The organism is Nostoc piscinale CENA21 (assembly GCF_001298445.1).
In the GTDB taxonomy this organism is placed as follows: Bacteria; Cyanobacteriota; Cyanobacteriia; order Cyanobacteriales; family Nostocaceae; genus Nostoc_B; species Nostoc_B piscinale_A.
In genome coordinates this window covers 4,780,873-4,838,543 of the sequence record NZ_CP012036.1, presented here as the reverse complement: position 1 = coordinate 4,838,543, position 57,671 = coordinate 4,780,873, and the positions used below count along the sequence as shown (strand labels likewise).

Sequence of the window (57,671 nt, the reverse complement as noted above, 5' to 3'; positions counted from 1 at the left end):
ATCGCTAATTTCAATGTTGACTTTGCTGTTTTCATAACAAGCTTTCAAATATATATTACCTGTGGTTGACTTACCCGCAGTATGGCGATGAGTTGGTGATTCTATGCCATGATCAATACAGTTGCGGACTAAATGCGTTAAGGGGTCTTTAATCGCTTCAATAATACTTTTATCAACTTCTGTATCGGCTCCTTGAATTTCGACAGTTACTTGTTTACCGTATGCGATCGCTAAATCTCTAATTACCCTAGGGAATTTTTGCCAAATTGTACTGATAGGTTGCAGGCGAGTTTTCATCACTTCTTCCTGCAATTGGCTAGTAATTAAATTCAGGCGCTGGCAAGTTGCCCTCAAGTTACTATCTTTATATCTCTGGGATAAATCTATGACTTGGTTACGGGTTAAAACCAGTTCCCCGACTAAGTTCATTAGTTGATCTAGCAAACTCACATTCACGCGAATATAAGCTGATTCTGATCCGGTGATGGCACTTTCTTCCACTTCACTGGGCTGGGTTGGCGATGATGATAATACCGCAATTACCTGCTGGTTTTCTTGTAGTTTCGTTAAAGCACAAATAAGTGTAGAATAATCTGCATCGCCTTCTTGCTTGGTTGTTTGAATTTGCGATAGCAGCTGACGGATGCTGTCTACGGTTTGGAGTAAGGCAGTAATAATTTGTGGTGTAACTGCAACGTTGCGATCGCTATTGTTCTCCAATGATGGCTTGGCACTATCACGCAAACAAGAAATTAAACTTTCTCCTGCATGAGCTAGTGATTCTAGCTTGGGAAAAGGCAAAAAACCACAGTTTCCTTTCAGTGTATGGAGTGAGCGATAAATTCTATCTAACGCTGCTCGATTGACAGATGCTTTCTCTAACTCAATGATGTCCCTTTCAATTTGCGACAAACTTTCATTGCTTTCCACAAGAAATGCTTCTATGTCATCATTGTCAATTTCTGTTAACTCCATTGGATTTGTCAGCCATAAATTTCTATCTTTTGTTTTAATTTTAATATTTTTAAAATCAACAGAGATATTTCTCAAGAGAGATGCCCTTAGTAGATAATGCTGAAAGTATAATGATGACCCATAATCATTAAAGTGTGAGCAATGCAATGTCCTCGTTGTCATTCAACTCAAACAGCTAAAAATGGTCGTCGTAAAAACAGACAATGCTACAAGTGTAAACATTGTGGTCGTCAGTTTCTCGAATCTTACCATTCTTGGAGCTATTCAAATGATATCAAGCAACTTTGCTTAAAAATGTATTTCAAGGGGATGAGCCTCCGGGAAATTGAACGCGTCACAGAGATTCACCACACAACGGTTTTAAACTGGTTACGGCAAGCTCAGTCAAGCATAGATCATGTTTCTAAAACCTAACAAATTTGACAAAACTATCCTCTAAGTAGCATTATAGTTTCAGCACTATATGTCTTTTATGGATATGTTGATTTTGTTGAAAAAATATAAAATTAACTTATATAAAAATTAAAAATAATTGCAAAAGTCTGCATTTTATTTAACCAGATTGCTAGGCAAAATCACAAATCTAAAATGAAGAAATATAAGCAAATAAATTTTTCAGGAACAGGCTGATGAGCTTAGTGTTAATTATTGATGATGCGGCTTTTTCTCGCAGGATGATTCGGAAGTTTTTGCAAGTTGATGGGTATGAAATATTAGAAGCCAGCAATGGACGTGAAGGATTAGAAATAGTTCATCAATATCAGCCTAGTTGTGTGTTAGCTGATTTACTAATGCCAGATATGAATGGGTTTGAATTTCTCCAGGCTTTACAAAATGAAGGCTTAAACATTCCCACAATTATTATTTCCGCAGATATTCAAGAAAGCGCCCGGAATCAAAGCTATAGTTTAGGTGCAATTAACTTTATCAATAAACCACCCAAAGAACAAGAATTACGCGCAGCAGTACAGCAAGCTATTAACACCAAGGAATAGATATGCCATGAATGTGACAGCAGATCAACTAGATGCTTTACAAGAATTAATCAATATTGGAGTTGGTCGAGCCGCCAGTTTACTAAATGAAATGGTGGATTCCCACATTCAATTAGAAATTCCTTTTGTAAAAATTTTAACAGCAACGGCAGCTTATGAAGAATTAAATAGCCGATTTCATGAGGCGAGTTTAGCATCAGTCAAACTAAGCTTTACAGGCTCATTTGATGGCACTGCGGGATTAATTTTTCCTACGGAAAGTGCTTCAGCATTAGTGTCAGTTTTGACTGGGGAAGAGCCAGGCTCTGATGATTTAGATGCAGTAAAAATTGGTACCCTCACCGAAATTGGTAATATTGTCATTAATGGTGTTATGGGTTCTATTAGTAATGTGTTAAAGCAACACATGAATTATACTTTGCCTGTATATTTAGAGGATAAAATTGATAATTTATTATTACCAGCTAATACGAGTGAGGCGACTAAAATTTTACTAGCGCAAGCACGGTTTGTAATTGCACAATTAGAACTGATTGGTGATATTATTTTAATTTTTGAAGTGGGAACATTTGATGCGTTAATCCATGTGATTGATGAAGAAATAACCCTCTTGGCGGATAATTCTTATTAGGTTGAACAGCACCAAATAAAAACAGTGTGAACAGATGAACAGAATTGAGCAAGCCCAAGAAAAATATAGCTTGTTAGACCAAATTCCGTTGGGAACTTTTGTATTAGATTCGGAACACACCGTTTTATTTTGGAACTGTGCTTTAGAAGAATGGACAAAAATCCCCAGATATCAGATTTTAGGCAACTCAATTGATGATTATTTTCCCCATTTGCATCAACCTCGTTATGCTATCCGCCTAAAGCAAATTTTTGAAGGTGGGCCGCCGACAATTTTTTCTTCACAATTGCACAAATATGTGATTCCTGTACGCTTACCGCAAGATAAATACCGCATTCAACACACAACCGTAACGGCTGTACCTGCATTAGAGGGTAATGGGTTTTATGCACTGTTTTCAATTCAAGATGTGACTGATTTAACTTTTAGAGTCCAAGAATACAAGCACTTACGAGATCAAGCTTTAGCCTTAGCCGCAGAACGTCAGCAAGCCAAAGAAGCCGCCGAATCAGCTAACCGCATTAAAGATGAATTTCTGGCTATAGTTTCTCATGAACTGCGATCGCCCCTAAATCCGATTTTGGGTTGGGCAAAGCTACTACGCAAACGCACCCTCAACGAAGCCGCCAGTCTTCGCGCCTTAGAAACAATAGAACGCAACGCCGAGTTACAGGTGCAATTAATTGATGATTTATTAGATATCTCTCGGATTCTGCGTGGTAAATTATCACTGAATCTAGAAAATGTTAACCTCGCTTCGACCATTAAAGCAGCCTTAGAAACAGTGCATTTGGCCGCAGAAGCCAAATCAATCCAAATTCAACTGCATCTTGATGCCAATATTGGACAGGTAAAAGGTGATAGTGGCCGTCTGCAACAAATTGTTTGGAATTTGTTATCTAACGCCGTTAAATTTACCCCAGATGGCGGCCAAGTTAATGTTTACTTAACCCAAGTTGGTTCCCAAGCCCAAATCCAAGTTCAGGATACAGGTAAAGGTATTAGTGGAGAATTTTTACCTTACGTATTTGAATATTTTCGTCAAGCAGATAGCAGCATTACTCGCAGATCAGGTGGACTAGGGCTAGGCTTGGCAATTGTTCGCCAATTAGTTGAATTACATGGTGGCAGAGTTTGGGCTGAAAGTCCAGGTGAAGGACAAGGCGCAACATTTACAGTTTGTTTACCAGCCCAGCCATTAAATCAAGAATTAGTCATAGCCGAAAAAAAAATTAGTGGGCAATTCCTATCCCTTTTCTCTGATTTCTCAGCCCCTCGAAGGCATCAAGCTGTTAATCGTGGATGATGATCTGGATACAAGGGAATTTATGGCATTTTTTTTTGGAACAGCAAGGAGCCATTGTCACCACAGCTGCATCTGCCCATACGGCCTGGGAAGCCATCGCACAGTCGCCCCCAGATTTAATCTTAAGTGATTTGGGGATGCCAGATGTTGATGGCTATGCTTTGATTCGCAAAGTGCGATCGCTTCCGGCTGATCAAGGTGGTACAATTCCTGCGATCGCCCTCACTGCTTACGCTGCCGAGACAACACAACGACTAGTCTTCGCAGCCGGATTTCAACTGCACATAGCTAAACCCGCCGATCCTGCCAAATTAATCACAGCCATTGCTGGACTCGTTCATAAGTAAAATTTATCAACCAAGGTTGTCTGTTCAGACTGGGTATAAGGGTGTGAGGGTGTAAGGGTGTAAGGGTTTTGAATACCTACACCCTGGTTACTGAGCGCAGTCGAAGTATACCCTCATACCCCTACACCCTGCTATAAAACCGTAATTTTTTGTTTTCTGAGTAAGTCCTCATCGCATTACCTCTGCCAAAATCTTAAATTAATCCCTCTAGCCCGACGGAAGCGGCGAGTTGGTCTTCTTTTTTGCTGTTTAGTGGATCTTTCACCTGGTATTTCATCTCCCTCGATTAAAGTTTCCACTGGTAGTTGAGTTCTCGTTTCTTCTTTGCTGCCCCACCAAGCAATAATCCAACCGCCACCAATAGCACCTATTCCCCCCAGCAAAATACTCATTGGTGCTGAATAGCCCAACCAAACAAAGCCCAGCAGAAACAATAACCAATATTTCAACCCAGCATCAATACCATCAGAAGAGGCTATGGTTGGCGCTTGGGGACTAGTTTTACTGGCATTGGTCAGCCAGCCCAAGCTAAATCCACCCAGAATGCCCAAGAAAATACTCAGAGAAGTAGGAGAACCCGTCAATATCAAGATGAACGTTAAAAATGACCCAAAGATTAATTGAGAAATAAAGTCAGGGGTGAAATTAAATAAGTTGTTATTTTTCGCCATGAGTTTACTAAGGGTGTCAAGGTATAGGGGTAGAAGGGGTGTAGGGGTAGGGAGAAAATTTTTACAAATACCTTTTACCCCCTTGCCCTTTAAACCCTTTTCTCGCGCAGAATTTTTAATTGTGCCTCGTTTGCTTGAGTTGTATCCCAAGTATGAACGTAAGGTGTTTCTGCTGCACTAAAAGTTTCCACTTGTTGAAGTTGTGATGCTAATAAATCTACCGTAGCATCAGCAATATCACCAGTACGATGAATGAGACGTTCTCTAATGACTTCTACAGGCGCTGTACAGTGAACAATTTGCAATGGCAATTGGTACTGTTGCGCTTGGGAAATCGCTGCTTGTCGCTGTTGTTGTCGGTCATACTTAGCATCTAAAATCACTGTGAAACCTTGATTAGCTAGTATAGTTCCCAAGTTTAACAACCGTGCATAAGTTTTTTGGGTCATTTCCGGCGTATACAAATCATCACCACCCCGTTCCGACAAAGCAATGCCGCCCAAATGCTTCCGTACCGCATCAGAGCGAATGTGAATTGCATTCAATTGTCGCGCCAAATATTTTGCAGTTGTACTCTTCCCTGAACCCGACAAGCCCGACATTAAAATTAGCCTTCCTTGTTTGGGTTGAGTATATTCCCAAGCCAGCTTGTAATATTTGGCTGCGGTTTGTGCTGCTTCTTGTTTAACTTCTGCTGGAACACCAGGATCATCTAATAAAAATGACGTGACTTTCGCCCGGACATAAGACTGTCGGTTTAAATATATTGGTAATACCTCTAAGCCTTCCCAATCGCCAGTCTGCTCTAAATAGGTATTTAAATAAGCATTACTCAAGTCTGGACGTGCTTGCGCTTCTAAATCCATCACTGCATAAGCAATATCGAACATAACATCGACAAAGCGAAACGGTTCGTTAAACTCTATGCAATCAAATAAGAGAATTTGATCTTGCCACAGACAAATATTCCGCAGGTGTAAGTCGCCATGACATTCTCGAATGCGGTGATTTTGCATTCTTTTGTGAAATAATTCTTGTCTTTCGGCAAAAAATTTATCGGTATAAGCTTTGCTGTCATCAAACTGCTGTTGTTTCTGGGGGCCGCCGATATATTTTTCAGTTTGCTCGTAATTTTCATCAAACGCCGCCCGTATTTGCGGAACTTCGCCAAAACTGCGAATATAATCATTTGTCTCGGTTTTAGCATGATACTGCGCCACAACCCGACCCAATTCTTCTAAATGCGCCTCATTTAACTTGCCTTGGGCAAACAAGTTACTTAATAGTGTCTCTTGGGGAAACTCGCGCATTTTGAGTGCATACTCGACAGGCTCACCTGTGCCGCCTAAATGATATTTTTCGCCTTCTTGGGTGATGGGTAAAACTTCCAAATATAATTGAGCTGCTCCCCGTTGATTGAGTCGCAATTCTTCCTGACAAAAATGCTGCCGTTTCTCCAAAGTCGAAAAATCCAAAAACCCAAAATTCACTGGTTTTTTCAGCTTATAGGCATAATCTCCTGTTAACAGCACATAAGAAACGTGGGTTTGGCTGAGTCGAATTGGTTCTGTTACAGGGTGCGGATAAAATTCAGGCTGTAACATCTGCTGAATTAAAGGTGGAAGAGTTACGTCTGTCATATTTTTGTTGTTAGAGGTTAGAGGCTAGGAAAATAAGATTTTTATGTTTATGAGTTTTTCCATGCTGAATAAAAATACTAGTATGCTACTGGTGAAATCAAGCAACAATTACAAATCGCCAACAGAGTCAGGACTTACGCAAAATTATGAAAAAACTAACCGCAAAGGACGCTAAGGACACGAAGTTATAAGAGTTTGAGAGAATTCTTGCGTAAGTCCTAAGCGCAATATGGCTTTCTTAATTTCATACTTCAGACTTTTTCTGCTGGCTTAACAAAAAACCAGGGTTTTACCCCTGGCATCATCAGCAATTATTTCACAGTTAAACTATCTAGAAAAACAAATAATGCAATTGTTCTAGCGTTTCGCACCAGCATAAAAACTCAAGTGGTAGGGTGTACCCTTTGCTGGATGGACTTGAACTTCTTTTAAAACTGTTTTACCAGTCCATTGCAGATCAGGAATGTTGAGTTCAATTTCTGTTTTGTTCACAGCCGCTTTTTTTAAGCAGGCGCTCAACCTCTTTGGCATCAACTACTAAAGAAATAGATTCGGAACCGTTGTGTCCGTATAAATTTGCGGGGATTAAACCAGAACGACGCAAAGCATTTGGTTTACTGCCTTCTGGGCGCTTTTGAGATTCAACTGTCACAGTCATGTTGTTTGTCCTTTGTCATTTGTCATTTGTCGTTTGTCCTTTGTCATTTGTCGTTTGTCATTTAGAAGAATGAAGAATGACCAATGACGAATGACTAAATACTATGCACTCAGCAAGGAGGCAGGTGTGCCGTCAGCGTGTAGTAATGCACGTTTGGGGCCGTGAATGGGGTCTTCTACAATTATGGTTTGATCGCGACTTGCGCCTAAAGAGACGATCGCAATTGGGACTTCCATTAATTCTGCTAAGAATTTTAGGTAGTCTAGGGCTTGCTGTGGCAAGTCTTCTAAGGTACGGCAGTCACTTGTAGACTGCTGCCATCCTGGTAAGGTTTTGTAGATGGGGCGACAACGGGCAAACTGGCGGGCGCTGGTGGGGAAATGTTCGCAGCGTTCGCCATCAATTTCATAGGCGACGCAAACTTGAATTTCCGCTAGTTCGTCAAGCACATCAAGTTTGGTAATGGCCATACAATCCATCCCGTTAATCCGCACGGCATAGCGACCAATTACGGCATCAAACCAGCCACAGCGCCGCTTACGTCCGGTGGTTGTGCCGAATTCCGCACCGCGATCGCACAAATGTTCGCCTAACTCTCCTTGTAGTTCTGTGGGGAACGGCCCTTCTCCCACGCGGGTGGTATAGGCTTTGGATACACCAATTACCCGGTCTATCATTGTCGGCCCTAATCCTGTACCTACGCAAGCTCCACCCGCTACAGGGTTAGAGGAGGTAACATAAGGATAAGTGCCATGATCTAAGTCTAGGAGTGTGCCTTGCGCTCCTTCAAACAAGATGTTGCGTCTTCGCAGAATGGCATCGTATATTTTCAACGATGTGTCAATCACGTAAGGACGCAGGCGATCTGCATAACCTAAATACTCGTCAATGACTTTTTTCGGGTCTAGTGGTGGCAGGTTGTAAAGTTTTTCTAAAATGACATTTTTATAATTGATTGTCCACTCTAACTGGTCGCGCAGACCTTCGGAGTCCATCAAATCTAAAACTCTGATGCCTGTACGCTCTGATTTATCAGCATAAGTTGGGCCAATTCCTCGACCTGTTGTGCCGATTTTATGGCTTCCCCGCCGTTCTTCTGATGCCTTGTCAATCAACCGATGGTATGGCATCGTGACATGAGCTGTCTCAGATATCAACAGTTTGGCAGTGGAGATATTGAGTTTTTCTAGTTGGTCGAGTTCTGCAATCAAAACCTGTGGATCAATGACTGTCCCACAGCCAATGATGCACTCGGTATCTGGATACAAAATACCAGAGGGAATCAGGTGGAGTTTAAAAGTTTGGTTCTGAGCTACGATTGTATGCCCAGCATTGACACCCCCTTGGTAACGTACCACTACATCTGCGGAACGGCTGAGTAAGTCGGTGATTTTACCCTTCCCTTCGTCGCCCCACTGAGCACCTATGACAATGACGTTAGCCAAGCGTTTATATTATGAGGTAAAGTTTCCACAAATCGCTATTCTATACATATATAACCGAATATGTCAAGTTATCTAAGGAACAAACTTTGGGGGTTGTGGCTGGTTGCTAATAAAATCTCGTCAAAAAATAATAATTTGTATGAGTTTATACTTGTTTTTTGTGTCAAAGAAAGTAGATAGCGATCGCAATCCTATTTGAGATACCAATTGAGAGATATCAGTGAGGCAAGGGAGATATATGATTGTAAATCATTCAAGATTTTGCTCTCCGAGTTCTCTAGTTGCAATTAACAGCCAAAGTGGTGAACGCAATCACACTTAATTATTTCTTAATTCTAATTTTTAGTAACTGAAGTCTTAATTGATATGTACGGAGCTTCTGCAAAAATCAAATCAGATTCTGAGCGTTGTTCTCCTGATTATTAACTATTAAAATTCGCAATTTCCGCCGAAATTCTGGTAGTTAACCGTACCTTTACAAAATCTTACTCTCAGTATATGTTTTTCTTCTTAATGTTTTTGTTACCATTAATGAAATTTTCTAAATAAATTACTATGGCTTTACATGCTGAATTACACAGACATTTGGGTGGTTCTGTTGTACCGCGCGTTTTATGGCGATATTTTGAGCGACATTCTACAGAATTAATTTCTCGCTTTCCTAACTACGGAGAGTTTGAGGATTTTTATACCAGACCTCGTAACACCTTAGATGAATATTTGGAATTGCATACTTTAGTAGAAAGTGTGCAAACAGTAGAGACTTTGCCTTACTTTATTTATCGCTTGGTGCGGGGTGCTTATATATTTGAAAATTTGGCTTATCTGGAACTGCGCTATACCCCATATCTACGAACACCAGAACATCTGAGTCAATCAAAAAGAATTGACAAAATGGCAGAAATTGTGGATGTGGTGGGTAAGGCTAGTCATATTCAAGAATGTCCGATTGTGACGAGTCAAATTCTGTGTATGCACTCGCGCCTGCCGTTTGAGGTAAATAAGGCGATTATTGATTTGGCTGTGGAGAACAGACAATATGTTTGTGGGATAGATGTGGCTGGGGGTGATAGCTATTACGCCGATCGCCTGCAAGAATGGATTAGTTTGTATGATTATGCGCGATCGCAAGGTGTTAACACTACCGGACACCTTTACGAAACCACTGCTGGTTGTTACCCAGAACTTTTACCTTATCTCAAACGCATTGGTCACGGTATCCAAATTCCGTTATTGTATCCAGAGTTACTGCCGGAAATTGCCAGACGCGGACAGTGTTTGGAAGTTTGCCCAACCACATACATTAAAACAGGCACTTTACAGGATATCCGCCAACTCAAATTAGTTTTTGACCGTTGTTTTGAGGCTGGGGTAGATATTGCAATTTGTACAGATAATGCTGGGTTACACAATGTCCGTTTGCCATTTGAATATGAAAATCTCTTGACTTACGACATTATTGGCTTTGCACAGCTACAAGCTTGCCAAGAAGCGGCTTTTCGCCACGCCTTTGCTTGGCCTTATACCCATCGTCCAGCATCGCTGTTAAACGGCTTACTACAGCCAGAAACTCCCAAGGTAATGGCGATGAAGGATTAGTCAACAGAGGCAGGGGTGCAGGGGGCAAGGGAGACTGTAAGGGGTAGGCTTTCACAGTGAGTTCGAGAAGCTGACTGCGAAGCCCTTACACCCATATACCCTAAATCAATGTTTTTGGGGCAGAACGTCAAAAACCTGATTCTTCCCCCTTGCACCCCGCACCCTGCCCCTTGTCCTCTACCTCTTTAGTGACTTGTGGTGAACATTTCCGAAATGGTACCGTCTACAAGTTGGCAAAGGAGTAGAAAAAGTTTTCTCATCATGAAGCGCAGACACAAAGTAGCTGGTTTTCAAGCATTACTCTTCAGTGTTAGCTTAGTTTCCACATATTTGTTACCTGAGTCTACTATTGTTGCTGCATCACCAAGAACCCCAGATAAAACAGTCAACTGCGAGATGTTAGTAGTAGGTGGCGGACTGTCTGGGGTAGCCACGGCTTACGAGGGGTTACTAGCAGGACGAACAGTATGTTTAACAGAAATTACCGACTGGTTAGGGGGACAAATTTCTTCTCAGGGGACATCTGCGTTAGATGAACGACCAACCCAACGCGATCGCCAATTCTATTCTCGCGGGTATACTGAATTACGCAACCGGATTCAACGCTATTACGGCAAACTTAACCCTGGTGAGTGCTGGGTAAGTGATTCTTGCTTTCTGCCTCGTGATGCACACATCATTATGACGCAAATGCTCAAGGATGCAGAAAAAAAGGGTAAGGGTAAGTTGGAATGGTTTCCCAACACGGTGATTAAGGAATTAAATATTAGTCAGAATCGGAAAATCATTGAAGGTGCGATCGCTATTCAACATCAACCAGCCAAAGGCGCACCACCTCTCAACACTTTTACCTTATCTCAAACTATTGAAGATGCCTATCGCTACCAAAATTCATCGCGATTGAGCAAAAAAATTATCCGCTTTGTTCCCAAGGTTCCCAAAAAGTCAACCACCAGCAATTCTCCTAAGTGGTATGTTGTCGATACCAGCGAAACTGGCGAAATCATCGCCTTAGCTGATGTTCCCTATCGTTTGGGTATTGATGCGCGTTCTTTCCTCGAACCATCTTCTTCTAGCACCAGCAATGATCCTTACTGTACCCAAGGTTTTACTTATACCTTTGCAATGGAGGCTACTAAAGAACCGCAACCCCAAATCATGCCCCCATTTTATTTACAGTATTCACCATATTTTAGCTATGAATTAAAAAGATTAGCAGACTTTGGCTTAGTTTTCACCTACCGCCGGATACGGCATCCAAATCCCGGACAACCTACACAATTTAACGGCGTGAAATTCACTGCACCCACACCAGGGGATATTTCGATGCAAAACTGGACTTGGGGTAACGATTACCGTCCAGGAACAGCCAAAGATAACTTGATTTACACTCGCCAGCAACTGCAAGCTACAGGCCAGTTAAAACCAGGCGGCTGGATGGGGGGACTGCGGACAGAAACTCTCCGCAGAGGCGAAGAAAACGCTCTTTCTTATTATTACTGGCTAGTAGCTGGCACTACAGATTCCCAGTTAGGTAAGGGTGTGAAACAACAGCAAACTAATAATAGATTTCTGTCTGGCTTAAATTCCCCAATGGGTACGGTGCATGGTTTATCAAAATATCCCTATATGCGAGAAGGTAGGCGAATAATTGGTCGTCCTAGTTGGGGACAACCGGAAGGCTTCACGATTTGGGAAGTTGATATTTCTCGGCGCAACTACAACGATGAGTACTATCGCAAAACCTTATCTGCGGATACCTATCGTCAGTTAAAAGCAACACTCGCAGGTTTAGAGGCTGCATCTGTGATTACTGGTCAAGTCTCACCAGATAAAGCTTTACGCCGTAGCCGTTCCACAATTTATCCTGATGCGGTGGGTATTGGTCACTACGCTATCGACTTTCATCCTTGCATGGTTCAAAGTCCGCCAGAAGCCCCAGGAAATAAAGAACGTCCGGGAGAAAGGCGCGGCGCGGGACAGGCTTATCCGTTTCAAATTGCACTGCGGGCGATGATTCCCCAAAAAATTGATAATTTAATCGTTGGTGGTAAAAGTATTGCTACCAGCCATATTGCTGCGGCTGCATATCGCGTACATTCCTTTGAATGGTCTTCTGGTGCGGCGGCGGGAACTGTGGCTGCTTTTGCTTTAAAAAATAATGTTGCACCTTATCAACTAGTAGATGATTTGCCCAAAGCAGAACCGCAACTGCAAGCCTTAAAAAGTTTATTAGAGAAAAACGGCAATCCTACCGCTTTCCCTGATACTTCCATTTTTAATCAAAACTGGGAAGATTGGCGATAGTTAATAGCGTAAGGGATTGGGAATGAGAAATGTGTTGTGTTCATTCTCAGTCCTGATTTATAGCGGTTATCGACTCAGTGAAGTACAGGAAAAAATAATTAAAATTAACCGCAGATGGACGCGGATGAACGCAGATGAAAATAGATAAGTCTGTACCTCAGTAGATTAGTAAATGCTATATCATCATTTCTGCTTTTAAATTGTTAAACCATCTGCTATTGTTACATCCCAAGCACTATCAACTTCAGCAGATGCTTGGCGGTAAGCTTCTTCTAGTTCTTGATTTCGCAGCAATTCTAATGCTTGTTCAATTACCTGAGAACGAGATTTACATCCTTTATTCAGCTTGTAATTCTCGATAAACTCCACTAAATTCAGTGGTAAAGAAATAGATAGTTTTTCGACTTTCATCTTCCTACCAAATAGTAGTAAAAATAATTCCTACTAATATAGTATAGGAATTTGATTTGATTTCTGAAACCAGAAGAACATGAGCAAGTGCGATCGCATTATAAAATGGCAGCTAAAGAATTAACCAAAACGCCCTGAAACATAGTCATGGGTACGTGCATCGATGGGGTTATAAAATATTTGATTTGTGACACCAAATTCCACCATTTGACCAATTCGGCTTTCGTCGGTGCTGAAGAAAGCTGTAAAATCAGAGACACGGGCTGCTTGCTGCATGTTATGGGTAACAATGGCAATTGTTAATTCTGAACGCAGACTGTGAATTAATTCTTCAACTTTCATCGTTGCTATTGGGTCAAGGGCTGAACAAGGTTCATCCATTAACAGTACTTTGGGTTTAATGGCTAAAGCACGGGCTATACAAAGTCGTTGTTGTTGACCCCCAGAAAGTCCTAACGCAGATTTATGTAGTTTATCTTTTACCTCGTCCCACAAAGCTGCACCTTTTAAGGCTGTCTCGACAATTTCATCTACTTCTGTTTGCGATCGCCTACCTGCTATTCTGACTCCATAAGCAACATTTTCATAAATACTAATCGGAAAGGGATTGGGTTTTTGAAATACCATCCCAATTTGACGACGCAGGCGGTTGACGTTAATTTTTGGGTCGTAAATATTTTGACCAAATAATTCTACTCTTCCTTCTACTTTGACTAGCCCTTCTAATTCACTAATCCGATTTAGAGTTTTGATAAAAGTGGACTTACCACAACCACTAGGGCCAATAATTGCCGTTACTTGATTTTGATAAATATCTATTGATATGCCTTCAATTGCTTTAGAAGTATTGTAATAAAAGCTGAGGTTTTTAACTTTGATGGCGGGATTGAGATTATTCATGTTTATTAGAATCACGAAAGAGTTTTTAACTAAATTTTTTTTCTTACTTGTGATTAAGCGCGAAATCAAACTTACACAAATAACTAAGCCAAGTAAGACGATAGCAGTAGTCCAAACCAATTGATTTTTTTCTGGATCTGGGTCGTTATACAGGTTAAAAATTAATACGGGTAATGAAGCTGTTGGACTTAGCAATCCTGGAGACCAATCTAAACTAAATAATGCTGTGAAAATTAGGGGTGCTGTTTCACCTGCGGCGCGGGCGATCGCTAGTAAAATACCTGTAGTAATTGCAGGTAAAGCGGCAGTTATTACAATGCGAAATGTTGTCTGAAACCGCGTACCACCCAAAGCAGCAGAAGCAAGGCGTTGGTCTTTAGGAACTAATTTTAAAGCTTCTTCTGTTGTGAGAATAATTATAGGTAACATCAACACAGCTAAAGCAAAGCCACCTGCAACTGCGCTAAATCCTTTCGTGACTAACACAATTACACCATAGGCAAAAATACCAACAATAATTGAAGGTACACCAGTCAAAATTGTGGTGATGAAGCGAACAAATTGTGACGCTGGGTTAACTTGACTAAATTCCGCTAAAAATATCCCTGTTAATATCCCAATTGGCAAGCTTAATATTGAGCCAATTATTACTACTGTAATCGTGCCTGTAATAGCATTACCCAATCCATAATCAATCACTGATTTGACAAACATTTCTGGTCTTAAACTAGAAAGACCACGTTTGAGAATTTCCCATAAAATTGATATTAAAGGAATCAATGCTAAACCTGTGAATGCAAAGGCGATCGCATTCATGCTATAGGTAAATAATTGTCTACTTGTTGGCAATGGAGCATATAATTCTTTTGCTAATAAAGATTCATCTATTTGCGAGTTTTGATAATTATTCATATTATTCAATTATTTACTTTTTTGACCAAAAAACCGCACCAATAACCTAGCACCAATATTTACAATTAAAGTCAACCCAAACAAAACTAACCCTAAATAACTCAAAGATCCAATATGTAATCCTGGTTCCGCTTCTGCAAATTCATTGGCTAGTATTGAGGGAATTGTGTAGGCTGGATCAAGTAAGGAAGCACTGATTTGAGATGAGTTACCAATTACAAGAGTTACAGCCATTGTTTCACCCAAGGCTCTACCTAAAGCCAGCATTGCTGCACTGACAATACCAGAAAATCCTGCGGGTAATAACACCCGAAAAATTGTTTCCCAACGTGTGCTACCCAAAGCCATTGAGGCGCTGCGTAATTCTTTGGGAATGGCGAGTAAAACATCACGGCTAATAGCAGCCATTGTCGGTAAAATCATAATAGCTAACACAATACCTGCGGTTAACATATTTGTGCCGATAGGATCTACCGAGTTAAATATTGGTATCCAATTAAAATAACTGGCTAACCATTTTTGTAACGGTTCTAAAATGGGAATAAACACAAAAATTCCCCATAAGCCAACAATTACACTGGGAATTGCGGCAATTAATTCTACAATGAATGCCAATGTACTTCTAATAGATATAGGTAAGAAATTTTCGCTAGTGACTATTGCAATTGCAATGCCGATTGGGATAGCAAATAAAATTGCGATCGCACTACTCACTAAAGTTCCATAAATATAAGGTAATGCCCCAAAAACATGATTACCTGTATCCCAATCTTGACTCCATAAAAATCCAATGCCAAACTGCTCAATTGCTGGTTTAGCCTCTTTATAAATTACCCAACTCATCAAAAACAATATGGCAACTGTAATCGTGGCAAAAAAATATGTTAACCACGTAAAGCCTTTATCTAACCAGAAATTTGCACCACTTGTAGCTGTTAATCCTAAATCTTCATTACTTAAATTTAAAAATGACTGGTTACTATTTGATTCTGATGAGTTATTCATAAATTAAATAGCTAAATATTTTTTTAATTAACTTGATATTTTTAAATGATGCCGAATCCATATAATTCACCTACGAAGGTGGTCACTGAGCTTGTCGAAGTGCAGGCTTTGTTTGTATATTCCAGGTATCCAATTTGAGGGGTTTATATGCTTTTATTATTAATTATGAATAGAGTGAAATACTATCCACCCTATTCATATTCAAAAAATTAGTTAGGTAACACAACAGATTATGTGTCTACTTCACTGAACTATTCACTGTTTGTAATACTCGATTGGTAACATCAGATGGAATTCTGGTGTAGTTGAGGTCATCATTATATTGTTGACCATCTTTTAGTACCCAATTAATCCACTTCTTAATAGCGTCAGCTTTTGCAGCTGTAGGATACTGTTTATAAACCATCATCCAAGTAAGACCAACAATTGGATAACCTTGTGTTGGATCACCAACAAACACACGATAGTTATCAGGGAATCTCACAGACGATAAAGCTGCGTTAGCAGTTTGTAAAGAAGGAGAAACAAATTCGCCTGCTTTGTTTTGTATTTGTGCTGATTTGAGGTTGTTTTTGGTAGCGAAGGCATATTCTACATAACCAATAGAACCAGGAGTACGCGCTACTAAGCCAGCTACACCTGGGTTGCCTTTACCTTTGAGGACATTTGGTAAAGTCCACTTAGGCGCGGTGCTTGTACCAACTCTACCTTTGAAATAACCATTAATATTACTCAAGTGGTTAGTGAAAATAAAAGTTGTACCACTACCATCAGCACGCACTACAAATTTAATCGGTTGATTGGGTAAATTTACACCAGGATTATCAGCTTTGATTTTAGCGTCACTCCAGTTGGTGATTTGACCAGAAAAAATAGCTGGTAATGTAGCACGAGATAATTTAAGGTTGCTGACACCAGGCAAATTGTAAACAACAGAAACTGCGCCGCCTGCTGTGGGTACTAATATCACACCTCTGTTGACTTGGGCGATTTGTGCATCTGTCATAGCTGCATCACTACCACCAAAGTCAACAGTACCCGCAGTGATTTGACGAATCCCGGCACTACTACCAATTCCTTGGTAGTTAATTTTTAATTCTGGATGCTTCTTTCTCACTTCACGAGCATATCTTTCGTAAAGTGGAGCCGGAAAAGTTGCGCCTGCACCATTGAGAGTTTCAGCCTGAGCAACTGCTGACAAAATAGGACTCAAGGCCACAGCAGATGCTACGACTGAAGTAGTAAACGCTCGGTACAAAGTGGTGGTCGAAAAGGTCATATTTCTCCGTATTTTGGCAAGATTTTGACTTAACTTGCAGGTGTATATAAATGTGTATTATTTAACTATTTAAATTAGTTTAATAAATGGTAAACAATAGATTAAATATGATTAAAAACACGATTAAATACTACTTTTGAAAGTCGCAATTAATCATGTTTTACAAGATGTAAAGATGAACAAATTAAACATAAAGCTTTACTTACTAGATAGGCAAAAATTACGTTATTAAACGATTAGAATGTAAAATAATCTTCAAGACAAATTAAATAAAACTGGTTATTAATTTTACCAATTAAAGTAAATGAGCTAATACATAATTTTTCAAGAAAAATTTATGATTGCTACATTATTTTGTAATCTTTCAACATGAGTAACCTAATTTCAAATGAGGAAGTTACAAATTTCTTTATAGGTACACCAGTTTATTTATCTCTCATAAATAAACACTGACCGACTATTGACTTTGGTTTTTTGGTTAGTTCAGCACATTTTAAGCAGTTGAAATCATGCTGATATGAAATAAGTGATAAATTTAGTATTTTTAGTAAAAATAACCGTTCAAGAAAATTGAGAGGTTAATGATTGGTTTTAATCAGATTAAATTTTGGTTATATCCAGTTCAGTTAAGGTAAGGCTGAAATGCTGATTAGTGAGATGAAATTTATGATTTTCATGTACATTAACTAATTATTTGTTACTGTTAACAGATTCATGTCTGCGCCTTTACGCCTATTTTTCTCCTGACAGAGACGCTGCGCGAATGAGAGGCCGCTACTGCGTCTAGGCGCAAAACATAAAATGCTTATTTTCTCACTTTCATCATCTACAACCCATTCCCAATTAAAATAAAAGCTGACCAATAATAAGGATGATTAAACTCACTATTCTTATCTGTCAATAAAGCAATTTGCGCCTTTTGCAACGCCTCCGCTTTAGTAAATTTCCCAGCTTTCAACGCTGCATAAAACTCATTCATTAAAGCTTGTGTTCCGCCATCAGATACTGCCCATAATGAAGCCATTGTGGCTTTCGCACCAGCTAATTGGATCTGATATCCTAAACCGAGAATTTCTTGTCCATTCGCTGATTTTTCGCCTAAACCAGTTTGACAAGCACTCAATACTACTAAATCAACATTCGACAAAGACCAATTTTCAATATCCCGTAAAGTCGCGTGTTCGCCATCACCAAACACAATAAATGAATCTTCTGGTGAACCATTTACCAACTTACCATGCGTCGCTAAATGTACAATTTTGTAATCATTCATTTGGGGAACTGTTGCATTAGGATTAAAATCTTTATCTAAGATAACTTTGCTACCAGGCAGAATTTTAGCTACGTTTTCAACTTCGGCTTTAGCAAATTCTAACCCACTAAACATTTCTTGGCGTTGACCAACTGCTACTGTATACTCGCCTTTAGTAAAAGCCGCAGCTAAAGCATTACTTGGTGTTGGCGGTTGATTCACTAATTTAGTCAAACTAGCAGAAGTAATATTATTAATTACAAACTTCTGCACTAACCAATTCTGCCCATCATATAATGCGGCTAACGGTACATATCTCAGCTTACCATCAGGAGCATAAATTATAGTTTTAGCTTCGGCTTGTTTTAAGTCATTTTCTATAGGTTTAATCAGCCAATTATATAATTTGTTGGCTGGTGTTTTACTATTTTTGTAAGGAACAAGAATTGCTTCTCGGAATTCATTAATTGTCTGGTTTAATTCTGCGGCTTTGACTGGTACAGTACGGTGAATGGGTGGCGCATCAGCCGAGACAATAACTAACTCTAATCTGTCATCTAAAACTAAAGGATATAACAAAACAGCTTTTTGATTTAACTGGCGTAAGTTATCTCTTAAAGAATTGAGTTGACGTAAGTTTAAATTTTCCTGTCCTGATGTGGCTGATAATTGTTGTACTAACGCCACAACCGAGGGACTTTTAATAACTTGTTAAATTCGGCGTTGGTGGTTTGTTCTAGTTTCACTAATTCAGCGAGGCGTTTTTCTTGAGTTGCGGTTCTGGTTTGGGGGGGAATTTTTCGCAGGGCGGTGAGTTCTTTACCCAGAGCGATCGCTTGATCTTGAATGGCGCTATACTTCTGAGAGATTTGCTCTTCTTGTGGTTTCAACGGTAATTTTTCTGGTGTCACTGCTACCGTTGCAGAACTTCCCCGTTGAGTATTGCGATTTGTGACTTTTGGCTTACTAGCACCGCGATTGCCAATATAATCACTAACCTCTTGAATCTTCAGCAAATCTAAAACTTGTTGCGCTTCGGCTGGACGATTTTGCTGCAATAATAAGTCAGCTAGACGGCGATATCTTTCTGAGACAGTTTCGGTGTAAGATTTCTGTACATCAGTAGGCACAACTCGCAAATTTTGGCGAATCGTTTCTGTTAAGTTAACCGATTGCTTGTAAAATGCGATCGCTAGTGGTGGTTGATTTTGGGCTGCTAGAACATCCCCTAAAAACTTCAATGTCGCAGCTTCACTAATTTTATCTTCCACTTCTCGATGAATAGCGACAGCTTGCTGATATAACCCCAAAGCTTTATCGTATTGATTTTGTTTTTGATAAACTTGCCCTAAGTTACTAATTGTTACGCCTTCGCCAGTGCGATCGCCAACTTCCCGATAATTAGCTAAGGCTTGCTGATTAAATTCTATAGCTTGGTTATAGTTGCCTAAGTTTTGGTAAACACGCCCAATATTATTTAGTGCAACTGCAACACCTAATTTATAGTTATTTTGCTTGTATATATCTAAAGCTTGCTGATATAACTTGAGTGCTTCGTCATACTTACCCAAGCTAAAAATAAATCTGCCCAATATTATTTAGATTTAACGCTGCACCTTGAAATTGAAATGAATCTTTGCCAAACGCATCGCCTACATTAGCGCGGTTGGTAACTTGTTGCAGAGCTTGAGCGTTTTGACCAAGGGCATTATACAATAACTTGATTGCTTGCTCATCTGTACTTTTATATTCCCCAGTGCCAAGTTTTTTATAAATATTTGTAGACTTTTCTGCAAACTCCAAGGATTTTTGATACTGACCTAAGCTAAAATATGCACCGGAAATATTATTGAAAATCGCTGCTTGTGTACCATAAAAATTAGAACAGCATTCTTGTAAATCTTTTAATCCTTGCTGATAAGAATCTAAGGCTTGAGCATAGTTACCCAAGTTAAGATAAACAACACCAATGTTGTTTAAAGTTTGAGCAGTACCACTTTTATCACCCTTAGCTTTTTGAATTGTCAAACTTTGTTGATAAAAGTCTAAAGCTTGAGAATATTTGCCAGTCCGGAAGTAAACTGAGCCAATATCTGCTAATAAAATAGTTTCGCTAGTTGTGTAATTATAACCTTGAGAATTTGCCGCTTTTAGTTCTTGGAGAACTTTTAAAGCTGGTTGATAAAAATCGAGGGCTTTTTGATAATCTCCGAGATTCAGATAGACTTCGGCAATATAAGATAATGGTATCCATTCATTCTCTTTGTCGCGGAGTTTACGACGGATATCTAAAGCTGACTGCAAAAAATCTAGTGCTTTAGCATACTCTCCTTTACGCAAATAAACGTAGCCAATATTTACCAAGCTATTGGCTTCCCCAGCCTTTGCGCCATACTGTTTAAATATTGCTAAGGACTGTTGAAAGAGTTCTAACCCGGCTTGTAAATCAGCTAAACCCACTAAATCCTTATAAACTAGTCCTTCACCTTGATTATTTAACATAATGGCTTCGGTGATACGTTCTTCCGCAGTGGGGGTTGGCGCTTGAGCAAGACTTGGTGAGAAATAATACAAGGCTAAAGTTGGTGATGAGACAGTCAGCAGGATAGTAGCAAGTATTGGAGAAAATTGCATAAGCACAGTTTTTTAGGCAGTTAAATAGTTATAGTTTATTGTTCCCATAAACGAAACTAAAGTTATAATTGAAAACTTAAATATTTGCTAAAGCTAACTTTTTTTTAAAGCAGGCGATTGCTCCCACAAACAATGGTATAATTGCCATAATTTTCTCAGACTTCTTTGCAATACTTAACTTGCTTCTAATGAATAAAAGTTAATATAGATTAAAAATAATAAATAACATCATATTTTATAAACTTGACTAAGCTAAATTAAGAGTAAGCTTAATTATTGAAGCCTAGTAAAGAGACTAGGTAATAGGTAGCAATCAAGCTCAATCTTTCTAGTTAATTTCATGTATTTCATCTGCAATATGCTAGTGATTTCAACTTGATTTGCTCTAAAATACTCAGTCAGATAGTTAGGCAGAAATAATTAACATTTCCTACAACAGGTAATCCTGCGTAAACAAGCTAGGTTATTGAGCCAATAGTTGGTAAATCAACTGAGCCAATTCCTGAATAGCAAACACTAAAGCACTATTTACAAGTCAGAATTAAGCAATGATAGAAAAAATTTTGTTAGCGGTTTCGGGCTTAGGTCATGCAGAAGAAATGCTCAAAACCTTGAAAGAAGTACCATCAATTCAACGTGCCAAAGTAACAGTTCTGCACGTTGTACCTCCCCAAAGTACTGCTTCTGCAATGACAAATAAATGGGAAGAAGGGGGTAAAATTCTTGCCAACGCTATTCAGTCTTTGAACTTAGATCCTAGCCAAGTTTCTTCGATTTTACGGCAAGGTGAACCCAAAGACGTAGTTTGTCAGGTAGCCGATGAAATTGATGCTGACTTAATCATCATGGGTTCACGCGGACTCAAGCGTTTGCAGTCAATTTTGGCAAACTCTGTCAGTCAGTACGTTTTTCAATTGTCTTCTCGTCCCATGTTGTTGGTGAAAGATGACATTTATGTCAAAAGAATTAAGCGCATCATGGTAGCATTAGACAATTCTGATGCAGCCAAACATTGTTTAAGTTTAGCTTTATTCTTGCTGCAAGGTATTCCTGGTAGCCAATTAATTTTGACTCATATTAATACTGATTTGCGCGGCAAAACCTCAGAAGTTACTGAAGTTATCCCCGAAAAAAATCCCGTTTTTGGCGCAGCTTACGCCGAAGCTCAAAAATATGGTGTCCAAACTCGCTGCTACACCAGTAGCGGTAAACCCGGTGAAGAAATTTGTCGTCTCGCCGAAGAATTGAGTGTAGACTTACTTCTACTCGGTTCTCCAGATCGTCGTCCATCAGTAGCTAAGAGCTTTGTCGATATAGACAGACTCATTGGTGCTTCTTTGTCTGATTATGTTCGAGTCAACGCTACTTGTCCAGTATTGTTGGCAAGAACCAGTGCATAAAATTACAAGAGGCTAGATGCTGGAGATGAGAAAAAGTATTTTTAACTCAGTACTCAGCTCGCTCTAATCAAAATTTAGCGGTTGATAAATAAAAACCCCCGCACCAATGGTGTAGGGGTTTTTTATATTATGCACAAACTATTAACTATCTTTTTTACCTTCGCGGCTGGCTGTTTGGATGTACAGAATTAATAAAAACACAGAGGGAACTAGTACGAACAGAATGCTCGCTACGAACCCTAAGTCATTAACTTGCATGGCAAAGAAGCCTCTCTATATTTTCCAGTCAACAACTTTAGAATAGCATCATCGATGCCAGTGTTAGCCTTATTTTTTTTACTTCTTATGCCACCAATGCTGCTGGCAAGTAAGCTTTAAGGGTTAAGGTTTTGTTACTACACTCACAGGGCCATGTACTAAAGCTTGACAGGCGAGGCGGTAATTATCTGGTTTTTTCTTAAATTTGCGCTTTTCTACCTCGGTACGCGGCGAAAGATTTTCTAAACCTTCTACTATCTCTACAACACAAGTACCACACTGACCGTAACCGCCGCAGTTGGTCATTTTGCCGAAAAGTGTGTACAAATCAATGCCGTTTTCTACAGCTTTTAGCCGCAAGTTAGCGCCATTTGCAGCTATGACTTCTTTGTTTTCTTTAACAAATTTAATGTTACCCATAAATATTTAATTCCTTGTTGACTGTAAAATGCTTGGCTAAAAAGGCTAATACCATTTTGGATTAAGAATTGCAGTCTATGTCTAGGTTCTATCAATCCATGCGATCGCAATCTTTTTTCCAATTGGCATAAGTTTAAATTAGTCTGTATCAACTATATTACTTAACTTCTAGTTACTTGTAACAAATAATTAAGAAATATCAATTTTTAGCAAAAACATATTGTCAAAAAAAAATAGGACAGGTATTTTGCCTGTCCCATTAATGAAAAATTTACTTAACTTACCTAAATCCGACAGCTGCTTGCCACACGAAAGCCAGTAACAAGAAGAAAACAGGAATTACTGGAAGAACGTCTACCAGAGGATCGAAAATTTGGTAAGCTTCGGGCAGTTTAGCTAATAATAGTGCTGCTTCCATGTTTGTTTTTATCCACTCTATCCAACACAGCTTTCATAATTGAGATGTATCTTAACATGGTTTAGCCACTGAGAATTAGTTATTCGCCGCTTTGAAAAAAAAGTGATGAGGGACTAGCAAAGAAGGGGCTAAGGACTAGGAAGAAGAGACTAGAGACTAGTTAAAAAAATATTTATCTTCACCTGTTACCTGTCACCTGTCACCTGTCACCCCTAACCTCGGAGATATCAGACACCGAGTAATTTGTAGATCAAGCTGTTGATGAAGGTGAGGGCTAACGCGCCTAACACAGCACTCCAGATACCGAAACGTAACCGGAAGCCCTCTACTAACCAAGCAGCAATACTAAAACAAACAACGGCAATCATAAAAGTGAAGATGCCGGATAATAAATCAAATGTGAGAAAATTTGGTACTGCAAAGATTAGGCGTAAAATCGGTCTGATGATCGCCGTAACAATACCGAGAACTGCTGCTGAAATAAAGGCTTTTTTGGGTGAGTCAACTTCAACCCCCAGGGGGAGTTTACTAATAATCAGCAGGCTGATAGATGTTACTACCCAAACAATAAAAAGCGTTACAATTGCATTCATTGCCACAACCCTTGAAACGCGAATGGCGATTGGCGATCGCTTATTTAAGCAACCGATTTCAGACTTTTTGAAGCTTTGCCAATTACTTGTAAATTACCAGATATTTTTCTATATCGATAATTTATTTTTTATATCTTTAGGTTTGGGCAAGAAGAGAAGTCACGAGTCAGAATTTACGATTCAAAATGGAAGATAAAGAAGGATTTTTGCTTTATCTTCCATCACTGCATTTTGAGTGGGAACATTCTGCTCAAATTTATCAGTTTGGAGCAGAATTATTAGTATTTCCTGGTGCTACTGGTACTTGGGTTGCTGGTGCATTTGGTACAGCCGGAACTACGCCTTCTCCAGAGGAAGGCTGTCCATAATTAGGAGGTATTTGGTTAGGGTTAGTTAGGATATTGGGATTAAAATTTCCCTGGGGATTGGTTTCTGGAATTGGTGCAGGCGGCACGCCAGGATTATTGGGGAAATAGGATTCTGGTAGTTGATTAGGTTGAGTGGTGGAAGGTTGGCTAGGCCCTGGAATAATGCCTAAAGAAACGCGATCGCCTCCTATTTGTCGTAATAAATCTAGCGTTTCCACCACATCATTATAAGTCGTAGTACGAGAAGCATTTAATACCAAAATTCCATCAGGATTTTGTTCGAGATATTGCCTGAGTCTCTGTGCTAATTCCTCGCGTTTTACAGGTTGTTTTTCAATGTAAGTATTGCCTACAGCATCAATAGTCACAATTTGACTACCTGTTTGTCCAGCGATCGCAGCCGTACCTGTAGAAGCTTTGGGCAAATCAACATTAATAGCTTGTTGGCGAGTAAATTGTAATGCTGCTAACAAAAAAAAACGTCAAAATACAAAAAACAACATCAATTAAAGGAATGATTTGAATTTGTACTTCTTCAACTGGAGTATGCAGATTAACTTTCATCGTCTGATAAATTTTAGTTATAGCAAAGTGTTAGTACTGAGTTGAAAGTGCTGAGTGCTGAGTGCTGAGTAATAAATTGCCTCTTGCCCCCTGCCTTCTACTCCCTGCCCCCTGCCTACTGTTCAGGATCTAATGAATCAGTCACATTCGGTTCTTCTGGAGGTTGCGGAAATAGATTTTTAGCTTTTTTGCGGGGTGGAGTGACAGTTTCACGAGAAGCTTCATGCACAATTGCTGTATTGTTACTAAATTCCGGTGGAGATTGACGATAAAGCAATTCCAATTCATTCCCCGCCTTGCGAAAAATTTTGACTTGGTTCACTAAAAAACTTTGGAATAGGCGATAAAATACCAAGCTAATAATTGCAACGATTAACCCTGCGGCAGTACTAATCAAAGATTCCCCAATCCCAGTAGTTACCCCAGCAGTTGATTCAGTGCCTAAATCGCCAATGCGAATTGAGCGCAAAGAGTGAATCAAACCCAACACTGTACCCAATAGTCCCAACAGTGGGGAAAGTGCAATCACCGCTTCTAAGAGTTTTTCACCACGACGCATCCCAGCTAATTCGTCTTCTGCTGTGGCTTCTAGTGCTAAACGAAAAGTTTCCAAATCTACTTTTAACAAGCGTAAAGGTGCATAGAGAAATCGCCCAATTGGCTGGTCTGTGGCTCGTTTGGCGATATCTGCGGCTATATCCCAATCTTCTTGGGCTGCATCTAGTACACGGTTAACTATTTCCTTTTCTTGATTTAAAATCCGCAACCAAAACCACAAACGCTCTAAAATTACGCTCAGAGCCAGAATTGACAAAACTGCCAAAGGCCACATCGCTGGCCCACCCTTTTGAAACAGTTCTAAAATATCCACTGCTTAACTTTCCTCCCTCCGTACCTAGAGCAATTATCCCAAAGCATTTTAATTCTAAAGGTTAATCTTTTTTCATCACCTCTAGCACCAGAACAACATCGTTGATTCTTTCACAGTTAGCGACGCTTGAACAGAAACGTTATGCCTACTAAATTTTTGGGAATCATTGGTTTTAAGTAAAGTGTTCCCAGAGTAGGATTTGTAGGTCATGAAAGTTGCTCAGATTATTGGCAAATTGGGTATCTGGTGGCAGCAAAAGCTGAGGTTAGGTATCAAGCCTACCTTGTTGTGTTTGTTTGTAATCACTGTTTGCCTTACCTTTGTGAGCAGTGGCTGTAGTCTTGGACAAAACCAATCCCTCAAACCGCTTCGAGTTGGAATTACAAGCTGGGCGGGTTTTGACATTGTACGCTATGCCCAACCCTCTGGAATCTTCAAACAGCGAGGGCTAGAAGTTGAGTTAGTACGATTTGATAACCAGCAAGATTCTAGTCGGGCTGTACTCCGAGGCGGATTAGATGCAGCATTTGTGTCTTTCTGGGATGTGATGCAAGTTGACCCCGGCAACGATAAGCCTATGGTATTAATGACAACCAATATCTCTGCGGGAGCCGACGGAATTGTTGCCCTTCCAGAAATTAAATCCGTTGAAGATTTGCGCGGTAAAAAGGTCGGGGCAAAGCTAGGAACTGTCAACCATTTAATTTTGCTGGAAGCCTTGAAAGCGCATAAAATCAAACCTTCTGAAGTTCAGATTCGAGATTTCTCCAATGATGTAGCAGCCGAGAAAATCAGAACAAGTGAAATTGATGCTGCTGTGCTGTGGGAACCGATGCTAGGAGAAACTGCCAAGAGTATCAAGGGAAATGTGATTCACACGACAAAGCAAGTTGACAGTCTGGTGATTGATATTTTGATGTCCAGTGAAAGTACAGTCAAAATGAAAAAAGCAGAACTCAAGCAATTTATACTTGCATGGTTTGACGTGATGCACGCTGTTGAAACGCAGCCAACAAAAGTGTTTAACACTGTAGGAGAAAAACTAGGGCAAAGTGGTAAGTCTTTTGCCAGTGATTATGCTGGGTTAAAAAAAGGGGATATTACTTTAAACAGACGGATGTTTGCCGCCGATGGTCGTCTCAATTCGGCAAAGGAAGAAATTGTGCAACTGCTGCAAGCAGATCCGCGTCATGGTCGAGTGATTCGGCAAGATGTAGACATTAATACCGGACTTGTCAATGAAGCCATGACAGGATGGAAGTTATGAGCCAGCCATCTAAAAATCATCTATCCCAGCAACTACTGATGGGTTTTGGGATTTCTTTAGCAACGGTTGGCTTAACTACATTGGGATTAAACTACTTCTTGATTCAATCAAAACTGGAGCAGGAACTAGAACAACGCGGCCAATCAATTACCCAAGGGGTCGGGTTTTCCACAGAAGGATTAATCGAACTGGGAAATACGAGCATTATCAAGCGAGTGGTACAAAACTACGCCACACTACCAACGGTTATAGAAGTTGCTATTGTCAGTCCAAATGGACAAACCATAGCAAGGAGTGGAACAGAGCTACAAAACCCACCTTATGCTTCAATTCATCCAGAATTGGCTGATGTCCTAAAACAGTCTTCTGAAACAGGTTTGGAAGGGAGTTTTAGAATCACGATAGACGGTAAGCCAGCATTAGTTGAAATTTTGCCCTTTAGTAGTACACTGTTTGGTCAGGCAAACCGACGCGGGTTAGCGATCGCTATTCTGGATGTCCAAGAACTACAACAGCAAGCTTGGCAAACCCTCTCTACCTCTACCATTATCCTACTCATTGGGATGTCAGCAATTCTAGTACTGATGACAATCATGATTCAGCGATTTGTCTTACATCCACTCCAACGTTTGAATAAAGCCGTTACCGATAGTCACAGTATTGACCATTTTGTGATGCCCAGTGGATTGCCAAATAACGAAATTCAATTTCTTGCCCAGACAATTCAACAGGCAGCTACACGAGTAGAGGCTTATCAGCAACTTGAACAAGAAGTAGCGCAGCGAAAGCAAGCCCAAGCCGCTTTACTGGAGTCAGAAGCACAGCTACGGCAGCAAGCCCAAGATTTGGAGAAAGCCATCCAAGACTTGCAGCAAGCTCAAATGCGAATCATTCAAAGTGAGAAAATGTCTGCTTTAGGCAATTTGGTTGCGGGTGTTGCTCATGAAATTAACAATCCAGTCTGCTTTATTCACGGCAATCTGACTCATGTTAACAGGTACATTCAGGATTTACTACAATTAATCGACCTTTACCAACAACAATATCCTCATTCCGCAGAAATCATCCAGACAACAGTGGAAGCCATCGACCTCGAATTTCTTAAACAAGACTTTCCCAAACTGCTCAGTTCTATGAAAGTAGGAACAGAACGCATTCAGGGAATCGTGCAATCTTTACGCAATTTCTCCCGTCTGGATGAAGCTGAGTTGAAAGCAGTAAATGTGCATGAGGGCATTGAAAGTACGTTGCTGATCCTGCAAAACCGTCTCAAATCACAAACAGGCTCTTCCACAATTGAAGTAATTAAAGATTACGGTCAGTTACCCTTGATTGAGTGTTACCCTGGTCAACTCAATCAGGTGTTCATGAATCTTTTATCAAATGCGATCGATGCGTTAGAAGAGTTAACTTTTAACCAACAAGCTTCCACTCATAACCAATTATTCCAAAAAACCAATCTTACAATTTGGATTGTGACGCAAGTCTTGGCAGACAAAACTGTCTCAATTCACATTAGTGATAACGGTTCAGGGATGGATGAAACAGTACAAGGGAAGTTATTTGATCCCTTCTTTACTACTAAACCTGTCGGGAAAGGCACAGGCTTAGGCTTATCTATTAGTTATCAAATTGTAGTAGGCAATCATAAGGGCAAGCTGTACTGTCATTCTGCATTAGGACAGGGAACTGAATTTGTTATAGAAATTCCCATCCATCAGTCTGGTCGTAATTATCCTGCATCGAATTGATGAGGAATATCATTCCTTGACTTAGCACTCAGTTACGTAACTTAACTATTGCTAGACTGGCTTGCAGGAATTATGTCATAAGTAAAAAAGGCTGTTCAATGCAAATCAACTTATGACTGCTGCTGCACAAAACTTTCCCAACTTGGCTGTTAACTTGGTAAACGGCATTTTGGCAATCAAGCCTTTAGCGAACCTAGCCAAGCACCAAGCCCGGCAAATGATGATTAAACGCGCTGAAAAAAATTGGTGTGCCTTGGACAAAAGAAGTAGAGAAACTACAAGCGCGTGATTGGTCAACAGATTTAGCGCAAATCCAAAATCCGCAGCTTTCCTACCCAGATTATTATGTCACTTCATTTCATGCCTACGAACATGGCAATCTGAGTTGGCAAGCGGCCTTTGAAGTAGAACCTGCTGCCCATGCTGTTCACGCGAAAATTTGGCCTGGTGCTGAGGCTGAAGGCGATCGCCAACTCCGGCAAAGTTATCATAATATTCTCAAACCTTTTCTTCCTCAAGAACCACGCGACATTCTTGATATGGGATGTAGTGTAGGATTAAGTACTTTTGCTTTACAGCAGGTTTATCCCGAAGCGAAAGTGACAGGCTTAGATTTGTCTCCCTACTTCCTGGCTGTTGCTAACTACCGCGCCCAGCAACGTCAAGCTAATATCAACTGGCTTCATGCCGCAGCCGAATCGACAGGGCTACCAGATGCGTCTTTTGATTTGGTTTCGCTGTTTCTGATCTGTCATGAATTACCCCAAGCACCAACGCGCCAAATCTTTGCAGAAGCGCGGCGGTTGTTGCGTCCCAGTGGTCATTTGGCAATTATGGACATGAATCCCAAATCTGAGATTTACAAAAAAAATGCCTCCCTACATTTTGACGTTGCTCAAGAGTACTGAACCATATTTAGATGAGTACTTTTCTTTGGATATCGAGCAAGCTTTGATGGGTGCAGGTTTCCAACGTCCCACAATTACCAGCAATAGCCCCCGCCACCGGACTGTAATTGCTAAGGTGAGTGACTAATTTAGCTGTAATCCTGTGGGCGGCAATTCCCCCACTGTTACTTTTAGGTTATTACTATTACCGTGTCGCCTTTGCTCCGGCTTTACTGCGTTTGCTGTGGTTTTTTCTGGCCGGAGCAATTTCTGGTGGTGCAGCCCTGGGTTTACAATGGTTAGCGGAACTGGGATTTAACTCGATTGTAAATTGGCAACAAATTCAGCGATCGCTTTTTGGTGCAGCCTTACGTCAACTCATAGAAATCGGCCCAATTGAAGAAGGTTGCAAGTTCATCGCCGTTCTTCTCCCCATCATCTATCTGCAACGCAGGTATCGATTCCGCAGCAGTAGCATTTTGCTATTTACGATTGCTGTAGCTTTAGGTTTTACCGCCGAAGAAAACTGGATTTACCTTTACCACGGTACCGCATCAATTCTTGACCGGAGTATTGGTACACCAGTTCATGCAATGTTTTCTGCACCTTGGGGTTATGCTTTAGGAATTTATTTTGCCTCGAATCTTAAATTACATCGCCAACAAAAGTTAATTTTGTCAGCTTTGATCAATTCTGTGATTTGTCATGCACTGGTAAATGTTTTATCTATTGCTTGGCGTTACGCTGCACCAATTAACTTTCTCAGTTATAGTTTATTTCCCTTTTTATTGTGGATGTTTTGGCGATTAGAACAATTATTAAGAAGAGTACAAAGACAATCACCCATCATCTTAATTTCTCGCTCATGGCACAGATGTTTAGTGTTATTTGCACTGATGCTGGGAGGAAATGCTATTTTTGGATTGTTTTTGTTAGCAAGAATTCTTGAGCCTTTACGTTGGAAACAGTTTTTTTATCCAGAAATTTTGCGTTTTATTCTGAGTCGGGTTTCTTGGAATTTATTTTTGGCAATTTTGGCATTGTTGATTTATCTGTATTTACGTCATTCGTGACAGTTGATAGGTGATAGGTTACAGAGTTAGAAATATTTTGTGGTTGTTTACATTTGCAACCAGATACTAAAAAATAATTAACCGCAGATGCACACGGATGCACGCGGATGATGTTGGGTTTTATCGGTGAGAAATTGATTTGATATCACCATCTGTATTATCTATTAATTTACTTACGAAATGAATCAAATCTTCATATCGCCTTGATTTGAATATCAATAATTTTGCCATTGTAATTACAGCTAAATTTATAGATATTAGAAAGACAGAATTTGAAATTGAAGACCATGAAAAAATTATTACCACTATCTATTGCTTTAGCTAGTTTGACTGTTGCTTTATTACCTACTCGTGCTGAAGTTACAGCATCAGCAATCAACAATTAGATAAACATTTTAATTATAATTATACAACTGTGGGTGGTTCAAAACTACCAGTGATTGCTTTCTATGCTATTTATCAGATTCTGATTAAGGAAATATCTAGATATGGTTTTTGTAAGCTTGGTAAATTAGGTAGTCACACAGCTTCTGATAGAACTTCAAGGACTGCGGGAGACATTGAAATATTTGATCAAAATAATCATCTTGTTGAAGCGATAGAAGTAAAACATGGTCAAGAAATAACTTTACAAATTCTTTATCGTGCTAGAGAGAAGATAATTAAATACAATCCCAGCAGATATTATATTTTTGCTGCAAAAGATATTAAGCAATCAGAAGCAGAAGAAATTAGCAAGCTGATTACACAAATTTCATCTGAACATGGTTGTCAGGTAATTTTGAATGGAATTATCCCGACAATCACATACTATTTAAGATTAATCGAGTCTATTAGTGATTTTATTGAGGGATACTCTCAGTTGATAGCGTCGGATAATGAACTACAAAAAATACACAAGGAGAAATGGAATGAAATTTTAGGCGGATTAATGAATGAAGAATAACAGAAATTTAGCTTGTTTACGCGGGATGAAAGTAATCGTAGATTTCCTGCGCTAGTCGTGGGCCGATTCCGGGAACTTCGGCGAGTTGGGCGGGTGTAGCTTGGCGGATATAATCGACTGAGCGAAAATGCCCTAATAGTTGTTTTTGGCGATGATGTCCTAAGCCGGGGATTTCATCTAAACGCGATCGCCTCAGTTTATCACTGCGTTGTTGCCGATGGAAACTCACTGCAAACCGATGGGCTTCATCTCGTAACCTTCTTAGTAATTGGACTCCTGGTTGTTCTGCGTCGGTGGGTAAGGGTTGTGACTCTCCCGGTAAGAAAATCTCTTCGCGCTGTTTTGCCAAACTCACAACCCGCAAGTCTTCTAGTAAGTTCATTTCTTGCAACACAGCAACAACAGATGATAGCTGACCTTTACCGCCATCAATCATAATTAAATCAGGCCAGTCAGGATTGCCTGTGCGTTGTAGTTGAGAATCTTCACTATATTTACGAAACCGTCGTTGAATGACTTCCGCTAAACTGGCAAAGTCATCGGAATGTCCAATTGTGACGGTGGGATTTTTGATTTTGTAATGGCGATAATTTTGCTTGGCGGGTAAACCATCAATAAATACGACTTGAGAAGCAACAGCATTGGAACCTTGGATATGGGAAATGTCGTAACCTTCAATGCGGTGGGGTAACTCTGGTAAGTCGAGAATATCAGCTAAATCTTGCATGGCTTGATTATTGCGATCGCCCAATTTTTGCATTCTTTGTAATTCGTATTGGGCATTACGCTCAACCATCTCAATTAATTCTGCTTTAGTTTGGCGTTGGGGCGCAACAATTGTGACTTTTCTACCCTTTCGCTGAGTTAAGACATCCGCTAATATTTCTGTGTCGGGTAACTCATGTTGTACCAGAATCTCGGCGGGAATTTCCACCGCATCAGCAGTTTGGTAATGTTCTTCTAAAACTCGTTGTAAAATTGCACCTGGTTCAGCTTGAGCATCTGCAACAAACGCCAAGCGTCCAACTAATTGTCCAGCGCGAATTTGAAATAATTGAATGCAGGCGTGTTGTGTATCTGTCGCTAAAGCGATCGCATCCCGCGAAACTGTATCATCTGGTAAGGATACTTTTTGATCTGCCGTCAGAGATTTTAACCCAGAAATTTGATCACGTATCCGCGCCGCCGATTCAAAGTTTAAAGCTGCGGCGGCTGTTTGCATTTGTTCTGTCAAAATATCAATTAATTCCTGAGTTCTACCTTGGAATACCATTGCTACTTTCTGCACAGTTTTGCGATATTCGGACGGGGAAATTAACTGTTGACAGACACCAGGACAACGCCCCATATCATAATTTAAACAGGGACGGTCTTTAAATAAAGGTTGGGGTCGCTGTCTAAGTGCAAAGATGCGCTTACTAATGCGGAGGATTTCTCTTAATAAACCTGTATCTGTGTAAGGGCCGTAGAATTTATCTTTTTCTTTACCTAGCTGGCGTTTGCGTGTGATGAAGATGCGGGGATAATCTTCTGACCAAGTGATGCAAACGTAAGGATATTTTTTATCATCTTTGAGCAGCACATTAAAGTATGGTTGGTGCTGCTTGATTAAATTGGCTTCCAACGCCAAAGCTTCGGCTTCGGTGTCGGTGACAATAAATTCAATTTCTGTTACTTGTCTCGCCATTGTGGCGATGCGTTCGCTTTTGCTGTAGCCTTCACGAAAATAAGAACGCACACGCGATCGCAATTTCCGCGACTTACCTATATATATAATGCGATCGCTGCTATCCCGCATAAAATAAACACCAGGTTCCGGCGGGATTTCAGCTAGCCGATTTTCTAGACGCTCTGGATCTTTAACCAGTGGTAGTATTTGAGCAGATGTTGTCACAATTAAATTTTTGGTAATCTGACGCTTTTACCTACCTCTATTTTAAAAAATAAATTGGGCGTTGCGGAATTTGAAGATAAAAGAGAACAGGGGACGTGTCAGGGTATAAGAGTGTATTTATCCAAACACCCTGACACCCTATACCCTTACACCCTTTTACCCAGTTTTCAAAGACAAACTGTGTACGTAAGTTTTATATATTAATTAACTAGCGATCGCTACTGACTTTTTGCGAGAGGGACGTTTACGGTCTGATTTTTTCTTAAATCCTACGGCTTGCGCTTGATCGCTATCTGAACCATATTGTCCCCGCACAACTTCTTTCATAGCTAACACAGCATTGTGAAATTCCCACTCGGCTAATCTCGCCGCATCAGTAGCCGCACGGTATAAAGTGAGTTTTTCATTTTCTACTTGTTGCAGCATTAACATTTTTTTGATAAGCTGTTTGCAAAGCATCTTCTGTGGCATCACCACGGGTTGTTGTATAGTTGCTAATCGTTTGCAAACCGTGTAAAGAAGTGGTGTCTTGAATAATTGTCTGGCGAGATAAACGACGTGTAGTATCTTGGGTAGGCATGAATGTTTCCGTATAAGGATACATATTTAACGTACCCATTGCAACTAAAAAATCTATCAGTAATATAAAGAAGAATTCAGAAGCCAGAATTCAGGAGTCAGAATCAATGAGTCGAGGAAAAATACCTACTACTCCTTGAAAACCACCAAATTAAAAATTTAGTGGAGGTTTTAAACTCACCTATTTATCCAGCATTCGCACTCAGGTAAATTCTGAATTCTGTTTTAATAATATTTAATGTAAGCGTGCAGTTTGATTGCAGACTGATACATTGTGAATGTGAGTCGTGACATTCACAATGTGAACCATCGCATTCATAATGTAAGTCATCACATTCATGATGTGAGCGATCGCATTCATTATGTGAAGCATCACATTGTAAATGTAAGTCATTCTATTTACATAACAATGATATTTATTTAACTTAAAAGCCAAGATTCTAAATTCAGCATTTCTATTTGCTGAATCCGGCGAAAATCATTGTCTGTCGAAACTAAAGTAAGATTATAGTAAATTGCAGTAGCTGCAATCCAGAGGTCATTATCTCCAAAACCAAGGGATTGTAAGTTAAAATTTCTTCGTTGGGCTTTTTCTTTAGGCCCAAAAGTATTTACCAACTTGCCTTTAAGATTGCCATAAACCTCAAAAATTGATAAGTTAATCGGATAAATATCAATTGTGTCTAAAAACCTTCTGACTTGCTGAAGATTAGCAATACTTTGATCAGATTTAGCCGCCATGTAAAGAAGTTCTCCACATACTACAACACTAGTAGCAATACCCGCTTCGCTATGAGCTTGTAGTTGTTGAATTAAGTTAGAATCACCAAAGATAATGCGACTACAATGGTTAGTATCAAGTAAATACATTAAAATTCTGTCTGGGAACGAGTATCATAAACAAGTTGCAAGCATTCTTCAAAGTCGTCTCCTTGCCATGTTTTAGCAAACTTTAGCAAATCTTTAGCTTTAGAACCACGCAAAATTGGCTCTCCCTCTTTTTTTAAAGCTTCTAAAGACGGGTTTTGAGATTTCTGTTCTTTGGCTTTAAGATACTCAAGATAATTAAGGGTTTGCTCTAGAATTGATTCAGGGGCTGTTTCAATTGCCGCTAAGAGTTGTGCTTTGATAGAAGTCATAGTTTGCTAAATTATCAGATAGTATAAACTATTATTTTAACTTTACCACACTATATAAAAACAAATTTTTATAACTTAATTTCTTCCGTAAAAATAGTTGATAACTGCAATTCTGATTGGCAAAGATTGAGATAAATTCGCGCGACTTGATCTAAGGGATTTTGTTGTAAGCAATCTTGAAAATGTTGGGCGGCTAAGTTAAATTGTTGGGCTTGGTAAAATTTGAGGGCGGTGTTAAATAATTCTGTGGTTGCTAATTTACCTTGGCGAATTTCAGGAACATCGGCGGTAAATACTTCATGAACGGTGACGGCTGTAATTTTACCTTTGACTTTTACTTGTCCAACTATGCGAATATAAGAGCGATCGCAATTTTTTAGCCGTTGAAATGTTTGGTCTGTAATTAATAATGGTGTGTTAAATGTTTTAGTTAAGCCTTCTATTCTGGAGGCTAAATTTACCGCATCACTAATTACTGTGCCATCCATGCGATTAAAGCCGCCGACTGTGCCTAAAATCAGCGAACCAGTGTTAATGCCAATCCCAATTTGAATGGGGGTTTTACCTTGGCTTTGCCGTTCTTGATTGTAAGTTACTAAAGCTTGTAACATTGCAATGCCGGCTTGCACTGCATCATCAGCATTGCCAGCAAATAAAGCCATAATCGCATCGCCAATATATTTATCAATAAAACCGTTATGTTGAATAATGATTGGTTCCATACAACTCAAATATGAGTTGATAAATTGAAAGTTTTCGGCGGGGGTTAAAGTTTCTGATAAAGTGGTGAACGAGCGAATATCAGTAAATAAAACTGACATTTCCTGTTGGACTTGATCACCCAACTGCACATCAACAATACTTTGTTTGTTGAGAAACTGAAGAAACTGGCGGGGAACAAAGCGTTCGTAGGCTTGGTTTAAAGCTGCTAAATCGGTGTATAATCGGGCGTTTTCCAGAGAAATTGCCGCTTGAGTCGAAAGTAAGTTAAGTAACTCTAAACGATCAGGAGTGAATGCGCCTGTGGTTAAGTTATTTTCTAAATAGATGATACCAGTGAGTTTGCCTTGGTTAATTAAGGGCGCACATAAAAGCGATCGCGGTTGAAATTGGCGAATGTAAGGATCACGGATAAATTCACCTTTGCGCGTGGCATCATTCAACACTACACTTGTTTTAGTGCGGATGACATAATTGACAATTGCCACGGAAAGTATTGAACTATGTTCTATCGGTAATGATTCTAAGACTTGAATGTTATTTTGTTCAACTGTACCTTGGGCTTCAATTAAAAACTTACCTTTGGTTTCTAATAACAAAAATCCCCGTTGCGCCCCCGCATTTTCCATTAAAATTTGCATTAAATTAGCCAGCAGTTTATCTAGCTGAATTTCGCCTGATAAAGCTTGAGAAGCTTTCATCACTGTTACCAAATCCAGGGAAGCAGAACCACTGGTACTTGTAACGCTGCTGGCGTTAGTATTTTTGGTGGAAAGATGCGGGGTAGTAATTCTTTCTAACTTGCGGTTTAACAGTTGGGGATATTGATTTTCCAGATATTTGACTTTAGCTGTTGCGCCCCATTGCAAATAAAGATAGGCAGCATCCTGCATATATCCTTGGGCAACTTTCTGTTTATTTTGGGCGAGATAAAACTTGGCTGCGAGTTCATTGGCTAACGCAGCTTCGTTAGGATAGTTGTTTTCTTGGGCTAAATTAATGGCACGATCATAACAAGCGATCGCTTCTGCTGTTTCATTATGAACTCGATGCCATTCTGCTTCGACTAAAGCTAATTTATGGCTGTAGTTACTCGGTGCAGATTGCGCCCAAGTTTTAAGTTTTTTGATATTAGCTGTAACTTGTTTGAGTAATGCTTGTCGTTCTGTTAAATTGCTAGTTGCTGCTAAAGCTAACCGCATCAAAGCATCATAAAAACAAAACCAACCAATGATAAATAACGCTACTACAGCATCTAAATAAGGAATTGCTGATTCGGCATTTTGCCAAGCCGTTTGGTAATCTTCAAACCAATAATTTAATGTCAGTAAATGAGTGTAGACAGTAAAAGTGGCTGTGCGATAATTTGTCTCAATATGTAAGTGTAAGCTGGCTGTGATATCGTAAAATTCCCCTACCAACTCACAGGGATTGGTATTTTTACCCTGCAAATTAGCGATCGCCTGTCGATAAATTTTAATTAAATCTAAAACTGGCTTTTTCTTAAACTTCTGAATTACTTCTAAATAATTAGCTAAACTTTGATCTACTTCTTTTAAATCTTGTCCACAAAAATAACTATGACTGGTACTAACATTTGCTGCAAAAGCCGCATACTCAGTATCACCTGTGTCTCGACCTACTTGAAAAGCAATTTGCAATGCAGGTAAGGTATTAGCAAGTGGTTCTCGCCAGTGACGCACAAAACTATTCACCACAAACAATACTCTAGTTTGCATATTTTTGGCGTTCAAGCGTTCTATTAATTTTAATGCCAACTCACCAAACTCATATCCTCCCGTTAAATCTCCGACAACACCACACAAAATCAAGCCGTAAGTGGCATAAGCAAAAGCTGATTCTGGCGCATTTCCATGTATGGCGGAAAGTTCCACCTGTTTAAACACTGTTAAAGGAAATAAGTTTGGCGCTGCCAAATAAGTTGAAGAAGCAATACTAGATAAAATATGAATTGCAGCTAACTTAGTGGGATTAGTGAGTTGGGGTAAATCAGCTAAATTTTGTACTTGTCTGCCAGCTAAAGCAAGTTTCGTTTTTAATAGTCCCAACAAAATTTGCAATTGTCCAGGGTTAGCCGCTAAAGGAATCCCTAAAAGTTTGAGAACTTGCAAGCCTAATTTTACGGCTGTTAATAATTCATCTCTGGCGACGAGAGATTGAATTTTGATGGCATAAACTTGGACTTGATCAATTGTGGTTTGGGTGTGACGTAATACCACTTCAATTAATTCGTCCATATATTCAAACGCCCCAGCCAAATAAGCAGCTTCAACAGTAGCTTCGTGCAGAGATAAAGTCAAAGAATATTGCTGTTGCCAACTTGTTGCTGTTAAACAATTAATTCCTGTTTTGAGGTACTGTAAAGCAGGTTCGTAGGCGGCGGAAGCTTTTGCTTTGTTTCCGGCTGTTAAATTTAATTGGGCTAATTGCTGTCGCTGTTGTGCATCTGTAATTAATTCCCAACCGAAATTTAATTGGTTAACAATATCAAAAATCTTTTCTTCTTGTTCTGTGATGGTGATATTTTGCAATAACAATTGCCCAATTTGCAGATGAACTGCTTGTTTTTCTTTGGGAGGAATGAGTGAATAGGCTGCTTGTTGGACGCGATCGTGTAAGAATTTGTAGACAATATCTAAATTTGTTAAGTTAGCGGCAACTTCGCGATCGCCTACTTGTAATAATTGATAGTCGTTACCTTGGGGAAAAATCAGCCCCATTTCTACAGCTTCCCATAACTCGGCGGCTGTTGCTGGCAGAGATTTTTCTTGGACAATGGCTAAAGTTTTTAAATCAAATTGATTACCAATACAAGATGCTAACTGTAAAACTTGTTGAGAACCAATTGGCAGTTTTTGAATTTTACCTGCCATTAATTCCACAACGTTATCGGTAATTTGCGCCGCTTGAATTTGGCTAAGTTGCCAATTCCATTCCCGGCACTGCACATCAAATTGCAGCAATCCTTCTGTATACAGCGACTTGAGAAACTCATTCATAAAGAAAGGATTGCCGTTGGTTTTTTGCTGTAATAATTGTGCTAAGGGAGTTAATTTATCCCAATCATGACTATTAAAGGTATCACTCAGCAGTGCATGAATTTGCGGCAATTCTAACGGTGTTAAGGCAATTTCATGAATTGTGACTCCGGCCGCTGTTAAAGTAGCGATCGCACTCCGCAAAGGATGAGTTGCATCTACTTCATGATCTCGATACGCCCCAATCAGCAATAAGTAGCGGCTATCTAACTGACTCGTCAATAATTCAATCAACTGTAAAGATGCAACATCCGCCCACTGCAAATCATCCAAAAAAATTACTAAAGGATGTTCTTTTTGCGTAAAAACAGTAATAAAGTTTTGAAATACTAAATTAAAACGGTTTTCTGCTTCTTGGGGCAGCAATTCCACCACAGGCGGCTGCTTACCAATAATCAGTTCAACTTCCGAAATCACATCAATAATGACTTGACCATTGTCACCCAAAGCATTTAATAATTTTTCTCGCCAAATATTGATTTCTGCTTCTGTTGCTGTTAATAATTGGCGAATTAAAGCTGTGAAGGCTTGAATTAATGAACTATAAGGAATATTGCGTTGAAATTGGTCAAACTTTCCTGAAATGAAATATCCCCGTTTTTGCGTAATTGGTTTGTAAATTTCCTGCACTAAAGCTGATTTACCTATTCCAGAGTAACCGGCAATCAACATAACTTCGCTTTGTCCATGACTAGCCCGATCAAAAGCCATCAATAAGTCTGTAACTTCTTGTTCCCGACCGTAAAGTTTTTGGGAAATTTGAAATCTATCAGAAATATCTTTTTGTCCTAGTTCAAAGGGCGGAATTTCCCCTGTTGTTGTCAACAAATCTAGGCATTGTTGTAAATCTGCCTGCAAACCAAAGGCGCTTTGATATCGTTCTTCCGCAGTCTTTTCGAGTAATTTCATCACTAATTGAGAAATGACTACAGGAATTGTCGAATTGATTTTATGCGGCGGAATTGGTTGTTTGGCAATATGACTGTGGACGAGTTCTACAGGGTCTTCGCTAATAAATGGTAATTGTTGCGTCAGGAGTTCGTAAAACGTCACCCCTAAAGAATAAAAGTCACTGCGATAATCAATCGCCCGATTCATTCTTCCTGTTTGTTCTGGCGAAATATAAGCCAGGGTTCCTTCTAAAATATTCAGGTTGAGTACAGTCGGATTTTCTTTTGACAACAGCGTTGCAATCCCAAAATCAATAATTTTGGTTTGATGCGTTTCGGGATTGAGGAGAATATTGCCAGGATTAATATCTTTATGAATAATTTGTTGCTGGTGAATAGCACCTAAAGCTGCTGCTACTTGAATTGCAATGTGCAGAAAATTTTCTAGCGCCAGGGGATTTTGAGTTAGCCAACTCCGCAGAGGTTGTCCCCCAAAATCTTCTAAAACTAAGACTAAGGTATTTTGATATTTTTCAACGCTGTAAGCTTGGATAATTCCCGGAACTTGAAAGCGGCGTGTCAGTTCGTATTCGAGTTTAAACCGAGCGATCGCTTCTGGGGTAGGATATTCCTCCCGCAATAATTTCAACACGACTGGTTGGCGATCGGACTCTCGGTATCCCTGATATACCTGAGAACGAGGGCTGTCATACAGTTCTCTTAAAATTTTGTACCCTTCCAGTGCGATCATATATTGCTCAAGCATTAGAGCTATGTTTCTCAGCCTCACCAGTATAGTTTGCACCCTTTTAAAAGTGGTAAGATTACGTAATAGTTTTTTGTTAACAATTTAAAAAGCTCAGTGTAGCGATCGCACTGAGCTAAGATAACAATTTTTGAGTTTTGGGTAATTACCCGAAGTTAAGCTTAACTTTCAGTATTCATTGATTATTGTTCCCGCCGCTTTCATTGCCGTAAACTGGACGACAGATGTAGGTAGGATAGTTATACCCGCCTGATTGATCTGTTGATTGACCGCCGTATGAAGGTTGTCCACCGTATGTTGGTTGACCATCTGACGTTGTTCCAGTACTTTGTCCACCAGATAAAAGCTGCTGTTCTCCTGTTGATAAGTCAACAACTAAATTAGATGTGATGAATTTATTTGACATATTTTTTTACCTCGCTTAAGTTTATAGGTATATAAAACCTATGTCTTTAATATTAGTTGTTTAGTTTTTTGATAAATTATTCTTTAGTCGTAGTTTTTTGTCTGCAAACTCATTCTTTAGGATTAAAAATATTTGGAAAACCAATCAATACCAATACTATGAATAACAATATCCCCGAATTATTTAATAATTTGGGAATATGAGTTTGTTGAGAATTTTTAAGGGCGGTTTGATGACAAAATCAATAATTAACGCGATTTTTATTTGTCGGAGTTAAGTGTAAGATAAGTGAATTACAAATTACAAATTAGTCAATTACCTTAAAAAGATAAAAACTTTAAATGTTCTCCTTTTTGAGAAAGAAATGTTTCAAGTGTGCCTTGTAACTGCACTTGACCTTTATCTAACATCACAATCCAGTCAGCACGATGTACAACACTAGGACGATGAGTAATCAAGATTGTGGTTTTACCTTTGCGGGATGCTAACAACTGATCTAACACTTGTGCTTCACTTACAGGGTCAAGTCCGGCTGTAGCTTCGTCTAAGATTAATATAGGTGGATTGGTGAGAATCCCTCTAGCGATCGCTAATCTTTGTCGTTGTCCCCCGGAAAGATTAGCACCAAATTCTCCTAAAACAGTTTGATAATTATTCGGTAATTGACTAATAAAACTATCTGCATCCGCAATCTGGCAAGCTTTGACAATTTCCTCAAAAGTAATATGGGGAGTCCCTAAGCGAAAATTATCCACAATTGAACGACTCCAAAAATGTGGTTCTTGCGGTACATAAACCACTTGTTGGCGTAAGCAATCCAGCGCGATATCTTGAATGTTATAAAAACCAATGCGGATATTTCCCGAATTTAACTCATACAACCCAGCAATGAGTTTTGCTAAAGAACTTTTTCCACAACCAGATTTGCCAATCAAAGCAATCACATTACCACCAGGAAGCTTCAAAGAAAATTCTTCTAATAAATCAACCCTCCCCGCATGATGAAAAGTGACTTGAGAAAAGCGAATATCCGCATCAGCCGGGATTTGCACCGTTGGTTTTTGACTCCCGCCAATTACTTCTGGTGTCGCTTCAATTACTTCTAAAAGCCGCGAGACGGCAGTTTGCGATCGAAAATACTCATCACCAAACCCAACTAAAGAGTTAATTAAATTCAAAACATTGACTTGTAAAACATTAAAAGCCAGTATTTGACCAATACTTAACTGTCCTTGAATAACTAAAATACTACCCAATCCTAATAAAACTACACCACCAATAGTAGAAATTAGTCTCGCAACAGTCCCGTTAATAATCCCAATTTGAATAGTGCTAAAAGTTAAATGTGCCAACCGACCAAAACGGCTTTGAAATTCATCCCAAAACTGAGGAGCCGCATTCGTCGTTTTAATTACCTGTGCGCCTTTAAATGTTTCTACCAACACCCCTTGATTTTCTGCACCCAAAACCAACAAACTGCGGGTTTTTTGTTGGAGGATTGGCAAAAAAGGTAAAGTAGATGCAGTCATTAATAAGGCAACTAAGACAACTGCCAGTGTGAGAGTCCAACTATAAAACAGCATAATGCTGAAAGAAATTACCGCAATGAAAAACTGACTGGGTAATAAAATTACTATTTGCGATACTAACTGATTGATTTCATCAATATCGCGCAATCTACTAGAAATTTCCCCACTGCGGCGCGATTCATAATAACTCAACGGTAACTGAAGAATTTTGCGGGCAAACTCCATTACCAGCCCTAATTGCAATCGTTGACCAAAATGGGCAATCATCATTGACTGTACAGCTTGCAAACTACTACTAAATAAGCTAGTAATCACAACGGCTGAGACAACAACAACTAGTAATTGAGTATCTCCTCGTACCAAAACATCATCTGTTAACAGTTGCAGCAAAACTGGACTACCAAGCGCCAATACACCTAAAACAATATTGATGAGTAATACCTGACTTAATAAATTTCGATAAGGCAATACACGCTGAAAAAAGCTTCCTAGACCCTGCTTTGGTTCTTCTTGAAACTGCACAAAAAACCGAGTCAAATCTGGCTCTAGTAAGAGCATGACTCCATTCCATGCAATAGCTAACTCTTCGCGGCTAATATAACGTAAGCCTGTAGCCGGATCACCAACAATATACTTTTTCCCTCGCTTACCGTACAGCACAACCCAGTGATAACCATGCCAATGGATAATGGCGGGTAAATGGATTTCTGTAATTCTATCCATGATTGCTGGTGCGGCTTTGACGGCTCTAGTATTAAATCCCAACGTCTCAGAACCGCGTTTTAATCCGAGTAAAGTTGTGCCTAACTGTCCAGTTCCTACGGCTTCTCGGCTTTTGCTCATACTCAAGAAGCGTCCGTAATGTTTGCAAATTGAAACTAGACAAGCTGCTCCACAATCTTCTTCACTAGATTGTAAAACACACTGGTATTTTTTTTGGTGTTTAAATTTAAATAAACCAAACATGATAAGTAGGTGGATGAGACAATTTATCGTTAAGGTAAGGCAGGAGGCAGAAGGCAGGAGGCAGGAGGGAAGAGGTTTGTAAGCTCATTAACTTTTCTTGACATAGTTGGATTTATTTGTGCCTATCTATTTAATTCGTAATTTGTAATTGGTAATTCTTAATGCAGAAAAATGTATTTTTTGATTCTGAATTCTGAATTCAGACTCCTGAATTCTTTTAAATATCTGCAATTAATCTGGCTTTTCGCAGAATAAACTGCATAACTGTTTCTTGGCGAGAAATAATATCGGCGCGTCCTTCCATTCCTGGTTTAAGATGACATTGGCGATCGCCCCTACCAACAGATAAAGTTTGCGGTACAATCGTCACTTCATAAGCAGGCGGTGGTTGCACAGTTGGTAATGCAGCGTTTTTCTCAACAGTTAAAGCGTCGGGTGCAACTGTGGTTACAGTACCCTTGAGTGTGCCGTAATCTGGATAAGGACAAGCAGAAACCTGCATCTGCACTTGTTGATTTGCTTTTACCTTATCGATATCTTGTGCGGGTACTCTGGCTTTGATTTGTAATGTTGCATCTAAAGGTGCAATCTGGGCGATCGCTTCGCTGGGTTGGACAACTTGTCCAGGGTTGCGTAAATTAAATTGCAACAAAATTCCATCACTCGGTGCGCGAATCACCGTTTTACTTAAATCATTTTCGGTTTGTTGCAGTTCTTTTTGCGTGGTGTCTAGTTGCTTTTGAAATTCTAGGCGCTGCTGAAGTAAAGTTTCTCTTTCTTTTTTCAACGCCGCTAAATCTGCTTGTTTCTTCGCCTGTTCTTGTTGAATGCGTGCAAGTGCGACAGCTACAGGTGAATTACTGGGATTGATAGCAGTTTGCGCCTTGATTAAGTTTGTTTGGGCAATTGTGAGGGCTTGGGCTTTTTCTTCTAAACTATTTTTAGCATTGGCTTTCGCTTGTTCTAACTTCGTTTCGGCTGCTTTGACTGCCAATTGTTTTTCTTCTAGGCTATTTTTCGCGTTTTCTTGAGCTTGTGCGAGTTTCGCTTTTGCCGAAATCACTGCTTGTTCTTTTTCTTCCAAAAGATTTTTCGTGTTGGCTTTAGCTTCTGCTAACCTAGCTTCCGCAGATTTAACTGCTTGAACTTTTTCCTCAAATAAATTGAGTGAAACGGCTCCTAATGCGACTATTGGCTGTAGGCGATCGCGTTGTAACTTCGCCATTTGCAAGGCGGCTTCGGCTTCTTGGACAGTAACTGTTAAAAGTCGATCACGCTGCAATCTATCTTTTTGTTTTTGGGCAATTTGCAAGGCGGTTGCTGCTTCCTGCACAGTTGATTGGAATAATTTTTCGCGCTGCAAGCGATCGCGTTGTACTCTTGCTAATGTCAAGGCGGCTTCGGTTTCCTGCAAAGTCGTAGTTAGCAGTTTTTCGCGCCGTAATCTGTCTTTTTGTAACTTTGCGATCATTAACGTTGATTCTGCTTGCGTCATTTCCGCGAAAGCTTTAATTCGCTGGTCTTGATAGTTGCGTTCAGTCCCACTTAAATCTGCTTGCGCCGCTAAAATTGTCTGGTTCATTAATTCAGTTTGCGCCGCCAGCTGCATATTAATTTCACTCAGTTGTGCATCAATTTGACCCAGTTGCAATTTACTTTTTTGAATTGTATTTTGTAACTGACTTTTTTGATTCTGAAGCCGTCCATCATCCAGGTAAGCGATCGCTTGGCCTTGTTTGATGATTTGATTATCTTTCGCTTCAATTTTCTGCACAGTTCCAGTAATCGCCGACTCCACAACTTTGAGTTCCCCTAAAGGTCGAATTGTTGCCGGAACTTTAACTGTGACATTGTACTTAAGAATCGAAGATAAAGTTACTGCCATCAGAAAAATACTAATCATTACACTCCCAGCAACACCAATCCATTTGCCAATGCTGGGAAGAAACTCATTGACATCAAATACAGGGAGTTGTTCTGGATTCAGGTCATTAAAACTACTATCAGCATAGTTTTCCTGAGCGCGTAAGAAATTCACTGTACTGCACCTTATTTGAGAAATTTATATGTAGAATTATCAAAATTTAGACAAAATAACTGGGATTTTGCCTAACAAATATAGCGAAATTCCAAGCAAATTTTAGGTTTTGCCTCTGGGGCGATCGCTTTGAGCTATTATTTCATAAATTACCTTTCTCAAAGGCAGAGAACATCATCCCCAATAATCTTTTATAATTAGTTATGGGGGACGAGAAAAGTGTGTGACAAGCAAGCACAAGCTTAACTTTTCTCATATCTCTAACGTTGGCAACGCAGAGAGAAAACAGAGGAGAATGCTCAGACTCCCTCAAAGACCTCACTTACGTTGAGCGAGTAATAACTATCTCCTCTCCCCTCTTCTTAACTTGGTCGAAATAATTGAATAAACTGCATTTAAAGGTAAGATAGTTGATTGTTCTTGCTGTTAGCCAAGAATAGGGAGCAATAGCAAGCTCTACATAATATAATGACTTGATGTGACATACTTTTTAGCCTCACTTCCACAATCCAGCAGCCAAGAATTTCCACAATTCATGTATATGTGCAATCTTTTCTTTGACCAGCCGAAAAAATTACATAAATGCTTCTACCATGATTAATGTTGACTTCCAAAGAAACAACCAAGCACACAGCTATTAAATTGCCCATAACTACAGCGTCGCTTCAAACGGCTGTGCCATACTCAACGTTTAAGCAAGTTAGATTCTGCAATACTGTGTGAATTATTCAAAAAATTGCAAATCAATAGAAGTCGATGATTTTATCATTTCTACATCCTACTTCCAGCCAATGTTGCTGTTGGCAAAACGACTCCCAGCCAACTTAAATTCTATAACACTAGCAACTAATTTCTGTTGTTGATCTGATAACTCAATCAACAACTTTGATACAAATATTGAATGTGACATGATTGTTAGCCTCACTTAAGTTCGGTGGTTTGACCACCTAAGTACCCAACTATAAGCACTGTTTGTCAGGAAATCATAAATCTATAGATAGAAATCACAACTTTAGTTTTACTACTAGCAGCAGATATAAAAAAATCTTTTATGTGTTCCAGATATCCTAGTATTCTACGAGTAAAAATAGTAAATATTGCTGAAAAATTATAGTTTCTTCCCTAAAAAGACAAGATACTATAAGATATCCTATTGAAATTCAGCCAATAATAATAAACAAAAAGCAATCAAAGTACCTGTGGATAGAAAGTAGGTAGACGGGAAAATTTATAACTAGGTCAAGACTATTTTTTCTGTGTACGCAGTTTATGACTGCTACTTAGTTACCTGATAATAGTTGTATTAATACAAAGGCTAGACCGGCACTACCTAAAGGAACAGTTAGATTATCAACACCCAAAAAGGAAATAGCTTCTAAACCAGTAGCTGCGATCGCCACCGCTAATGATACCACCCAAATCTGCCAAGTATTTCCTTGCACACCCAGCAAAATCAAACTACTCACTATGTAGCTGGCTAAGATCATTGTTAAAGAGCCTTCCCAGCTTTTACTAGCCCCAAAAACTTTATACTTATGTATACCAAAGCGTTGACCAAACAATGCTGCTAGACCATCTCCCCAAGTCATCACCATAATTCCAATTGCAGCGTATTGGGGTTGTTGCAAATACCAAAACCACGCAACTAAAATGCCAAAACTCACAGCATAAAAAAAACGTTCCTAAACTTTGACGACCCACACTATTAATCCCTGGCAGAATTGGCAATCTATAAGATAACAAGGTCACAATACTCGCTAGAATCGAAGCTGTAATGCCTACACTGGCCGGGATATCTAGCCACCAAGCCAGCAAAATCACATTGCCAGTGCCAATATGCACGATTTTTCTGATTATTTCTGAATCATCAGTTGCAAAGCGACTTACCAACCATGAAACTAGGAGGATAAGCAACACCCAAACTGCAACTATGGTAATTTGCAGCCACAAAGGTGGAATTGACGTTAAACCAGGAATCAGAGTTAACAAGGATTTTACACGCTAGACAGTTTTTACCCTTGTTTCTAATTTATAAGATTTGGGCAACAGGAATGAAACTATTATTTATTTGGTTGATTCGGGTTTACAGAATGTTTATCTCGCCGTTGTTTCCCCCTACTTGCCGCTTTCAGCCAACTTGTTCTATGTACGCTATTCAAGCAATTGAGAGGTTTGGAGTAGTGCGCGGTGGCTGGATGGCAATTCGCCGCATCTTGCGTTGTCATCCATTTCACCCCGGTGGCTATGACCCAGTACCAGAAATCGCGTCATCAGACACAAAACAGCAAGATTGTTGTGGTCACACTCAATTGAATTCTGAAAATGAAACTCAACCAGAATTGCGAAATCACTAAAAACCTTTTGCAGTCATCCGCAATCTCTACAGCATTCCCATGTGAGTAGTGAATTGCTTGATGACGTAAAAGGTGGATAATAGCTTGATTTTTTAATACCTGAAGAGGAGTAAAGGTTGCTCTTTGCGTAATTTTACTTTCGTATTGATTCAGTAATTCTTCCTTCAAAAACCACTTGAAATAATTAATATTGATAATTGGCTCTACCGTGTATATACATAAGTTTTGTAATTAGTTTTTATTAAATGCTTTCAATATAAAAAAAGTGAACAAGTTCATAAAATAAACTAGACGCATTCATAGCTAATCTCTTACAAATGGATTCATGATTTCAAAAAGGCAAGCTATGAAAAGCTCATTGTTCACTAAATTATTCGCTGCAACAACTTTAGTAACTGGTTTGTGGGTATCTGCTACACCAGCAAATGCAGCACCACCACCAGCACCAGCGAATACTGTTAACATCAAAAGCAGAAATGAAGCTCCAATTGAATTTAAAGATAATATACAAGACTTTAAGGATTTTGTGGGCAAAGAATCTCGCTATTTAGCACCGGAGACAATTGGAGCGCATAAAGTTGATTTATCTCAACTGACACTGAAATATGCTCACGATACTAAAGTTTTCTTTATTGGTGAAACTGCTGGTGGTTATCGCAACCGTTTAGATTTTCAAGCAACTTATGGTGATACAGTCACCACAGGAAAAATCTTTGGCGATACATCTTGTAGTACCAAAGATAGTGCTTTTCAAAATTTTAAAGAGTTTTGTGCAAATCCTAACGATGCTTTAGCTAATAAAACCCAACAAGACAGCCCCTTAAATGTTGGTGACTGGGTTAGCTTAGGCAAATTCCAAGCTGGTACTACCCTCGATTTCCTATTGCATTCTAATGACATCAACGGCGGTATCTCTGGCAAAAACCAACAAGGGCAAACTGTTAAAGGTGTGTTTGGCTTAAATGAAGCTACTAACCCAGATGGCTTGCAACACGTAATGACTTATGTGTACAAAAACTTCTTAGTTCTGGGTTATGAAGATTTATGGGGCGGCGGCGATAAAGATTATAATGATGTCGTTTTTGCCGTAGATATTGGTTCTAGAAATGCTTCTGCATTAACAGGTGTGAGTGTTCCAGAACCTTCTGCAACCTTAGCCTTAGTTGGTATCGGTGCAATTGGTGTACTCAAAACTCGTCGTCGTTCTCTGAAAAAGGCTAACAGCTAGTAGCGTTTTGGATTGTTAACAGCTTGATTAGTCAGCTTTTGAAGCTTCAATTTGTCACAACCATTTTTCCAATCAGTATAAGTCAACAACTTGATGCCTATATCAAGGGCGCATCTACCAATATTGATTTACAAGTTTACAATTTCAATACTCACTACTGTTTCAGGGTCAGTCAACAATCTTTCTGTTGTGAGTGATCAAAAGATACTGAGTTTTTTGTCTACTTTTTCAAATATTTTCGTATCTGCCAGTATACAATCCAAGCGATCGCTTCACCAAATTAGAAAAAGCGATCGCTTATTTTCATCAGGCTTGTCCGCACCATCAAACCTCAGTTTCATTTTTTAGATCAACTGACATTTCAGCCGTTATTGACCAGCCAGTACTTCATATAAATCAACTTTTTTCAAGTTAACTTGTGACAAATCAACATCACTGAGATCAGCTTTGTACAAGATGGTTTTATGGAGATCGGCATAACTCAAGTCAGCTTGGCTCAAGTTAGCTCCTGTGAGGTTTGCACCGTTAAGATTGGCTCCTGCTAAGTTAGCACAACAGAGGTTGGCATAACTCAAATCTGCGCCACTTAAATCTGCACCACTGAGGTCAGCATTGTGTAAATTAGCTAAACGTAGGTCTGATTTCTGTAGAGATGCTTTGTGTAAGTCTACGTTGCTCAGGTTGGCGCGAATTAAGTTAGCCGCTTTGAGGTTTGCCCAAATTAGTTTGGCACCACTGAAGTTAGTTCGCCAAAGGCAAGACAGTGCCAAGTTTGCTTCTATGAGGTTAGCTCCACTCAGATTGGAATGAGATAAAGTGACGTTTACTAAGCTGGCGCTATCTAAGCTAATCCCAGCTAAACATACTTCACTCAGATTCACTGAATGCAGGCAAACCTGTGTGAATTTTCTCTCTCCTGCCTGATAGCGTCTGAGAAGTTCATCAGCGTCCATACAGCCTGCCTTCCAAATGATCATTTACTTAACTCGATTTAGTTGAATTAATTGGTTAACAAATGTACGCATAAACTGACTTTGTAATGAAAGTCCTAGGGCAAATGCTTGACTGGATGTGAATTGCTTTGTACAACCCTCTGTAAAGAAATATAACAAAATCGTTACAAAAGTACAACAAATTCTCAGTTAAGTGTTTATAGTTCCTATTTATATGAGGGATATGGCAGTCCGATTTGATTTTTGAACAGATATATGTAGGGACGAACTTACGTTCGTCCCTAGTTGGAATTTTTTGGATTTCTGGCAAATTTCTTTAACGCAAACAGCGAATCGCCACTAATAGCCCTCTGGCTTTATTTAGCGTCTCTTCATATTCTTTTTCTGGTTCAGAGTCGGCTACCAAACCTGCACCAGCTTGCACACTGACGATGTTATCTTTGACTACCATTGTGCGAATTGCGATCGCACTATTTAATTGTCCTTCAAAATCGTAATAGCCATACACACCCGAATAAACGCCCCGGCGACTCGGTTCTAGTTCGTTAATAATTTCCATCGCCCGAATTTTGGGTGCGCCGCTAACTGTCCCCGCAGGGAAGCAAGCTTTCATTAAATCCCAAGCGTTTTTATGGCTGGCTAATTTACCTACCACATTACTCACAATGTGCATCACATGAGAGTAACGCTCAACAACCATCAATTCATCGACTTTCACGCTACCGCTTTGGCAAACTCGCCCCAAATCGTTCCGCCCCAAGTCAACCAGCATAACGTGTTCAGCGATTTCCTTGGGGTCTTGTAGTAAGTCTTCTGCCAAGGCGATATCTTCTTTGGTAGTTTTACCCCGTGGCCTTGTACCCGCAATGGGGCGGACTGTGGCGATAATTCCCTCATCTGGGTCACGTTCGGCTTTCACCATGACTTCTGGGCTGGAACCAATAATTTGCCAGTCCTGAAAGTGAAAATAAGCCATGTAGGGCGAAGGATTAATTTGTCGCAGCGAACGGTAAAGGGCGAAGGGGTCGCCTGTGTATTCTGTGGCGAGTCGCTGAGAAATGACTACTTGGAAGATATCACCAGCTTTGATGTAGTCTTTTGCCTTTTGGACGCTGGCGCAGAATTCGGTTTTGGTGAAGTTGCTGGTGTATGCTAATTCTTTCTTCTCTGGGGATTGATTGCCTGGGGGTGTCCATTCCAGAATAGTTTTTTGCGGCGACAGTGGTAGAGATAACTTACTGACCAAATTAGTCACGCGATCGCAAGCTTTTTGATAAGCTGCTTGTAAATCTACATTTGGGTCGCGTAAATCAGAATAGGCGATCGCCCAAATTTTCCGCTTTACTTGGTCAAAAATTAACAGTTGGTCTACCTGCATCCATAACCCATCGGGAATGTTACGTTCATCTGGGGGATGGACGGGAACACGCGGTTCAATCCAACGAATTAATTCATAACCCCAAAATCCAAATAATCCCCCAATTCCTGGTGGTAATTGGGGTAATTTGACTGGCTGATAAGGCTCAAGACATTGGGCTAAAGCTGTAAAAGGATCACCAGTAAACACAACTTGCGAACCATCACGGTGTGTTTGGGTGGTTGTCTCTCCTCTAGCTTCTAGTACCCACAGTGGATCGCAACCTACAAAACTATAGCGTCCGATTTTTTCACCGCCTTCCACTGATTCCAACAAAAAGCTGTAAGGTTGTCCAGCACAAACTTTGTACCATGCAGAGACAGGTGTATCCAAATCTGCAACCCACTCTTGATACACCGGGACAAAGTTACCTTGTGAAGCTAATTGAGAAAAATCAGAGAAATTGGGAAAAATCATAAACAGTTATCAGTCAAATTGACTTATGCTGAGTGCCAAGTAATCAGCACTGAGTTTGTGACTTTTTCGTTACTCATCACTCAGCACTCAGCACTTTTAATTAAGCATCGTAGGTTTGCTTACCACTGAACTTGAGTTCTGAGGGGTTGGGATTTTGACCAATGCGACGAGGTACGTGACGTACTTTTTCGCGGCCTTGGTTAACTTTTTCAGGGAAGACACCATCTGCTGGGTGAATGAAGGTGGTTTCGCCACTGGGCAAAATCCGATAGATTTTGTAGTCGGTGATTTTGAACTTACGGAGTTGACCGCCCAAAGCAATGCCCTGTTCTTTACGAGCTAAGTAAAGCAAGTTTTCGCCTTGGTGCATGGTAGCAGCGCCACCTGTAGGTAATTCAAACACCTGAGCCTTGGGGCTTGTCCAAGTGATAGCGTACTTTTCTTCCTCTTTTGCTTTGGTGAGCAAACCGCCAGTACTACCGGCGAACAGTGGGGTTTTTCCAGAAAGTGTTTCTGCCATAAAGCATTCTCTCAAGGTTTTTAGGGCATCGTAACACCGCCATCACGATCATATTGCGATCGCGTCATAGTCTGTAACAGTTTTTAGTTTAAAGTCAAAAGTCCATAATCTATAGTCCCGCAATTTGTCAAATTCACTTTTTACCAAAAAACCGTGAATGATCATCAACAAAAAATGAACTTCACCCAAAAACTGAAATGGGGACTATACAAAACTTTACATTTTTGGTCGCCTATTAACGCTGAGTAACTTCGTTGAGTGCCTCTTGAAGCACTTCATCACTTACACCGTGGCGCTTTAAACTGGCAATCAACGCGAATACTGTATCGCCTTCTAATCGTTCCAAGTCTGTTCGTAGTCCTTGCCCAATATAAGCACGCACCAGAGGTTGATATCCAGAAAAACCAAGCAACGGTGCAACGCGCTTTAAATCCTCAATCACATCTTCGGGAATACGAATCGTAATTGTCGTCATCGGACGGTTCTTATCCAGTCGCTTTTTTAAAGTTTCAACCTTCATAATATTCTCGCTCCTTGCGTGTGGCTTTACGAGCCGAAATAATCCGAATGATGTCGTTTTCACGCTCAATGTAAACAACGTACAAAAGATTCCATCGCTTGTCTAAACCAATGACAGCATCTCGCGCCTCATCATTGCGACTCGCATCAACAACTACAAGCAAAGGATCAAAGAAAGCTTCTGTTGCTTGTTGAAATGTCACACCATCATGGTTGATTGGGTTGATCCTAGCTTTTTCATCATTCCAGACGAAGGTAATGCCGTTGAGTACGAAATACACATCCATACCTTGGAGTGTAATCAAAATGTATTTACATTGTCAATACGTTTTTATGTTGTGGGTGGATTGATTCGACATTTTTTATACCAATTCGTAACTATGACTATTTACTCCTAACCCTTACCCGCTTTTCTTCCTGGCTACCCAAAACAATGGGAATGGTGAAATGAAACTGGCTACCTTGGTCTTTGCCTTGAGACTCTGCCCAAATTTCTCCACCCCAACCATTGACAATTTGCCGACAAATTGCTAGTCCCAAACCTGTGCCGCCTGCGGTACGCCGTAGCGCCCCTTCTTCTTGATAAAAGCGGTCAAATACCACTTCCAAGCGATTTGGCTCAATACCCCGTCCTGTGTCAGCCACTGTGACTTCTACCATCTGATTGCCGTTTTGAATGGCATGAATGGAAATTTCCCCGTCAGAGGGCGTAAATTTGCAGGCGTTGTCGATCAGTTTTGCCAATACTTCCACTAGCCAATCACCATCGGCTTTAACTAAAGGTAAATTTTCTGTGATTTGCGTGATGATTTGGGGCGGATTTTCCATTGAGGGGCGGGTGCGAATGCGGCTCAGGGCTAAATCCACACATTCTTGCAAGGTGAGTGATTCGGGATGCCATTCTACGCGGCCGCTTTCTAAGTTAGACAGGGTGAGAAAATCCTGGACGAGTTTCCGCATCCGTTCAGAATCGGCCAGGGCTGTATTTAACATTACCTGCTGTAATTCCACAGGCATGTCTGGTTCGCTGGCGAGACTTTCTAAGCACACTTGAATGGTAGATAAGGGAGTACGCAGTTCGTGACCGGTAATGGCTATCAAGTTGCTGCGGGTGCGGTCGAGGGCTTCTAGTTGTTGGTTGAGTTCTTCAAGGTTGGCGTAGGCTTCGGCTTGAATTAAAGCGGCTCCAATTTGGGTAGCGATCGCTTTTACCAAGTCAAGTTCTCCTGCTTGCCACTGGTGCGGTGGTACACTGCAATAGTGCAGTTCCACAATACCGAGCAGTCGTCCCTGAGATAATACTGGTTCCATTAACCAGGAACGAATACTGTATTTTTTGGCAATTAAGGACAAAGTTTTGGAACTGCTAATTCGCAAGTCGTTATGTGTATCAACTACACAAACGCCTTCTCCTAGCTGTACAACTTCCTGAAACAAAGCATTATTATCTAAATCCCAGGTTTGCCCACACACCGATAAAACGCCAGCCGTCAAAAATTCATGTTCAATTGTGGCTTGGGCTTGTGTAGCTTGAGCGCGGTAAATTAAACAACGACTTGTCCCTAAGTGTTGCCCTAATTCTTGGGCGGCGATTTGCAAGACTTCATGGGGATCAAGCGATCGCCTAATTGCCGTACTAATAGAATTAATTAAACGTTCTTTACGGGCTTGGGCAATAATTGAGCGATAAGCTTTGTGTAATTTATACTGACTAGCTTGCAAATAAGTTACCAATCGCTGCACAAAAGGGTCTGTGTCGATATCACAAGCAAATTCGGGTTGTCCGATTTGAGAGTAAATTCTTGGTTCTCCAATGCCAAACCTTTGGCGGGCTTCCTTGATTTTATTAGCCAAGTCTGGGCGATAAATTAAAATCCTATCTAATAGCAATTGTGCCGCTTTCAGGCTAACTCCCCGCTCTGATGTCCATATACCCTCAAACCTACGGGCTGTGTCTATATCCAAACCAGTACTAAACTCTGGCACTTGCTGATTTTTGGTAATAGAACCCAAGCTTTCTCGACACACTAAGCAAGTAGCATAATTATCAGCAACTACTACCAAGTGCCACTCTTGTGTTAAAGCATCATCTGGTTCAAAGGCGACTTTCTCATAGTATTCTGAGCTATTGGTAAAGTCCGTTTCGGGAGCAGCTAAAACGTATATTTGATTACTGCGCTGCGCCAGCCTTTGATAGCGATGGGCTTCTTGGCGATAAAATCGCTCGCGTTGAAAGCTGGCAATTACCAAAGGTCTGTCTAAAGTCGCCGCCAAAACCTGATCTTCCATTGCGTGGGAGAGGGCGGTTAGTGAAGCTTTGAAATATAGCTGGGGCCGCAGGTAAGGAATGGACTGTAGCAGATCACTCAGCACGGAAGTCGAAATGCTCATGAATATTGTTTAAGGAGCCACTTTCACAGAAAAAATCCACGTCACAGCTGCATTGTACAAATTACAATCAACTCTCAAACTAGATAGACCGTTGCATTATGTAAAGAATCCTAAACAGCACTTTCAAAAGGCAGTAGCAGAAATTAACTTCCAATTTATGTGGCTAAAAGTCAAAACACGGTTTTCGTGTATTTTTCAGCTTTTAGGCATCAGATGGCGAGTTACTTTGCTTGACTGCACAAGGAGGAGTGCCTAGAGGTTTCTTGACAAATATCCCAGTCTCAAGTCAAGTTCACATTTATCATCTTTGCTGAGTCAGGCATAGACGTGGAATAGCCATTCTCTCAAGATGCTATGGTCTGGATGGAAATTGTGTTTGTTGATCTAGATTTTGCCCATTGGAATGATTTAAGTCCTAAGCTACTACGCTCAATATACATTTTCGGTCAGAACTGCCCTTTCGTTAACCAAAAGTTGATCAAAACAGAAATCAGGAGGCAGAATTGACTTGTGTGTTAATATGCCCCATAAATCTCCAATTTACTGGTTTTTTAGCAGTGTTGCATCTTTTTGCCTACTGATTAATGCTGAATTCTGGATTCTGCTACCATTGCGGAGCTTTAGTCCCAAAATAAAAGAGCAAGCGAGTCAGGTGGGAGTATATACCAGGATTGATTTAATATCCGTGAAAATCCTGTAATATCAGCCTTGACTTTCATTCTAGAAGATATAAATTTATAAAGATTTGTTATGTAAATTTTGTCCAATAAGTTTTTCAGAATTTCTTTTTTACAGTTCTGAGCAGTATTTTTTTGCTTAGATTTTACTGCTGTTGAACTTATCAAAATTACTGCGACTACAAAAACATAGACCTGTACACGGAACTTTGGCTGATGACACCGGATTTGCTAATCACCCAAGATAAAATTTCATTGGACGGCAAGACTTTTATCCCCGCAGAACAATTACCTATACCAGAGTGGCCTTGTGTTGTGAGTGAACGACCACAACCCACGCTGACGGTCAAAGATGATGATTTATTCCTAGTGACAGATACGATAGGGAATATTTCAGGCTGTTCCCTGAATGATGGCAATCCTAGTATGGGATTGTTTTGTTGTGATACGCGATTTCTCAACCGTCTGGAATTGCAAATTGAAGGGCGATCGCCTATACTCCTGAGCAGCACAGCAGAAAAGGGGTTTTCGCTTTCGGTTTTGTGTACTAACCCCAGAATTGATGATCGCCTCAACGCTGATAACATTGGCATTCGCCGCGAAATCGTCCTCAATGGCGCATTATTTGAAGAAATCGAAATATCGAACTACAGCACCACTACTGTTAGCTTTGAACTCAGCATTAGCTTTGATGCCGATTTTGTTGATTTGTTTGAAGTGCGGGGTTATGACCGACCCCAACGCGGTAAACTTCTACGTCTAGTAGAACCGACACAAGAAGATGCAGCGACTGTTAATGGTGATGGTGCTGCACCTGTATCGCATCACACTGACACCCAAAAAGCCGAATTTTTAACATTGGCTTATCACGGTTTGGATGGCTTAATCATGGAATCGCGTATCCAATTCCAGCATCGCCTACCAGATTACTTGAAAGGTTATACAGCCGTGTGGCGCTTAGAGTTAGCATCTCATCAAACTCAAAAAATCGGCTATCGCATCAATTTGTTAACTAACAATACCTCTAGTTCTACCGTCAGTGCTGCTTTCACTCTCGGACAAGCCAAAGCCGCAGAAATGATGGAAGAACAAAATTGGGTGCAACAAATTACCCGTATTAGTTCCGATAAAAGTACACTCAATCGCATCATTGACCGCGCTGAACAAGATATGTACTTGTTACGTCAGTCCTTTGGCAATTACAAGACTGTTTCTGCTGGTGTACCTTGGTTTTCGGCGTTGTTTGGGCGAGATTCGATTATTACGGCTTCTCAGACTTTAATTTTAAACTCGCAAATCGCCAAAGAAACCTTGCAACTATTGGCAGCCTACCAAGGTAAAACAGAGGATGAATGGCGCGAAGAAGAACCAGGTAAGATCCTGCACGAATTACGTTTGGGTGAAATGGCGCGTTGTCAAGAAATTC

At 40.0% G+C, this 57,671-nt stretch carries 42 protein-coding genes and 8 pseudogenes (2 of these 50 only partly in view); 16 read left to right on the top strand and 34 right to left on the bottom strand.

The window, feature by feature from the left end; translation table 11 throughout:
• Positions 1–1,050: the start of a chemotaxis protein CheA gene (locus tag ACX27_RS20765; protein ID WP_235526294.1), read on the bottom strand. The gene continues 1,212 nt to the left of window position 1, outside the view; the window shows 1,050 of its 2,262 coding nt (coding positions 1–1,050); the start codon lies at positions 1,048–1,050; its stop codon lies off the left edge, out of view.
• A gap of 66 nt (positions 1,051–1,116) precedes the next feature.
• Between ACX27_RS20765 and ACX27_RS31880 the strand changes: the two genes are divergently transcribed.
• From ACX27_RS31880 to ACX27_RS35815, 5 genes are all read left to right on the top strand, one after another.
• The gene (locus ACX27_RS31880; protein ID WP_144427494.1) at positions 1,117–1,389 is read left to right on the top strand and encodes an IS1/IS1595 family N-terminal zinc-binding domain-containing protein; all 273 of its coding nucleotides are present in this window, start codon (positions 1,117–1,119) and stop codon (positions 1,387–1,389) included.
• Between the two features lie 215 nt (positions 1,390–1,604).
• On the top strand, positions 1,605–1,970 hold the full coding sequence (locus ACX27_RS20760) for a response regulator (RefSeq protein WP_062295245.1): 366 nt from the start codon (positions 1,605–1,607) through the stop codon (positions 1,968–1,970).
• 7 nt (positions 1,971–1,977) lie between these two features.
• Positions 1,978–2,601 (top strand): chemotaxis protein CheX, encoded by a 624-nt coding sequence (locus tag ACX27_RS20755; protein WP_062295244.1) that lies wholly within the window; start codon positions 1,978–1,980, stop codon positions 2,599–2,601.
• A gap of 34 nt (positions 2,602–2,635) precedes the next feature.
• Entirely contained in the window at positions 2,636–3,907 is a 1,272-nt protein-coding gene (locus ACX27_RS20750) for a sensor histidine kinase (protein ID WP_418006328.1), read from the top strand.
• Positions 3,904–4,254: a response regulator gene (locus ACX27_RS35815; protein ID WP_418006326.1), complete on the top strand. Its 351-nt coding sequence runs from the start codon at positions 3,904–3,906 to the stop codon at positions 4,252–4,254. The genes ACX27_RS20750 and ACX27_RS35815 overlap by 4 nt, the downstream gene beginning before the upstream one ends.
• Positions 4,255–4,430: 176 nt before the next feature.
• Here ACX27_RS35815 and ACX27_RS20745 read toward each other — a convergent pair whose 3' ends face one another.
• From ACX27_RS20745 to ACX27_RS20730, 4 genes and pseudogenes are all read right to left on the bottom strand, one after another.
• Entirely contained in the window at positions 4,431–4,925 is a 495-nt protein-coding gene (locus ACX27_RS20745) for a hypothetical protein (RefSeq protein WP_062295243.1), read from the bottom strand.
• 89 nt (positions 4,926–5,014) lie between these two features.
• On the bottom strand, positions 5,015–6,565 hold the full coding sequence (locus ACX27_RS20740; protein ID WP_062295242.1) for a bifunctional aminoglycoside phosphotransferase/ATP-binding protein: 1,551 nt from the start codon (positions 6,563–6,565) through the stop codon (positions 5,015–5,017).
• A 357-nt stretch (positions 6,566–6,922) separates the two neighbouring features.
• Positions 6,923–7,223 (bottom strand): annotated as a pseudogene (rplY, locus tag ACX27_RS20735) (50S ribosomal protein L25).
• 101 nt (positions 7,224–7,324) lie between these two features.
• Positions 7,325–8,668, bottom strand: coding sequence for an adenylosuccinate synthase (locus tag ACX27_RS20730; RefSeq protein WP_062295241.1), 1,344 nt, complete (start codon positions 8,666–8,668; stop codon positions 7,325–7,327).
• A gap of 555 nt (positions 8,669–9,223) precedes the next feature.
• On the opposite strand from ACX27_RS20730, the gene ACX27_RS20725 reads away from it, so the two are divergent.
• Both ACX27_RS20725 and ACX27_RS20720 read left to right on the top strand, forming a co-directional pair.
• Entirely contained in the window at positions 9,224–10,267 is a 1,044-nt protein-coding gene (locus ACX27_RS20725) for an adenosine deaminase (RefSeq protein WP_062295240.1), read from the top strand.
• Positions 10,268–10,528: 261 nt separating this feature from the next.
• Positions 10,529–12,574, top strand: a complete 2,046-nt coding sequence (locus ACX27_RS20720; protein ID WP_062295239.1) for an FAD-dependent oxidoreductase — start codon at positions 10,529–10,531, stop codon at positions 12,572–12,574.
• Positions 12,575–12,769: 195 nt separating this feature from the next.
• Here the strand turns inward: ACX27_RS20720 and ACX27_RS20715 are convergent, their stop codons facing one another.
• The 6 genes and pseudogenes from ACX27_RS20715 to ACX27_RS35810 all read right to left on the bottom strand — a co-directional run bounded on the left by ACX27_RS20715 (position 12,770) and on the right by ACX27_RS35810 (position 20,967).
• Positions 12,770–12,985, bottom strand: a complete 216-nt coding sequence (locus ACX27_RS20715) for a ribbon-helix-helix domain-containing protein (RefSeq protein WP_062295238.1) — start codon at positions 12,983–12,985, stop codon at positions 12,770–12,772.
• 120 nt (positions 12,986–13,105) lie between these two features.
• On the bottom strand, positions 13,106–13,885 hold the full coding sequence (gene pstB, locus ACX27_RS20710; protein ID WP_062298466.1) for a phosphate ABC transporter ATP-binding protein PstB: 780 nt from the start codon (positions 13,883–13,885) through the stop codon (positions 13,106–13,108).
• Between the two features lie 36 nt (positions 13,886–13,921).
• Positions 13,922–14,797 (bottom strand): annotated as a pseudogene (pstA, locus tag ACX27_RS20705) (phosphate ABC transporter permease PstA); the annotation flags it as partial.
• Between the two features lie 9 nt (positions 14,798–14,806).
• On the bottom strand, positions 14,807–15,802 hold the full coding sequence (gene pstC, locus ACX27_RS20700; RefSeq protein WP_062295237.1) for a phosphate ABC transporter permease subunit PstC: 996 nt from the start codon (positions 15,800–15,802) through the stop codon (positions 14,807–14,809).
• 238 nt (positions 15,803–16,040) lie between these two features.
• On the bottom strand, positions 16,041–17,081 hold the full coding sequence (pstS, locus tag ACX27_RS20695) for a phosphate ABC transporter substrate-binding protein PstS (RefSeq protein ID WP_062295236.1): 1,041 nt from the start codon (positions 17,079–17,081) through the stop codon (positions 16,041–16,043).
• Positions 17,082–17,907: 826 nt separating this feature from the next.
• Positions 17,908–20,967: pseudogene (locus ACX27_RS35810) on the bottom strand (CHAT domain-containing protein).
• A gap of 548 nt (positions 20,968–21,515) precedes the next feature.
• Here ACX27_RS35810 and ACX27_RS20685 point away from each other — a divergent pair.
• A complete protein-coding gene (locus tag ACX27_RS20685; RefSeq protein ID WP_062295235.1) occupies positions 21,516–22,367 on the top strand; it encodes a universal stress protein in 852 nt (283 codons plus the stop codon).
• 141 nt (positions 22,368–22,508) lie between these two features.
• Here ACX27_RS20685 and psbM read toward each other — a convergent pair whose 3' ends face one another.
• The 6 genes and pseudogenes from psbM to ACX27_RS20660 all read right to left on the bottom strand — a co-directional run bounded on the left by psbM (position 22,509) and on the right by ACX27_RS20660 (position 25,859).
• A complete protein-coding gene (gene psbM / locus ACX27_RS31100; protein WP_015113622.1) occupies positions 22,509–22,625 on the bottom strand; it encodes a photosystem II reaction center protein PsbM in 117 nt (38 codons plus the stop codon).
• Positions 22,626–22,748: 123 nt separating this feature from the next.
• On the bottom strand, positions 22,749–23,045 hold the full coding sequence (locus ACX27_RS20680) for a 2Fe-2S iron-sulfur cluster-binding protein (RefSeq protein ID WP_062295234.1): 297 nt from the start codon (positions 23,043–23,045) through the stop codon (positions 22,749–22,751).
• A 280-nt stretch (positions 23,046–23,325) separates the two neighbouring features.
• Positions 23,326–23,463: a photosystem II reaction center protein K gene (locus ACX27_RS20675; protein WP_006195022.1), complete on the bottom strand. Its 138-nt coding sequence runs from the start codon at positions 23,461–23,463 to the stop codon at positions 23,326–23,328.
• Between the two features lie 227 nt (positions 23,464–23,690).
• On the bottom strand, positions 23,691–24,056 hold the full coding sequence (locus ACX27_RS20670) for a phage holin family protein (RefSeq protein WP_062295233.1): 366 nt from the start codon (positions 24,054–24,056) through the stop codon (positions 23,691–23,693).
• Between the two features lie 259 nt (positions 24,057–24,315).
• Positions 24,316–24,988 (bottom strand): annotated as a pseudogene (locus tag ACX27_RS20665) (ExbD/TolR family protein).
• Between the two features lie 115 nt (positions 24,989–25,103).
• Positions 25,104–25,859, bottom strand: coding sequence for a MotA/TolQ/ExbB proton channel family protein (locus ACX27_RS20660; protein WP_062295232.1), 756 nt, complete (start codon positions 25,857–25,859; stop codon positions 25,104–25,106).
• Positions 25,860–26,067: 208 nt separating this feature from the next.
• Here ACX27_RS20660 and ACX27_RS20655 point away from each other — a divergent pair, with 208 nt between their 5' ends.
• From ACX27_RS20655 to ACX27_RS20635, 5 genes and pseudogenes are all read left to right on the top strand, one after another.
• Complete coding sequence (locus ACX27_RS20655; RefSeq protein WP_062295231.1) at positions 26,068–27,126, top strand: ABC transporter substrate-binding protein; 1,059 nt, start codon at positions 26,068–26,070, stop codon at positions 27,124–27,126.
• The gene (locus tag ACX27_RS20650) at positions 27,123–28,877 is read left to right on the top strand and encodes a sensor histidine kinase (protein WP_062298464.1); all 1,755 of its coding nucleotides are present in this window, start codon (positions 27,123–27,125) and stop codon (positions 28,875–28,877) included. Before ACX27_RS20655 ends, ACX27_RS20650 begins: the two co-directional genes overlap by 4 nt.
• Before the next feature lie 112 nt (positions 28,878–28,989).
• A pseudogene (locus tag ACX27_RS20645) lies at positions 28,990–29,912 on the top strand (class I SAM-dependent methyltransferase).
• Positions 29,905–30,837: a PrsW family glutamic-type intramembrane protease gene (locus tag ACX27_RS20640; RefSeq protein ID WP_062295230.1), complete on the top strand. Its 933-nt coding sequence runs from the start codon at positions 29,905–29,907 to the stop codon at positions 30,835–30,837. Before ACX27_RS20645 ends, ACX27_RS20640 begins: the two are co-directional and overlap by 8 nt.
• Before the next feature lie 415 nt (positions 30,838–31,252).
• Entirely contained in the window at positions 31,253–31,783 is a 531-nt protein-coding gene (locus tag ACX27_RS20635) for a hypothetical protein (RefSeq protein ID WP_062295229.1), read from the top strand.
• Positions 31,784–31,799: 16 nt separating this feature from the next.
• On the opposite strand, the gene uvrC is transcribed toward ACX27_RS20635, so the two are convergent.
• The 11 genes and pseudogenes from uvrC to ACX27_RS20590 all read right to left on the bottom strand — a co-directional run bounded on the left by uvrC (position 31,800) and on the right by ACX27_RS20590 (position 47,758).
• Positions 31,800–33,677, bottom strand: coding sequence for an excinuclease ABC subunit UvrC (gene uvrC / locus ACX27_RS20630; RefSeq protein WP_062295228.1), 1,878 nt, complete (start codon positions 33,675–33,677; stop codon positions 31,800–31,802).
• Positions 33,678–33,881: 204 nt separating this feature from the next.
• A pseudogene (locus ACX27_RS20625) lies at positions 33,882–34,257 on the bottom strand (hypothetical protein).
• Between the two features lie 234 nt (positions 34,258–34,491).
• On the bottom strand, positions 34,492–34,629 hold the full coding sequence (locus ACX27_RS32525) for a hypothetical protein (RefSeq protein ID WP_158507408.1): 138 nt from the start codon (positions 34,627–34,629) through the stop codon (positions 34,492–34,494).
• Between the two features lie 47 nt (positions 34,630–34,676).
• Complete coding sequence (locus ACX27_RS20620; protein ID WP_062295227.1) at positions 34,677–35,126, bottom strand: type II toxin-antitoxin system VapC family toxin; 450 nt, start codon at positions 35,124–35,126, stop codon at positions 34,677–34,679.
• Positions 35,126–35,395, bottom strand: a complete 270-nt coding sequence (locus ACX27_RS20615; protein ID WP_062295226.1) for a hypothetical protein — start codon at positions 35,393–35,395, stop codon at positions 35,126–35,128. The genes ACX27_RS20620 and ACX27_RS20615 overlap by 1 nt, the downstream gene beginning before the upstream one ends.
• Before the next feature lie 68 nt (positions 35,396–35,463).
• Entirely contained in the window at positions 35,464–40,830 is a 5,367-nt protein-coding gene (locus tag ACX27_RS20610) for an AAA family ATPase (protein ID WP_235526290.1), read from the bottom strand.
• Between the two features lie 175 nt (positions 40,831–41,005).
• Positions 41,006–41,236 carry a hypothetical protein gene (locus tag ACX27_RS20605; protein ID WP_062295225.1) on the bottom strand — a complete coding sequence of 77 codons (231 nt, stop codon included), beginning with the start codon at positions 41,234–41,236 and terminating at the stop codon, positions 41,006–41,008.
• 320 nt (positions 41,237–41,556) lie between these two features.
• On the bottom strand, positions 41,557–43,731 hold the full coding sequence (locus tag ACX27_RS20600) for a peptidase domain-containing ABC transporter (RefSeq protein WP_062295224.1): 2,175 nt from the start codon (positions 43,729–43,731) through the stop codon (positions 41,557–41,559).
• Between the two features lie 217 nt (positions 43,732–43,948).
• A complete protein-coding gene (locus ACX27_RS20595) occupies positions 43,949–45,769 on the bottom strand; it encodes a beta-barrel domain-containing protein (protein ID WP_062295223.1) in 1,821 nt (606 codons plus the stop codon).
• A gap of 778 nt (positions 45,770–46,547) precedes the next feature.
• Positions 46,548–46,679 carry a hypothetical protein gene (locus ACX27_RS34945; protein ID WP_256364349.1) on the bottom strand — a complete coding sequence of 44 codons (132 nt, stop codon included), beginning with the start codon at positions 46,677–46,679 and terminating at the stop codon, positions 46,548–46,550.
• A gap of 370 nt (positions 46,680–47,049) precedes the next feature.
• Positions 47,050–47,758: pseudogene (locus ACX27_RS20590) on the bottom strand (diacylglycerol/polyprenol kinase family protein).
• A 62-nt stretch (positions 47,759–47,820) separates the two neighbouring features.
• Between ACX27_RS20590 and yidD the strand changes: the two are divergent.
• Complete coding sequence (gene yidD / locus ACX27_RS20585; protein WP_062295222.1) at positions 47,821–48,123, top strand: membrane protein insertion efficiency factor YidD; 303 nt, start codon at positions 47,821–47,823, stop codon at positions 48,121–48,123.
• Between the two features lie 346 nt (positions 48,124–48,469).
• Positions 48,470–49,351 (top strand): DUF4114 domain-containing protein, encoded by an 882-nt coding sequence (locus ACX27_RS20580; RefSeq protein WP_062295221.1) that lies wholly within the window; start codon positions 48,470–48,472, stop codon positions 49,349–49,351.
• Positions 49,352–49,719: 368 nt separating this feature from the next.
• Here the strand turns inward: ACX27_RS20580 and ACX27_RS20575 are convergent, their stop codons facing one another.
• From ACX27_RS20575 to ACX27_RS20550, 6 genes are all read right to left on the bottom strand, one after another.
• On the bottom strand, positions 49,720–50,328 hold the full coding sequence (locus ACX27_RS20575) for a pentapeptide repeat-containing protein (RefSeq protein WP_470381953.1): 609 nt from the start codon (positions 50,326–50,328) through the stop codon (positions 49,720–49,722).
• A 292-nt stretch (positions 50,329–50,620) separates the two neighbouring features.
• Positions 50,621–52,138 carry an anthranilate synthase component I gene (gene trpE / locus ACX27_RS20570; protein ID WP_062295219.1) on the bottom strand — a complete coding sequence of 506 codons (1,518 nt, stop codon included), beginning with the start codon at positions 52,136–52,138 and terminating at the stop codon, positions 50,621–50,623.
• A 100-nt stretch (positions 52,139–52,238) separates the two neighbouring features.
• Positions 52,239–52,658, bottom strand: a complete 420-nt coding sequence (locus tag ACX27_RS20565; protein ID WP_062295218.1) for a photosystem I reaction center subunit II PsaD — start codon at positions 52,656–52,658, stop codon at positions 52,239–52,241.
• A 235-nt stretch (positions 52,659–52,893) separates the two neighbouring features.
• On the bottom strand, positions 52,894–53,178 hold the full coding sequence (locus ACX27_RS20560; RefSeq protein WP_062295217.1) for a hypothetical protein: 285 nt from the start codon (positions 53,176–53,178) through the stop codon (positions 52,894–52,896).
• Positions 53,168–53,482, bottom strand: a complete 315-nt coding sequence (locus tag ACX27_RS20555) for a BrnT family toxin (protein WP_235526289.1) — start codon at positions 53,480–53,482, stop codon at positions 53,168–53,170. Before ACX27_RS20555 ends, ACX27_RS20560 begins: the two co-directional genes overlap by 11 nt.
• Positions 53,483–53,561: 79 nt before the next feature.
• Positions 53,562–55,568 carry a DICT sensory domain-containing protein gene (locus ACX27_RS20550; RefSeq protein WP_062295216.1) on the bottom strand — a complete coding sequence of 669 codons (2,007 nt, stop codon included), beginning with the start codon at positions 55,566–55,568 and terminating at the stop codon, positions 53,562–53,564.
• Between the two features lie 893 nt (positions 55,569–56,461).
• Between ACX27_RS20550 and ACX27_RS20545 the strand changes: the two are divergent.
• A pseudogene (locus ACX27_RS20545) lies at positions 56,462–57,671 on the top strand (amylo-alpha-1,6-glucosidase) (it continues 1,083 nt past the right edge of the window).

What these genes read in the sequence shown, in the direction of transcription:
- ACX27_RS20755 (WP_062295244.1), top strand. Translation starts at nt 1,978, where the DNA reads ATGAATGTGACAGCAGATCAACTAGATGCTTTACAAGAATTAATCAAT.
- ACX27_RS20725 (WP_062295240.1), top strand. Translation starts at nt 9,224, where the DNA reads ATGGCTTTACATGCTGAATTACACAGACATTTGGGTGGTTCTGTTGTA.
- ACX27_RS20650 (WP_062298464.1), top strand. Translation starts at nt 27,123, where the DNA reads ATGAGCCAGCCATCTAAAAATCATCTATCCCAGCAACTACTGATGGGT.
- yidD (WP_062295222.1), top strand. Translation starts at nt 47,821, where the DNA reads ATGAAACTATTATTTATTTGGTTGATTCGGGTTTACAGAATGTTTATC.
- ACX27_RS34945 (WP_256364349.1), bottom strand. Translation starts at nt 46,679, where the DNA reads ATGTCACATTCAATATTTGTATCAAAGTTGTTGATTGAGTTATCAGAT.
- ACX27_RS20565 (WP_062295218.1), bottom strand. Translation starts at nt 52,658, where the DNA reads ATGGCAGAAACACTTTCTGGAAAAACCCCACTGTTCGCCGGTAGTACT.
- ACX27_RS20620 (WP_062295227.1), bottom strand. Translation starts at nt 35,126, where the DNA reads ATGTATTTACTTGATACTAACCATTGTAGTCGCATTATCTTTGGTGAT.
- ACX27_RS20715 (WP_062295238.1), bottom strand. Translation starts at nt 12,985, where the DNA reads ATGAAAGTCGAAAAACTATCTATTTCTTTACCACTGAATTTAGTGGAG.
- ACX27_RS20760 (WP_062295245.1), top strand. Translation starts at nt 1,605, where the DNA reads ATGAGCTTAGTGTTAATTATTGATGATGCGGCTTTTTCTCGCAGGATG.
- pstB (WP_062298466.1), bottom strand. Translation starts at nt 13,885, where the DNA reads ATGAATAATCTCAATCCCGCCATCAAAGTTAAAAACCTCAGCTTTTAT.
- ACX27_RS20750 (WP_418006328.1), top strand. Translation starts at nt 2,636, where the DNA reads ATGAACAGAATTGAGCAAGCCCAAGAAAAATATAGCTTGTTAGACCAA.
- pstC (WP_062295237.1), bottom strand. Translation starts at nt 15,802, where the DNA reads ATGAATAACTCATCAGAATCAAATAGTAACCAGTCATTTTTAAATTTA.
- ACX27_RS20550 (WP_062295216.1), bottom strand. Translation starts at nt 55,568, where the DNA reads ATGAGCATTTCGACTTCCGTGCTGAGTGATCTGCTACAGTCCATTCCT.
- ACX27_RS20605 (WP_062295225.1), bottom strand. Translation starts at nt 41,236, where the DNA reads ATGTCAAATAAATTCATCACATCTAATTTAGTTGTTGACTTATCAACA.
- ACX27_RS35815 (WP_418006326.1), top strand. Translation starts at nt 3,904, where the DNA reads ATGATGATCTGGATACAAGGGAATTTATGGCATTTTTTTTTGGAACAG.
- ACX27_RS20615 (WP_062295226.1), bottom strand. Translation starts at nt 35,395, where the DNA reads ATGACTTCTATCAAAGCACAACTCTTAGCGGCAATTGAAACAGCCCCT.
- pstS (WP_062295236.1), bottom strand. Translation starts at nt 17,081, where the DNA reads ATGACCTTTTCGACCACCACTTTGTACCGAGCGTTTACTACTTCAGTC.
- ACX27_RS20575 (WP_470381953.1), bottom strand. Translation starts at nt 50,328, where the DNA reads ATGATCATTTGGAAGGCAGGCTGTATGGACGCTGATGAACTTCTCAGA.
- trpE (WP_062295219.1), bottom strand. Translation starts at nt 52,138, where the DNA reads ATGATTTTTCCCAATTTCTCTGATTTTTCTCAATTAGCTTCACAAGGT.
- ACX27_RS20675 (WP_006195022.1), bottom strand. Translation starts at nt 23,463, where the DNA reads ATGGAAGCAGCACTATTATTAGCTAAACTGCCCGAAGCTTACCAAATT.
- ACX27_RS20745 (WP_062295243.1), bottom strand. Translation starts at nt 4,925, where the DNA reads ATGGCGAAAAATAACAACTTATTTAATTTCACCCCTGACTTTATTTCT.
- psbM (WP_015113622.1), bottom strand. Translation starts at nt 22,625, where the DNA reads ATGCAAGTTAATGACTTAGGGTTCGTAGCGAGCATTCTGTTCGTACTA.
- ACX27_RS20600 (WP_062295224.1), bottom strand. Translation starts at nt 43,731, where the DNA reads ATGTTTGGTTTATTTAAATTTAAACACCAAAAAAAATACCAGTGTGTT.
- ACX27_RS20580 (WP_062295221.1), top strand. Translation starts at nt 48,470, where the DNA reads ATGAAAAGCTCATTGTTCACTAAATTATTCGCTGCAACAACTTTAGTA.
- ACX27_RS20740 (WP_062295242.1), bottom strand. Translation starts at nt 6,565, where the DNA reads ATGACAGACGTAACTCTTCCACCTTTAATTCAGCAGATGTTACAGCCT.
- ACX27_RS31880 (WP_144427494.1), top strand. Translation starts at nt 1,117, where the DNA reads ATGCAATGTCCTCGTTGTCATTCAACTCAAACAGCTAAAAATGGTCGT.
- ACX27_RS20560 (WP_062295217.1), bottom strand. Translation starts at nt 53,178, where the DNA reads ATGAAGGTTGAAACTTTAAAAAAGCGACTGGATAAGAACCGTCCGATG.
- ACX27_RS32525 (WP_158507408.1), bottom strand. Translation starts at nt 34,629, where the DNA reads ATGCTTCACATAATGAATGCGATCGCTCACATCATGAATGTGATGACT.
- ACX27_RS20680 (WP_062295234.1), bottom strand. Translation starts at nt 23,045, where the DNA reads ATGGGTAACATTAAATTTGTTAAAGAAAACAAAGAAGTCATAGCTGCA.
- ACX27_RS20655 (WP_062295231.1), top strand. Translation starts at nt 26,068, where the DNA reads ATGAAAGTTGCTCAGATTATTGGCAAATTGGGTATCTGGTGGCAGCAA.
- ACX27_RS20685 (WP_062295235.1), top strand. Translation starts at nt 21,516, where the DNA reads ATGATAGAAAAAATTTTGTTAGCGGTTTCGGGCTTAGGTCATGCAGAA.
- ACX27_RS20720 (WP_062295239.1), top strand. Translation starts at nt 10,529, where the DNA reads ATGAAGCGCAGACACAAAGTAGCTGGTTTTCAAGCATTACTCTTCAGT.
- ACX27_RS20670 (WP_062295233.1), bottom strand. Translation starts at nt 24,056, where the DNA reads ATGAATGCAATTGTAACGCTTTTTATTGTTTGGGTAGTAACATCTATC.
- ACX27_RS20610 (WP_235526290.1), bottom strand. Translation starts at nt 40,830, where the DNA reads ATGCTTGAGCAATATATGATCGCACTGGAAGGGTACAAAATTTTAAGA.